Below are 56160 nucleotides of genomic sequence, written 5' to 3' on the forward strand. Positions count from 1 at the left end.
CGACCACACAGGCTCCGTGGAAGCGGTGGCATTCAGTCCCGACGGCCGTACCCTCGCCACCGGCAGTGACGACGATACGGCGCGGTTGTGGGACGTGGCCACCGGCAGAATCCGCCGTACCCTCACCGGCCACACCAACGAGGTGGCTGCGGTGGCGTTCAGCCCCGACGGCCGTACCCTCGCCACCGGCGGTCGCGATAAGACGGTGCGGCTGTGGGACGTAGCCAGTGGCGAAACCCGCCGCATCCTCACCGACCACACAGGCTCCGTGGAAGCGGTGGCATTCAGTCCCGACGGCCGTACCCTCGCCACCGGCAGTGACGACGATACGGCGCGGTTGTGGGACGTGACCACCGGCAGAATCCGCCGTACCCTCACCGGCCACACCAACGAGGTGGCTGCGGTGGCGTTCAGCCCCGACGGCCGTACCCTCGCCACCGGCGGTCGCGATAAGACGGTGCGGCTGTGGGATGTGGCCACCGGAGAAGTTCGCCGCATCCTCACCGGCCACACTCAGGACGTGACTGCGGTGGCGTTCAGCCCTGACGGCCGTACCCTCGCCACCGGCAGCTTTGACGATACGGCGCGGTTGTGGGACGTGACCAGGAGCGGAACCCGCCACACCTTCACCGGCCACACCGGCTCCGTGGGCGCGGTGGCGTTCAGTCCGGACGGCCGCACTCTCGCCACCGGCAGTGACGACGATACGGCGCGGTTGTGGGACGTGGCCACCGGTGAAGTTGGCCGCACCCTTACCGGCCACGCCAAGCACGTGGGCGCGGTGGCGTTCAGCCCGGACGGCCGCACTCTCGCCACCGGCAGCGGCGATGGGACAGTACGGCTGTGGGACGTGGCCACCGGCAGAACCCGCCACACCCTCACCGGCCACACTGATGGTGTGGGCGCGGTGGCGTTCAGTCCGGACGGGCGCACTCTTGCCACTGGCGGCGGCGACCATTGGGTGCGGTTGTGGGATGTGGCCACCGGCGAACCCCGTCACACCTTCACCGGCCACACCGACTTCGTGTTCACGGTGGCGTTCAGCCCGGACGGCCGTACCCTCGCCACCGGCAGCGGCGATGGGACGGTACGGCTGTGGGATGTGGCCACCGGTGAAGTTAGCCGCACCTTCACCGGCCACACAGGCTCCGTGGAAGCGGTGGCATTCAGTCCCGACGGCCGCACCCTCGCCACCGGCAGCGGCGATGGGACGGTACGGCTGTGGGACGTGGCCACCGGCAGAACCCGCCACACCCTCACCGGCCACACCGGGCATGTGTACTCGGTGGCGTTCAGCCCCGACGGTCGTACCCTCGCCACCGGCGGTCGTGATGAGACGGTGCGGTTGTGGGATGTGGCCACCGGCGAAGTTCGCCGGACCCTCACCGGCCACACCGACTTCGTGTTCACGGTGGCGTTCAGCCCCGACGGCCGCACCCTCGCCACCGCCAGCGGGGACAAGACGGTGCGGCTGTGGGACGTGAACCTCGCTACACCGTCCGAAACCATCCGCCATATCTGCCAGGCCGTTCACCGAGACTTCACCGCTGAAGAATGGTCGCTGTATCTGCCAGGCCGGGAACTCAGCTCAGTGTGTGCCTGACCGTGATCGGCGGTGGGGTGGCAGTGGGTGGGCGCCAGCAGGATCGGGGCCCTGACCCAAGGCCCGGTAGTCAACGTATTTGCGTTGGTGGCAAGCCAGTTGAGCAGGGATTGTTCACCCAGCCACGGCCATAGCCACCCGGCGAGGCCACCACCAGCCCGACAACCCCGGCCGAAAGCCCGAAACGGACAGCACGTCACTTACCGCCCTCTCGGAAGTGCCATAACGAGCTTCCCGGTACGTCAGGAGCAGCCTGCAGATCTGAACAGAAGAACTTGACAGGGAACGGGCACGGTACGCGCAGCCACCCCCGCTCACGCGGCCGGACGTGGTCACGATGGGGGTCCCCCTGTTCGGGCGGAGCCGAGACCTCGGGGGGAGGGCCGGATCGCGCGACGCCCGCAATCATCGGGGTCTTCTGCGCGGTCGCCGGGTTCTTCGTGCTGGGGATCATCCTCGGCCCCGTGGCGATCGTCTGCGGCTGGCCCGCCATGGGCCGCTCCTGGGCGGGTTCCACCCCGTGACGGCCGTGGTCGCCTTCGTCCTGGGCGCCATCGACACACTCCTGGGTCAGCTTCCGAGGCCCCTGCGGCTTCCGGTTCTTGCGGATCTCGAAGTCCATCGCACCCCTTCAACTGGGGTGTTGCAACGACCACTAGAACTGAAGGCACGGCCGGGGCCCTCCCGCACGTCACTTCACCGACGACGTCCCCCTGAGCGCCGCGACTTCCTCCCGCAGCGCCCGCACCTGCTCGGTGAGCTCCTGGATCGCCTCCGTCTGCCGCCGTTCCTCCAGGTCCTCCTTGTCGAACTGCGCGATGAACCACGCCGCGATGTTCGCCGTCACCACACCCAGCAGGGCGATCCCGGACAGCATCAGCCCGACCGCGAGCATCCGCCCGAGCCCCGTGGTCGGTGCCATGTCCCCGTACCCCACGGTCGTCATCGTGGTGAACGCCCACCAGACGGCGTCACCGAGCGTCCGGATGGAAGCCCCGGGCTGCCCCCGCTCCACCTCCAGCACGGCCAGCGCACCGAAGACGAGCAGCCCCAGGCACGACCCCGCGACGTACGTGGTGACCCGTACCTGTGACGCCATCCGTGCCCGCTGCCCGGCGAGGAGCAGCATGGACACCAGCTTCAGCAGCCGCAGCGGCTGCGCCAGCGGCAGCACCACGGCCAGCAGCGCCAGCGGATTGCCGCGTACGAACCGCAGCCGGTCCTCGGACAGCCACAGGCGGCTCAGGTAGTCGAGCGCGAAAGCGGCCCACACCGCCCAGTTGGCGACGTGGCACGCGGCGAGCAGGCGCCCCGGCGCCTCGGGAGCCACGATCGGGAAGGCGTAGGCGATCGCGAAGAGCGCGGCCAGCACCAGCAGGGGGCCCTGGGTACGCCGCTCCCAACGGGCGAGAGCGGTCTGTTCTGTCATCGGGAGCGTCATGGCGAGCATCGTAGGAAACCCCGGGGCGGCACCCCGCCGAGGTGCCGCCCCGGGGCCCGGTGGGGCCACGGCCTCCTACGCGTCGCCGCCCGCCACCCCCGGGTCGGCCGCCGACACGTCCAGCAGCTGGTAGCGGTCGACGGCCTGCTTCAGCACCGACCGGTCCACCTTGCCCTCCCGGGCCAGCTCGGTCAGCACCGCGACCACGATCGACGGGGCGTCGATGTGGAAGAAGCGCCGCGCCGCGCCCCGGGTGTCCGCGAAGCCGAAGCCGTCCGCGCCGAGCGACTGGTACGTCTGCGGCACCCAGCGGGCGATCTGGTCGGGCACCGCGCGCATCCAGTCGGACACCGCCACGACCGGTCCCTGCGCGTCCGCCAGCTTCCGCGTCACGTACGGCACCCGCTGCTCCTCCTCCGGGTGCAGCAGGTTGTGCTCCTCGCAGCCCACGGCCTCGCGCCGCAGCTCGTTCCACGAGGTCGCCGACCAGACGTCCGCCCTGACGTTCCAGTCGTCGGCCAGGATCCGCTGCGCCTCGACCGCCCACGGCAGGGCCACACCGGACGCGAGGATCTGCGCCGGGGTCTGGCCGGACGTGCCCTCGCTGAAGCGGTACAGGCCCTTGAGGATGCCCTCCACGTCCACGTTCTCCGGCTCGGCCGGGTGCTGGATGGGTTCGTTGTAGACGGTCAGGTAGTAGAAGACGTCCTCGCCGTGCGGGTGCTCCTCGGAGCCGCCGTACATCCGGCGCAGGCCGTCCTTCACGATGTGCGCGATCTCGAAGCCGAACGCCGGGTCGTACGCCACACAGCCCGGGTTCGTCGAGGCCAGCAGCTGGGAGTGGCCGTCCGCGTGCTGCAGGCCCTCACCGGTCAGCGTCGTACGGCCCGCCGTCGCGCCCAGGACGAAACCGCGCGCCAGCTGGTCGGCCATCTGCCAGAACTGGTCGCCGGTGCGCTGGAAGCCGAACATCGAGTAGAAGACGTAGACCGGGATCAGCGGCTCGCCGTGCGTGGCGTAGGCCGAGCCGGCGGCGATGAGCGAGGCCGTGCAGCCCGCCTCGGAGATGCCGTCGTGCAGCATCTGGCCGTTCGGCGACTCCTTGTAGGCGAGCAGCAGGTCACGGTCGACGGACTCGTACTGCTGACCGAGCGGGTTGTAGATCTTCGCGCTCGGGAAGAACGAGTCCATGCCGAAGGTGCGGTACTCGTCGGGCGCGATCAGCACGAACCGCTTGCCGATCTCCTTGTCCCGCATGAGGTCCTTCAGGAGTCGGACGAAGGCCATGGTCGTCGCGATGGACTGCTGGCCCGAGCCCTTCTTCACGGTCGCGTACGTCTTGTCCTCGGGCAGCGCCAGCGGCTTGGAGCGCACGACGCGGGTGGGGACGTAACCGCCGAGGCCCTTGCGGCGGTCGTGCATGTACTGGATCTCCTCCGAGTCCCGGCCCGGGTGGTAGTACGGCGGCGCGCCGGACTCCAGCTCCTTGTCCGGGATCGGCAGGTGGAGGCGGTCGCGGAAGCGCTTGAGGTCGTCGACCGTCAGCTTCTTCATCTGGTGCGTGGCGTTGCGGCCCTCGAAGTTCGGCCCCAGCGTCCAGCCCTTGATCGTCTTGGCCAGGATGACCGTCGGCTGGCCCTTGTGCTCCACGGCCGCCTTGTACGCCGCGAAGATCTTGCGGTGGTCGTGGCCGCCGCGACCCAGGTGCAGGATCTGGTCGTCGGTCATGCCCTCGACCATCGCGCGCAGCCGGTGGTCGTCGCCGAAGAAGTGCTCCCGGATGTACGCGCCCGTCTCCGTGGCGTACGTCTGGAACTGCCCGTCCGGCGTGGTGTTCATCTTGTTGACCAGCACGCCGTCGCGGTCCTGGGCGAGCAGCGGGTCCCAGGTGCGGTCCCAGACCAGCTTGATCACGTTCCAGCCGGCGCCGCGGAAGACCGACTCCAGCTCCTGGATGATCTTGCCGTTGCCGCGCACCGGGCCGTCGAGCCGCTGGAGGTTGCAGTTGACCACGAAGGTCAGGTTGTCCAGGCCCTCGCGGGCGGCGAGCGTGAGCTGGCCGAGCGACTCGGGCTCGTCCATCTCGCCGTCGCCGAGGAACGCCCACACCTGCGACTTCGAGGTGTCGGCGATCCCGCGCGCGTGCATGTAGCGGTTCATCCGCGCCTGGTAGATCGCGCCGATCGGGCCGAGGCCCATCGACACCGTCGGGAACTCCCAGAAGTCCGGCATCAGCCGCGGGTGCGGATACGACGACAGGCCGTGGGGCGCCTTGGACTTCTCCTGGCGGAAGCCGTCCAGGTTCCGCTCGCTGAGCCGGTCCAGCAGGAAGGCGCGGGCGTAGATGCCCGGGGAGGCGTGGCCCTGGAAGAAGACCTGGTCGCCGCCGAGGCCGTCGTCCTTGCCGCGGAAGAAGTGGTTGAAGCCGACGTCGTAGAGGGACGCGGAGGAGGCGAACGTCGCGATGTGGCCGCCGACGCCGATGCCCGGGCGCTGGGCGCGGGAGACCATCACGGCCGCGTTCCAGCGGGTCGCGTTGAGGATCCTGCGCTCGATCTCCTCGTTGCCCGGGAAGAACGGCTCGCTCTTGGTGGGGATGGTGTTGACGTAGTCCGTGCTGCGCATCTCCGGCACGGCCACGCGCTTCTCGCGGGCCCGCTCGATCAGCCGCAGCATCAGGTAGCGGGCGCGCTCGCGGCCGCGCTCGTCGACGGCGGCGTCGAGGGAGTCGAGCCACTCCTGCGTCTCTTCGGGATCGAAGTCAGGAACCTGACTCGGAAGGCCGCCAATGATGATCGGGTTGCGATCGGATGCGGAAGCCACGCTGTTCCTTACCTGTCAGAGGGCCTGCGAGGGCCGCTGTTTCGCTGTCGTCGCGGGGGCGTGTCGCTGAGGGCCGCGCCGCTCCCCATGGTCCACCTCGGGGCCGTGAAACGTCATCTCTACCGCTCGGTAACCCGGACGTGGGGTCGATGCCGTGACGCAGGGGGCGAATACCTTCGAGTCTCGTACCCACAGACGATTCCCAAACGCCCAAACAGGGCAGAAAGGTGTGGTGTACGTCACCTCGGGCCATGATGGTGTGCCGGGAGTTGCGGTGACACAGCCAGGATCGTCACCGTTTCGGCGGTCTGGACGGCCGGGTACTTGCGCGATCGGTCCCGCCCGTGTGGACTACGGCCAATGCTTCGCGCACGCGCGTGGCTGAGATATTCCCAAGACATGATCAGGAGGCAACCCGTGAGCGCGACCGCGGACCACGCGGAGGAGCGGACGAACCCTGCCGCCAGGCTGGGGTTCCAGCCCGGGCAGGTGGTCCAGGAGATCGGCTACGACGACGACGTGGACCAGGAGCTCCGCGAAGCCATCGAGGGCGTCATCGAGGGCGACCTGATGGACGAGGACTACGACGACGTGGCCGACGCCGTTGTGCTGTGGTTCCGTGACGACGACGGCGACCTGACGGATGCGCTGGTGGATGCCACCACGTACATCGAAGAGGGCAGCGCGATCCTGCTGCTCACGCCGAAGACCGGCCGTTCGGGATACGTGGAGCCGAGTGACATCTCGGAAGCCGCGACGACGGCCGGCCTGACGGCGTCCAAGAGCGTCAGCGTCGGCAAGGACTGGAGCGGCAGCCGGCTGGCGACGCCCAAGGCGGCCAAGTCCAAGCGTTAGTCGTACGGCACGACCACACGCCAGTCGTGCGGGAAGGGCGGGCCGGCGGTGTCGGCCCGCCCACCGGTCTGCGCGCGCGGCTGCGTAGGGTGGTCCCGTCCGAGAAGCCACAGGAAGGGACACCCGTAGCGATGGCGATCCAGGCCGGTGAGAAGGCCCCCGACTTCGAACTCAAGGACAACCACGGCCGCACCGTGCGGCTGTCCGAATTCCGCGGCGACAAGAACGTCGTCCTGCTCTTCTACCCCTTCGCCTTCACCGGCGTGTGCACGGGAGAGCTGTGCGAGCTGCGCGACAGCCTGCCGCAGTTCGCCGACCGCGACACCCGGCTGCTCGCCGTCTCCAACGACTCCATCCACACCCTGCGCGTCTTCGCCGAGCAGGAGGGCCTGGAGTACCCGCTGCTGTCCGACTTCTGGCCGCACGGCAACGTCTCGCGGGCCTACGGCGTCTTCGACGAGGACAAGGGCTGCGCGGTGCGCGGCACCTTCGTCATCGACAAGGAGGGCGTCGTGCGCTGGACCGTCGTCAACGGCCTGCCGGACGCGCGCGACCTGAACGACTACGTCAAGGCGCTCGACTCCCTGTGACACCGGTCGGGCGTCCTGTGCCCGACACCCGCACGCCGGCCGGCTCCAGGGCCTGCGAGGCGCGGGAACCCGTCACTAAGATCGACTCGTTGATCCGACATCCGAGCACAACGGGGCATCCCGCCCCCGGACACCAATGGAGGACTCGTGGGAGTCAGCCTCAGCAAGGGCGGCAACGTATCGCTGACCAAGGAGGCGCCGGGCCTGACCGCGGTCATCGTCGGTCTGGGGTGGGACGTGCGGACCACGACCGGCACCGACTTCGACCTGGACGCCAGCGCGCTGCTGCTGAACAACTCGGGCAAGGTCGCCAGCGACCAGCACTTCATCTTCTTCAACAACCTCAAGAGCCCGGACGGCTCCGTCGAGCACACCGGTGACAACCTCACCGGTGAGGGTGAGGGCGACGACGAGCAGATCAAGGTCGACCTGGCCGGCGTCCCGGCCGACGTCGAGAAGATCGTCTTCCCGGTCTCGATCTACGACGCCGAGACCCGCCAGCAGTCCTTCGGCCAGGTCCGCAACGCGTTCATCCGCGTCGTCAACCAGGCCGGCGGAGCCGAGATCGCCCGGTACGACCTCAGCGAGGACGCCTCCACGGAGACCGCCATGGTCTTCGGCGAGCTGTACCGGCACGGCGCGGAGTGGAAGTTCCGCGCCATCGGCCAGGGCTACGCCTCGGGCCTGCGCGGCATCGCGCAGGACTTCGGCGTGAACGTCTGAGCCTGCGCGGCGTCGCGCAGGACTTCGGCGTGAACGTCTGAGCCACCTGACGTGCCCGGACGACACGGCCCGCCGCACTTCCCGTCCGGCGCCGCACGGTTTACGTGCGGCGCCGGACGTGCAGGACCACCTCAGAAACATCGAGCGGGGAGGGACAGCATCATGGGCGTCACACTCGCCAAGGGGGGCAACGTCTCCCTGTCCAAGGCCGCACCCGACCTCACCCAGGTGATGGTCGGGCTCGGCTGGGACGCGCGCTCCACCACCGGAGCGCCCTTCGACCTCGACGCCAGCGCCCTGATGTGCAGCGGCGGGCGCGTGCTCGGGGACGAGTGGTTCGTCTTCTACAACCAGCTCAAGAGCCCGGACGGCTCGGTCGAGCACACCGGCGACAACCTCACCGGTGAGGGCGAGGGCGACGACGAGTCGCTGCTGATCGACCTCTCCAAGGTGCCGCCCCAGTGCGACAAGATCGTCTTCCCGGTCTCCATCCACATGGCCGACGAGCGCGGCCAGACCTTCGGCCAGGTCAGCAACGCCTTCATCCGTGTCGTGAACCAGGCCGACGGCCAGGAGCTCGCCCGCTACGACCTCAGCGAGGACGCCTCCACGGAGACCGCGATGATCTTCGGCGAGGTCTACCGCTACCAGAGCGAGTGGAAGTTCAGAGCCGTCGGGCAGGGGTACGCGTCGGGCCTGCGCGGCATCGCCCTGGACTTCGGGGTCGACGTCTCATAACGCGATATGAGCAAAACCCGGGGCCGGGTGGGCTCCGAGGGGCCGCCGACTAGACTTCGGCTTCAAAAGTTCGTAAAGCCGGGTACGGCGCGGGGGAGCCCCGTACACACACGATTGGGTAGCCAGTGGTTCTGAAAACCTTCGGGTGGTCGTTCGCGGTCACCGCGCTCGGCCTGGTCGCAGCGGTTCTCTACGGAGGGTGGACCGCGTTCGGCGTCGTTGCGATCCTGTCCATCCTCGAGATCTCGCTGTCCTTCGACAACGCGGTGGTCAACGCCGGGATCCTGAAGAAGATGAATGCCTTCTGGCAGAAGATCTTCCTCACCATCGGCATCCTGATCGCCGTCTTCGGCATGCGGCTGGTCTTCCCCGTCGTGATCGTCGCCATCAGCGCCCAGCTCGGGCCGATCGAGGCCGTCGATCTCGCCCTGACCGACAAGAACCGTTACCAGGAGCTGGTGACCGACGCCCACCCGTCGATCGCCGCCTTCGGTGGCATGTTCCTGCTGATGATCTTCCTCGACTTCATCTTCGAGGACCGGGACATCAAGTGGCTCGCCTGGCTCGAGCGCCCCCTGGCCAAGCTCGGCAAGGTCGACATGCTGTCGGTCTGCATCGCCCTGATCGTCCTGCTGATCTCGTCCCTCACCTTCGGCGCCCACGCCCACCAGCACGGCGGCACCCACGCCGACAAGGCCGAGACCGTCCTGCTCGCCGGTATCGCCGGTCTGATCACGTACATGATCGTCGGGGGTCTCTCCGGGTACTTCGAGGACAAGCTCGAAGACGAGGAGGAACGCGAGCACGAGGCCGAGGAGGAGGCCGCGCGCGAGGGCAAGCCCAAATCGGCGGTCAAGCTGGCCGGCAAGGCCGCGTTCTTCATGTTCCTCTACCTGGAGGTCCTGGACGCGTCCTTCTCCTTCGACGGCGTGATCGGCGCCTTCGCCATCACCAACGACATCGTCCTGATGGCCCTGGGCCTCGGCATCGGCGCCATGTACGTCCGGTCGCTCACCGTCTACCTGGTCCGCCAGGGCACCCTCGACGACTACGTCTACCTGGAGCACGGCGCGCACTACGCCATCGGCGCGCTCGCCATGATCCTCCTCGTCACCATCCAGTACGAGATCAACGAGATCATCACCGGCCTCATCGGAGTCGTCCTGATCGCCGCCTCCTTCTGGTCCTCCGTGCGCCGCAACAAGGCCATCGCGGCGGCCGGGGGAAACGCCGGCTCGGACGAGAAGACTGAGGTCTCGTCCGGGGTGTGACACCGCTCCGGGTGAGGAACGCTCTGGGCGGGGCGGTCACCGAGGCGACTCCTCGGCGGCCGCCCCGTCGGTCGTCAAGGGCCGCGGGCACGTCGGTGACCCGCGGCCCCCAAGTGAAGGTGGGGGCGGAATGGGCCTGTTCGACGGACTCCGACGCGGCGCATCGCCGTTCGACTCGGGCAACGCGGCAACCAACGCGATCGAACTGACCAAGAGGCGCTCGCAGATATCGCTCACCAAGCAGGACGCGGCCACCGGCCATCTGCGCGTCAACCTCAGCTGGCGGATGCGCACCTCCGACATCGGCGGCTCCCAGCGCGAGAGCCTGCTGCGGCACCCCTTCAAGGCGCTCAAACCGCCGGAGATCGTCGGCCACAGCCAGTCCATGGTCAACGTCGACCTCGACCTGGGCTGCCTCTACGAGCTCCAGGACGGCACCAAGGGCGTCGTCCAGCCCCTCGGCGGCTACTTCGGCGACGTCAACGCCCCGCCCTACGTCAAGCTCAGCGGTGACGACCGGTTCGGCTCCGGGTCCGGCGAGACGATGTACATCAACCTCGACCACCACGACAGCATCAAGCGGCTGCTGATCTTCGTCTACATCTACGACCAGACGCCGGCCTTCGACCGCACCCAGGCGATCGTCACCCTCTACCCGAGCAGCGGCCCGCGCGTCGAGATCCACCTCGACGAGCGCCAGCCGCAGGCCCGCTCCTGCGCCGTCGTCATGATCGAGAAGGTCAGGAACGAGATCGTCGTCCGCCGCGAGGCGAAGTTCGTCTACGGTTTCCAGGCGGAGCTGGACCGGCTGTACGGGTGGGGACTGCAGTGGGGGCGCGGCTACAAGACGAAGGTGGACCGCTGAGCGGCCCGGTGGGCACCCGGGCACCCGCCCCGGGCCCTCGCCTCGTCCGGCCCTCTAGCGTCCGATGAACTGCGGGCCCTGCGGGGGCATGCGGAAGTCCGGGTCGGGGGCCGCGGTGAACGGCGCCGGATAGCCGTAGCCGGACTGCGGGGCGCCCGCCGGCTGCGGATAGCCGTACGCCGGCTGGGTCGCGGGGGGCTGCTGGGCCGGATAGCCGTAGCCGGGCTGAGCGGGCACCGCGGGCGGCTGCTCCGGGGGCAGCGGGCGGGACGCCTCGGGGACGGACGGGGCCGGGGCCGTGGACTGCGGGCCGGGGCCGGCGGTCGTCGGCGCGGGGCCCGCGGTGGTCGGGGGCGTGGGGACCGACGTGGTCGGCTCCTGTGCCGCTTCCGACTCGTCCACCGAGATGCCGAAGTCGGTCGCCAGCCCCTTCAGCCCGTTCGAGTAGCCCTCGCCGAGGGCCCGGAACTTCCAGCCCTCCCCGCGCCGGTACAGCTCGCCGCAGATCAGCGCGGTCTCCTCGCCCGTCTCGGGCTTGACGTCGAAGTGCGCGAGCGCCTCGGCGCCGGTGTCCGCCGCGTCGTACAGCAGGATGCGCAGCTCCTGCACGCGGTCGAAGGTCACCCCGTCCGCCGAGGCGACCAGGAGAATCCGGCCGACTTCCGGCTCGACACCCGTGAGGTCCGTCTGGATCGTGTCGGTCAGACCGTCGGCGGCCCGCTTCTTGCCGAGCCGCCACACCTGCCCGGAAGGGTGCCGGGGCTGGTTGTAGAAGACGAAGTCCTCGTCGGAGCGCACACGACCGTCGGGGCCGAGGAGCAGGGCGGAGGCGTCGACGTCCGGGACCCCCTGCCCGGGTGTCCAGCGCAGCACGGCGCGCACCGTGGTGGCCTCCAGCGGGACGTTCGACCCCTTCAGCATCGCGTGCGTCATGCGGTCATCCTGCCTTCTCGGTCCTGCTCACGACAACGCGGGGCCCGGCGCCGCGCATACACCGGCGTCCGCCGGGGACTAGGTCGAAGTGGCCGGGTCCGGCTGTGCTTGCCCGCGTTACCTGAAATTCATGCCTGATGGGAACCTATGACACGGTCTTCTTCGTACTATTACCGGCCAGGTTTCGACGATTCACAGGCCGCGCCACCACCACGGGGGAGTCACATGCGTCATTTCGGGCATATTGCCCCTGAGGTGCGGAAGCGTCTCTTCCACCGGGAGCCGTGCGTGTTCACGCCCGACTCCCCGGCCCGGCTGCTCTCCGCCGCCCTCGGCGCCACGCTCTACAGCCCCGCCACCCGGCCGCGCGTGGCCGACGACGTCCTCAAGCAGGGCGCGCGCGGCGTGGTCTCGATGGTCCTCTGCCTGGAGGACTCCATCGACGACGCGGACGTCGGCCCCGGCGAGGAGAACCTCGTCCGCCAGTTCACCGCGCTCGCCGCCGACCCGGACGCGGACGTGCCGCTGCTGTTCATCCGCGTCCGCGCCCCCGAGCAGATACCCGACCTGGTCCGGCGCCTCGGGCCCGCCGTGCGGCTGCTGTCCGGGTTCGTCCTGCCCAAGTTCACCGAGGAACGCGGCATCCCCTTCCTGGAGGCCCTGGCGACCGCCGAGGCCGAAAGCGGCCGTCGGCTTTTCGCCATGCCGGTCCTGGAGTCCCCCGAGCTCCTCTACCGGGAGTCGCGGGTGCAGACCCTGGAGGGCATCTACCGGGCGATCGACAAGTACCGCGACCGCGTCCTCGCCCTGCGCCTCGGCGTGACCGACTTCTGCTCCCCCTACGGGCTGCGCCGGGGCCCCGACATGACGGCCTACGACGTGCAGGTCGTCGCCTCGGTGATCGCCGACGTGGTGAACATGCTGGGCCGGGCCGACGGGACCGGCTTCACCGTGACCGGGCCCGTCTGGGAGTACTTCCGGGTCCAGGAGCGCATGTTCAAGCCGCTGCTGCGGCAGAGCCCCTTCCTGGAGGTGCAGGCCGCGGAGCTGCGCGAGAAGCTGATCGAGCACGCCATGGACGGCCTGCTCAGGGAGATCTCCCTGGACCAGGCCAACGGACTGCTGGGCAAGACCTGCATCCACCCCTCGCACGTGCTGCCGGTGCACGCCCTGTCGGTCGTCAGCCACGAGGAGTTCTCGGACGCCCAGGACATCCTGCGCCCCGAGCGCGACGGCGGGGGAGTCCTGAGGTCGGCGTACACGAACAAGATGAACGAGGTGAAGCCGCACCGGGCCTGGGCCGAGCGGATCCTGCTGCGTGCCGAGGCCTTCGGCGTGGCGAACGAGGACATCGGCTTCGTGGAACTGCTCGCCGCGGGGCTGCCCGGCTGAGAGAGGCTGTGGACTGGGGCGGAGGATTCCCGCCCGGGGAACGCGGGCGGACCAGGCTCGGTTCCCCCTGGTACACCGGTGACACGCGACGCGGGGATTTCATGGACAAGGCAGTGAACGACGGGCCGCACCACGAGGTGCGCGACGAGGCCGGCGCGGTCTGGTCCGGCCGCTGGGTCGCCGAGCGGCTCGGCGTCGAGCTCGCCGGCGACGAACGGCTGACCGAGCTGCTGGGGCTGGCCCTGCGCCGCAACCCCAAGCGCGCCCATCTGCTGGTGTCGAACGTGCTCGGCAAGCACGTGCCGCAGTCGCCGTCCGTCGTGTACGGCCACGGGGTCGCCCTCGGCCGCCGCGTCCGTGACCTGCTGGGGGCCGGCGAGGCCCGCAGGGCCGTCGTCCTGGGCTACGCGGAGACCGCCACCGGCCTCGGCCACTCCGTCGCCGACGGGCTCGGCCTCGCCCCCTACCTGCACTCCACCCGCCGCCCGGTCGCCGGTCTCGCCCCGGCCGGCGGCTTCGAGGAGTCCCACTCCCACGCGACCTCGCACCTGCTGCTGCCGGAGGACCCCGCGCTGCTCGGCGGCGACGGGCCGCTGGTCCTGGTCGACGACGAGTTCTCCACGGGCAACACGGTGCTGAACACCGTCCGGGACCTCCACGCGCGGTATCCGCGCCGGCGGTACGTGGTGGTGGCGCTGGTGGACATGCGCTCGGCGGCCGACGCCGGCCGGCTGGAGGAGTTCGCCCGGGAGATCGGCGCGCGGGTCGACCTGGTCACGGCGGCCTCGGGAACCGTACGGCTGCCGGAGGGGGTGCTGGAGAAGGGGCAGGAGCTGGTGACACGGTACGAGGCGGCCGCGCCCCCTGCGGGCGATGCCGACACGCCCCTCTCCGGGGCGCGGGGAACCGCGCGAACACCCCCCACCGGCCCGCAGGCGCCCGACGACCGCACCCACCCCCACGTCACCCGGCTGAACCTGCACTGGCCCACCGGCCTGCCGGACGGCGCCCGGCACGGCTTCACCCCCGCGCACCGCGCCCGGCTGGAGGCCGCCCTGCCCGGCATGGCGGCCCGGATCGCCGACGCCCTGCCCGAGGACGCCCGGCGCGTGCACGTCCTCGGCTGCGAGGAGCTGATGTACGCCCCGCTGCGGCTCGCGGAGGCCCTGGAGCGGACGACGGACACCGAGGTCCGCTACTCCACCACCACCCGCTCGCCCGTCCTGGCCGTCGACGACCCCGGCTACGCGATACGCACCCGCCTCGTCTTCCCCGCCCACGACGACCCCGCCGACGGCCCAGGCGAGCGCTACGCCTACAACGTCGCGGGCGGCGGCTTCGACGCCGTCGTCGCCGTGGTCGACTCGGCCGCGGACACCCCCCGCCTGCACGCCCCCGACGGCCTGCTGGCCCGGCTCGCCGCGCACACCCCGCGGGTCCTCCTGGCCGTCGTCCCGTCGTACGCCCCCGCCTCCCCGCACGACCCGCCCGCCCCCGAAAGGCCCTCGATGCTGCCCGAGCCCCTCCGCGGCCCCGCCTTCTCCTCGTACGCGCACGAGGAGGTCGGCTGGCTGCTGCAGGACCTCTCGGACGTGACCCTGGAGGCGCCGACCGAGGAGCGTGAGGAGGCGATCCAGAGCGGCGGCGCCCACTACGCGGAGTCGCTGCCCGTGGAGTACCAGCCGAGCGAGCAGTACCAGGAGCTGTTCCACGCCGCGCTCACGACCTCGGCGGCCCGCATCGCCCAGGCCGTCGGCGTGGTCACCGAGACGGTCCTCGCCGAGAGACCGCCCCGCCCCGTCCTGGTCTCCCTGGCCCGCGCCGGCACCCCCGTGGGCATCCTGATGCGCCGCTGGGCCCAGCACCGGCACGGCCTCGACCTGCCGCACTACGCCGTGTCGATCGTCCGCGGCCGCGGCATCGACGCCAACGCCCTGCGCTGGCTCGCCGAGCACCACGACCCCCGGGACGTCGTCTTCGTCGACGGCTGGACCGGCAAGGGCGCCATCACCCGCGAACTCGCCCAGGCCCTCACCGCGTTCGAGAAGTCCGACGGCGTCACCGGCTTCAGCCCCGAGGTCGCCGTGCTGGCCGACCCGGGCTCCTGCGTACGGACCTACGGCACCCGCGAGGACTTCCTCATCCCCTCCGCCTGCCTCAACTCCACGGTCTCCGGCCTGATCTCTCGGACCGTGCTGCGCGCCGACCTGGTCGGGCCGCACGACTTCCACGGCGCCAAGTTCTACCGCGAACTGGCCGGCACCGACGTCTCGGTGGCCTTCCTGGACGCCGTCTCCGCCCGCTTCCCCGAGGTCGCGGACGCCGCCTGCGCCCTGGCCAAGGACCTGCTCGCCGCCGACCGCACCCCCACCTGGGAGGGCTGGGCCGCCGTCGAGCGCATCAGCGAGGAGTACGGCATCCACGACGTCAACCTCGTCAAGCCCGGCGTCGGCGAGACCACCCGGGTCATGCTGCGCCGCGTGCCCTGGAAGGTCCTGGCGCGCGCCGGGGCGGGCCGCGACCTCGACCACGTGCGCCTGCTGGCCGAGCAGCGTGGCGTGCCCGTCGAGGAGGTGGCCGACCTGCCGTACACCTGCGTCGGCCTGATCCACCCCAAGTACACCCGGGGCGCTACCGGCGCCGACGGCAAGGCGGTGACGGTCTGATGCCCGTCCTCGTCGCCAGCGACCTCGACCGCACACTGATCTACTCCGCCGCGGCCCTGGCCCTGACCATGCCGGACGCGCGGGCGCCCCGGCTGCTGTGCGTGGAGGTCCACGAGAGCAAGCCGCTGTCGTACATGACCGAGACGGCGGCGGGGCTCCTGACCGAGCTGGGCGACGCGGCCGTGTTCGTGCCGACGACGACCCGGACCCGCAAGCAGTACCAGCGCATCAACCTGCCGGGTCCCGCGCCCACCTACGCCATCTGCGCCAACGGCGGCCACCTGCTGGTGGACGGCGTCTTTGACCCCGAGTGGCACGCGTCGGTGACCGCCCGGCTGGCCGACCAGTGCGCGCCGCTCGCCGAGGTGCAGGAGCACCTGCTCAGGGCCGCCGACCCGCTGTGGGTGCGCAAGCACCGCGTCGCCGACGACCTGTTCGCCTACCTCGTCGTCGAGCGCGAACTGCTCGACGAGGACTGGGTGAAGGAACTCGCCGTGTGGGCGGAGAACCGCGGCTGGACCGTGTCCCTGCAGGGCCGCAAGATCTACGCCGTGCCCAAGCCGCTCACCAAGAGCGCGGCCATGCGCGAGGTCGCCCGGCGGACCGGGGCCGACCTCACGCTCGCCGCGGGGGACTCCCTGCTCGACACCGACCTGCTCCTCGCGGCGGACCAGGGCTGGCGGCCCGGCCACGGGGAGCTGGCCGACACGGGCTTCACGGCTCCCTCGATCAGGGTGCTTCCCGACCGGGGTGTTCTCGCCGGGGAGCGGATCCTGCGGGAGTTTCTGGGGACGGTACGGGGCGCCTGAGAACCCGGGTGTCCTGGTCGTCGTACGGGTGCTGCCGCGCGGTGGCGTGCCGCGCGGTTCCCCGCGCTCCTTCGGGACGTGTTTCCTCGGGGCGCCGTCGCAGCCGTACCGCGATGAACGCCGCCACCGCCACGGCCGCCACGGCCAGCACCACCCTGGAATAGGTGGAGACGATGTCCGACACCGTGTGCCAGTTCGCGCCGAGCAAGTAGCCCGCCAGCACGAACACCGTGTTCCAGATCGCGCTGCCCAGTGTGGTCAGCGCCAGGAACACCGGCAGGCGCATGCGCTCGACCCCCGCGGGCACGGAGATCAGGCTGCGGAAGATCGGGATCATCCGGCCGAAGAACACTGCCTTGGTGCCGTGCCGGAGGAACCACGCCTCCGTCTTCTCGATGTCGGAGACCTTCACCAGCGGCAGCCGGCCCGCCAGCGCCACCGTGCGGTTCCGGCCGAGCAGCGCACCGACTCCGTACAGGGCGAGGGCGCCGATCACCGAGCCGGCCGTCGTCCACAGCAGGACGGCGAGCAGGCTCATCCGCCCGCTGCTCGCGGCGAACCCGGCCAGCGGCAGGATCACCTCGCTGGGCAGCGGCGGGAACAGGTTCTCCAGGGCGATGGCGAGACCCGCGCCCGGCGCGCCCAGCGCGTCCATCAGGTCGTCGACCCACTGCGGTCCTGCGTCCGCGGCCGGCCCCGCGGCGACCGCGGACGCCGGGACCGTGTGCGCTGCGATGGCTGTCATGCCGCCACGCTAGAGAACCGGACCTGAAGGTTCCCTGAGGAAACCCGCGCGCCTGGCCGCCGCGGGTCAGCCGCAGCAGCCGCCCCCGCAGCAGCCGCCCCCACCGCCGCCGCCCGCGCCGGGCGCCGGAGCGGAGGCCGAGCCGGCCACCGACACCGTGGAGAGGAGCTTCACCGTGTCGTCGTGCCCCGAGGGACAGGACGCGGGTGCGGAGGACTCCGCCATGGGACGGCTGCGTTCGAAGGTGTCGCCGCAGGTCCGGCAGCGGTACTCGTAGCGAGGCATGGGAACAGAATAATCCCGGGTGGCACAAATACCGCCCCCGCCCATCGCCTCCGATCGTTCCCGTGGTACCGGTGTGGAGGAGGCGTAAAGGCCGCTGGTAACTTTCGATGGGTCGCGAGGAGCCGCAAGGCCGGGGGGAACGCGAGGGCTCGCTGCCGTTGCCGCGGCAGTCTTGTCCTTCCGCGCGAGCACCACCTGAGCGGGGAGGAGACGCAGCCGTGACCGAGGCTGGGCGGGAACCGGACGAGACCATGCAGTTGAAGGTCCCGGCGTCCCACAACGCGGACGAGACCGTGCAGCTGCGCATGGTCGAGGCGCCCGCGACCGACGACACGAGCCGTGCGCCCGGCACGGCCCAGGAGGCGGGCGGCACCGCCGGGTCACGCCGCCGGCGCAAGGCCGCACGGCCCTCACCGGCCATCCGGCTGCGCGCCGCCGCCGGCCCCCGGCTGACACGAGTCGCCGCGCTCGTCCTGCCCTACGCGCGCCGCCTGCGGCCCCGCTACCCGCATGCCGACCGCACCGGCTGGCGCCGCTGGATGCCCTCCTGGCGGCAGTGGCTCGGCGCCGCGCTGACGTTCCTCGGCCTGACCGCCGGCTTCCTCGGCGCCGCCTACGCCGCCACCGACATCCCGCATGACCTCAACGCGTACGCCACCCAGCAGGACAACGTCTACTTCTGGTCCGACGGGACGCCCATGGCCCGCACCGGCTGGGTGCGGCGGCAGGAGATGCCGCTGAAGGACATACCCGAGGGCGTCCGCGACGCGGTGCTCGCGGCGGAGAACGCGAGCTTCTACAGCGACCCCGGCATATCCCTCAGCGGCGTCACCCGCGCTGTGTGGCGCACCGTCGGGCAGGGCGACACCCAGGGCGGCTCCACCATCACGCAGCAGTACGTCAAGAACGTCTACCTCAACCAGGACCGCTCGATCAGCCGCAAGTTCACCGAGGCCATGCTCGCCCTCAAGCTCGACAACGAGATGAGCAAGGACGACATCCTCGAGGGCTACCTCAACACGAGCTGGTTCGGCCGCGGCACCTACGGCATGCAGCGCGCCGCCCAGGCCTACTACGGCAAGGACGTCAGCGAACTCGACGTCAGCGAGGCCGCCTTCCTCGCCTCCCTCCTCAAGGGCGCCGGCCTGTACGACCCGTCGCTCAGCGAGGCCAACCACGCCCGGGCGGTGGAACGCTGGTCCTGGATACTCGACCGCATGGTCGAGATAGGCACCCTGTCGAAGGCCGAGCGGGCCGAGTACGAGAAGTTCCCCGAACCGCTGCAGCGGGCACCGGGCTTCGACACCGGCAAGCAGAGCGACTACCTCGTGGAGCTGGCCGCCCAGTACGCCAGGAAGGCGGCGAACATATCGGCCAAGGAGTACGATCTCGGCGGCTACCAGATCTACACGACCTTCGACCGCAAGCAGGAGGCCGCGCTCACCGACGCCGTGACCAAGGCGCGCAAGCAGGCGCGCACGGACGACGCGGCCACGGCGAAGTCCCTGCACTTCGGCGCGTCCTCGGTGGCCGCCGACGGGCGGATCCTCGCCATGTACGGCGGCCCCGACCATCGCAAGCAGGGCTACAACGAGTCCAACGCGACCACCGTGCCCGCCGGTTCGGCCTTCCTGCCGTTCGTCTACGCCGCCGCCCTGGAGAACGGCGTGCGCAAGACCCGCGACGGCACCCGCACCGAGGTCACCCCGCAGACGCTGTACGACGGTGACGACGGCATCCCCGTGACGACGCCCGAGGGCCCCTACTGGGACCGCGGCGGCAAGAAGGTCACCTCCCGCAACGACGGCGGCAAGTCCTACGGGCAGATCAGCCTGAGCCGGGCGCTCGCCCTGTCCGTGAACACCCCGTTCATGCAGCTCGGCATGGACACCGGCCTGAACCAGGTGCGGGACACCGCCCAGAAGGCGGGCCTGCTCCGCTCCAGCTTCGGCCCGCAGGTGCCCGCGATGTCGCTGGGCAGCGCCACGCCCAGCGCGATCCGCATGGCGAGCGGCTACGTCACGTTCGCGGCCGCCGGGCGGCACGTCGAGCCGTACTCGGTGGCGCGGATCACCCGCAACGGGCACAAGGTCGCGCTGACCGAGCCCGAGTCCCGCCGGGCGGTGCGGGCGAGCGTGGCCGAGGCGGTCCAGTCCGCCCTCACGGACGCCTTCCGCACCGCCCACCCCGGGGTGGAGACGACCACCCCGGTGGCCGGGAAGGTCGGCACCACCCAGAACGACACCGCGCTCTGGTACGTCGGCACGGCCGACGCGGTGTCGACGGCCGTCGTGGCCTACCGCATCGACCTCGCCAAGAGCCTCGAACCCCTGCCGCTGAAGGACATCGCCGGCCCCGCCCGCGACAGCGTCCCCTACCGCATCTGGTCCGCCGCGCGGGGCATCGGCTGACCCCGTGCCCGCCACCGCCCCGGCCCCACACCCTCTCCCGGAATGAGCCGCGTATGAAGTCACCGTCCGGCCGGCGCCGCCGACCCCGCGCCTCCCGCCCCACCGCGCCCGCGGGGATGCTGACCCTCGCGGCCCTGCTCGTCGTCGCGTCCCTCGTCGCGGGCTACCTGCTCCTGAACCGCTCGGACAGCACCGCCCCGACCGCCTCCGCGGGGGCCCGCGGACAGGCCCCGGCGAAGCCCAGCCGGGAAGCTCGGTGGGACGGGAAGACGAAGGTCCTCGGGGACGGCTCCACCTCCTACACCGGCCCGCCGCGCGGGCAGCTGAAGCCGGTGCCGCTCAAACCGGGCCAGAAGCCGCCCCAGTTCGTCGTCTTCTCCTGGGACGGCGCCCTGCAGGGCGACGACGGCCTCTTCTCGCACTACCGTGAGCTGGCCAAGGAGTACGACGCCCACATGACCTTCTTCCTCACCGGCATCTACCTGCTGCCCAAGAGCAAGAAGGACCTCTACTCCCCGCCCCGACACGACAGGGGTTCGGCGGCGATCAGCTTCCCCACCGACGAGCACATACGCACCACACTGGAGCAGCTCGGCGGGGCGTGGCGCGACGGCAACGAGATCGGCACCCACTTCAACGGCCACTTCTGCGGTGAGAAGGGCGGCGGCGACTGGAGCGTCGAGGAGTGGAAGAGCGAGATCGACCAGTTCTACGACTTCGCCGAGAAGTGGAAGACCAACACCGGCTTCCGGGACGTCGCCCCGCTGCCGTTCGACTTCCGCAAGGAGGTCACCGGCGGCCGCGCCCCCTGCCTGGAGGGCCAGGAGAACCTGCTGAAGGCCGCCAAGGACTACAAGTGGCGCTACGACGCCAGCTCTTCGGGCGACTTCCAGATATGGCCCCGCAAGAAGAACGGCATATGGGACTTCCCGCTCCAGATGCTGCCGTACGAGGGCGGCAAGTACCAGGGCCTGTCGATGGACTTCAACTTCCTCTACAACCAGTCCGAGGGCGAGACCGAGGGCGACCCGGCGAAGTACCCCGAGTGGGAGGAGCAGACCGTCGCCACCTACATGTCCGGCTTCAACCGCGTGTACTACGGCAGCCGGGCCCCGCTGTTCATCGGCAACCACTTCGAGGAGTGGAACGGCGGCATCTACATGCGTGCCGTCGACCGGGCCGTCAAGGGGATGTGCACGAAGAAGGACGTCAAGTGCGTGTCCTTCAGGGAACTGGCCGACTGGCTCGACGTACAGAAGCCCGCGACCCTGCAGCGGCTGCGGGGCCTGGACCCGGCGCAGTCGCCCGACTGGTCGACGGTCGTGAAGTAACAGGTTCACCACTCGTCACCGCGGCCGCACGCCTCGTGGGAAGATCTCCTTCCCCGGCAACCCGTGGCCGGGGCAAGAGGGGAAAACACCAGTGAAGTCGAGAAAACTGAAGCCGACCCGACGCCGCGTCACGATACTCGGCGCCGCGGCGACCTCGGTCGTGGCCGGAGTCGCCCTGCTGCCCAACTGGAACGCCGGCGCGGCGGTCGTCGACGACCCGACGGTGGACGCGCGGACCAAGGCCACTTTCCAGCGGCTCGCCGACGCGGTCTTCACCGACCGCACCGAAGCCCTGGTCGACGGCGGGCGGGACACGCGCCGGAAGCCGCTGACCGACGGTTTCTCCGGCGCCGTCGAGCTGTCCTCCGGCACGGCCCGCGCCGAGCGCGCCACCCTCTCCGGGCTGGGGCAGCGCAAGAAGAGGCTGGCGAAGGCCGGAGAGAAGTACGCCGACGCCAGCACCACGGTCACCCTGAACGCCACGCGCGTCACCGGCCGTACGGCCAAGGCTGCGGTCACCGAGACCACGACCCTGACCTACGCAGGGGTCCGCGGCAACGGGCCCAAGACCACCGGATTCCAGGCCCACCACGAGCTGACCTTCCGGGCCGACCGGCGCGGCGACTGGAAGCTGACCGGCATCCGCGACACCGACCAGGGCGGTCTCGCGGTGAACACGCTCTCCAAGCCGGCGCCGGTCAAGGCCTCCACCGCCGCCGACACCATGCCGAACGCCCCGCGCGCGGCGACCACCCGCTACCCGGCCGCCGCCCCGAAGACGGGCACGACGTACGACTACAAGGCCATGGCGGCCTACGCCGAGAAGCACTGGAACGTCTACAACAAGGACTACCCGGACTTCAGCGGCCACGGCGCGGGGGGCGACTGCACCAACTTCGTCAGCCAGTCCCTGAAGGCGGGCGGCTGGAAGCACGTCCCGGGCTATGTGTACGACTACACCAGGTGGTTCGGCAACGCCGACATCCAGTCGGACTCGTTCGTCGGCGTCAACGAGTGGTCCTGGTTCACGCAGAACGCCAAGCGGACCACCCCGCTGGCCAACGTCTACCAGCTCGAGGTCGGCGACGTCCTGCAGGTGGACTTCGACCGGGACGGGTCCAAGGACCACACGATGATCGTCACGTACAAGAGCCGCGGCGTTCCGTACGTGACCTACCACTCGAACAACACCCTCCGCCGGTCGGTGGCGAGCCTCGTCGCGTCGTACCCCACCGCGTACTACTACGCCTACCGCACCTGACAGCGGGCGGGGGCCGGGTTCAGTGCCCGGCCCCCCGCTCCTCGCGGATCCCGTCCACCACCCGGGCCACCGACTGCCGGATCCCCTCCGTCTCCATGAGGAAGTGCCAGTAGTCGGGGTGGTGGCCGTCGAGGGTGGCGACCGCCCGGTCCAGGCGGGACACCGCGTCGTCCAGGGGCCGGGCGTGGCGCGGGTCGGGCGTGTTGCGCCCGGCCATGGCGAGGCGCTGGGCGTCGCGGATGGCGAACCGGGTGCGTTCGATCTCCTGCCGGGGGTCCTTCTGCACGGCGTTCAGCCGGTGCAGGCGGTCGCCGGCGGCCGAGACGGCCTCGTCGGTGCTGTTGAGGAGGGCCCGCACGGTCGACAGCAGCGCCGTGGCGTCGGCCCAGCGCTGTTCGTCGCGGGCGGCGCGGGCCTCGGCGAGCTTGGCCTCGGCCCGGCGGACGTTCTCGACGGCCGTGTCGGGCACGCGCTGGAGGTCCTGCCAGCAGGGGGCGGTGAAACGGCGGCGCAGCTCGCTCAGGACGGGGTCGACCTGCTCGGAGCGGGTGGTGAGGGCCTGGGCGCGGGTGCGCAGGGAGACCAGCCGGTGGTCGATCTCGGCGGCGCGCTCCGGCAGCCGCTCGGCCTCGACCCGCACGCCCTCGGCCTCACGGGTGACCCGCTCGGCACGCTCCAGGGTCTGCGGGACGCCGTGCTGCCCGGCGCCCTGGTTCAGCTTGGTCAGCTCGGGGGAGAGGGCCGCGAGCCGGGCGGCGAGGTCGTCCGCCCTCAGACCCGAGGCGCGGACCGCGTCCAGGGCGCCGGAGGCGGCGAGCAGGGCCTGGCGGGCGCGCTCGACCGCGGGGGCGAGGCGGGCCAGCTGGGTCTCGGCCTTGCCGAGCAGGGGACCGAGGCCGTCGGCGAAGCGGTCCAGGTCCCGCTTGACGCGGTCGAGTTCCTCCTTGGCGGCGGTCAGCTCGCCGCGGGCCCGGGAGGCGGCCGAGGCCTCCAGGTCGTCGCGGTCGAGGTCGTGGGCGTCGACGGCGTCGATGTAGCGGTGGCTGACCTCGTCGATGCGCCGGCCGAGGGCCTCGAAGTCGCCGACGGCGCGCCGGGCGGCCGGGGAGTCGTCGACCGCGTTGATCGTCTCGATCGAGATGCGCAGATCGCGCTGTGCGGTGTCCAGCGCGTAGAAGGCGGCCGCGGCGGCGTCCTTGGCGGCCTGGGCCTCGGCCCGCTGGTTCTCGGCGCGGCCGCCGAACCAGCGCCGGGTGCCGCCGCCGGCGAAGGCGGCGCACAGGGCCGGCGCGGCCAGCAGCGGCAGCGCCGCGAGCACGAGCGCGTCACGCAGGGGCCCCGGGGCGCGGAGGCGGCGGCGCGGACGATGTGCGCGCGGCACCGACGGCGAGTACGGCTGCGCTGGTGTCGCCGTCACATCCCTCTCCCGTGCTGTGGTCCACCCTGCCCGGTGTCATTCTCCCACCTTGAGGACGAACACACGGGCCGGTCAGTTCACCGTTCGCACCGTGATTCCGCCGTCGCCGGTCCGGGCGGACACCACATGGGAGCTGCTCCCGTCGCGCGGCACGGACACGTCGACGCCGCCGTCACCCGTCTCGGTGGTCACGCGGTAGGCGGCGCGGGGCAGGGCGATGGTCACGGAGCCGTCGCCGCTGTGCGACTCCACGCGGTCGGGGACGGTGCCGAGTTCGAGGCGCACGGAGCCGTCGCCGGTGCGGGTGCGGACCTCGCGGGAGGAGACGTCGGCCCGGATGGAGCCGTCCCCGGTGCGCATCCGCAGGGGGCCGGTGGTGTCGGTGACGCGGATCGAGCCGTCCCCGGTGCGCAGTTCCACGGGAGCGGTGGTGTCGCTGACGCGGACGGAGCCGTCGCCGGTGCGGATGTGCAGCGGGTCGGTGAAGCCCCGGGCGCGGACGGAGCCGTCGTCGTCCTCGACCTTCACGGTGACGCCGCGGGGCACTTCGATGCGGTGCCTGGCCGAGCAGTCGGCGACCACCCCGGAGCACTCCAGCCGCAGCACCAGCCGGTCGTCCCGGAAGGACCAGGTGACCTCCGGGTCGGTGCCGACGACGACGGAGCCCTGGAACCAGCGCGTGACCTGGACCTTGCCCGCCGGGTTGCCGTCGGCGGCGACGATCTCCAGGGCCGAGTCGTCGGAGTCGACGGTCAGGGTGCGGCCCTCCAGGGCGAAGGACCGCTGCTCGGGGTCCTTGTCGTCCCCGGCGGAGGCCGTGCAGGCGCTGAGCCCGGCGACGAGCGCCGTGACGGCGCCGGTGACGGCGGCGGCGCGGCTGATGCGTGTGCGTGTGGTGCCTGTGGTGCGGGCCATGACGGTCTCCCCCTGGGCGGAACGGCGGGGCGCTCTCGGGCGCTCTACGACCGTAGGGAAACGGGGTCCGCGGGGGGATCCGGGCCACTGGCGGATCAAGGGTGGGGTTAACCCCCGGGGCGGACCACACGATACGGGTTTGCCGCACCGCGCCCCCGGCCATGTAGGCTGTCGACTCGTCCTGGGCGCATGACCCGGGAGCCGGGTGCGTAGCTCAGGGGTAGAGCGCCTGCCTTACAAGCAGGATGTCGGCGGTTCGAAACCGTCCGCGCCCACCGGAACCGGTCAGAGGCCCCCAGGAACATTCCCGGGGGCCTCTGACGTGCGGGGGCGCGGGGTGCCTGGAGCGGCCGGTCCCGGAGGTCTACGGGGCCTCCCCGGCGTCCTCCGGCGGGGCCTCGTGCGTGTACTTCAGCCGGGAGCGGGCCGTCACCCGCTCGGGGCCGGTCAGTTCGGACCAGTAGCGGTGCGTGCTGACGAAGACCGCCAGCTCGTGCTCCCGCTGCCGCGGCTCCTCCACCTCGGCCTGTCCGTCGGACGCGGTGCTGCGGCTGGCCGCGCCGCGAAGCGGCCCAGCGTTCGACCCAACCGGCACACACCACTGAGTGCCCCTGCCTCCACCGAGCGGCGACCGTGTCGTCGGTGAGGCTGCGCACCCGGACTCGCCCGCCCTCGTGCAGCGCGAGCAGCGGCGCGGCACCCCGCCTGCCGAGGCGCTCCAGCCGGGGGAGGCGGGGCGTTCCACCTTCCGCCAACCGCGGCGACGGCACGTGGTCGTCGCTGAAGCCGTCCAGCGGCTCCACCGACCAGGGGAGCCGCTTCAGCAGGGCCGACAGCTCGGCCCGGACCTGATGGAGTTCCTCCTGACCGCCGAGGAGGTCGGTGGCCGCCTGGAGGGGATCATGGCAGGGATCGCTGCGCCGCCGAGGCCGAAGGCGTGACACTGGGGGCATGTGCCGGAGTATCAGGACACTGCGTCCGCCCGTCCTTCCCGAAGAGGCCACGGAGGAGGACGTCCGCGCCGCCGCGTTGCAGTACGTGCGCAAGGTCTCGGGCTTCCGTGCCCCCGCCGCCCACAACCAGGAGGTGTTCGACCGCGCCGTGGAGGCCGTCGCCCAGGCCACGGCCGAGCTGCTCGACGGGCTGGAGGTCCGGGGGGCCGGGGCGCGGCGGGCGGGCCAGGGGCTCTCGCCGGACCCGCGCCGCCGCCCGGGGCGGACGGGAGGGTGACGGCAGCCCCCCAGCTTCCCCAGGGGGCGCGCAGCCGCCCCGCACCGGTGCCTCAGGCCGGTTCCGGCTGCGGCTGCGGCTGCCGGTGCGTGGCGGGTGCCGACGGCTGTTCCCACTGCTTGACGGTGCGCAGGTAGCCGTAGACCACAGAGCCCATCGCCAGCAGCAGCAGCGGGCCGTAGAGCCAGGGGTGGCCGGCCATCTCCGTCGGCAGGTGGCGGTAGGCCAGCAGGAGCGCGGCGAACACCGTCGTGCCGTGGGCGACCAGCCGGAGGCCCGGCCGGTCCCAGCCGTGGTCGGCCGCGCGCAGCGCGCCCTCGACCGTGAAGGTGAACACCACACCGGCCACGAGGTCGACGCCGTAGTGGTAGCCGAATCCGAGCGTCGCGGTGAGCGTGGCGATCAGCCAGAGCGTCCCGGCGAACCGCAGCGCGCGGGGACCCTTGCGGGAGTGGATGAAGATGGCGGTGGCCCACGCCGTGTGCAGGCTCGGCATGCAGTTGCGCGGGGTGACGTCGTCGAACGGGATCATCCGCGGGGCGGTGATGTGCGGCAGGGTGTGCGGCCACAGGTCGGCCACCGCCCACTGCCCGCCGCCGGCACCGTAGGCGAAGACGGGACCGACCACCGGGAAGATCATGTAGACGCCCGGCCCCAGGAGCCCGATCAGGAGGAACGTGCGCACGATGTGGTGGCGCGGGAAACGGCGTTCGGCCGCGACGTGACGCAGCTGGTGGAGGGCGACCACCACCGCGGCGACCGCGAGCTGGGCGTAGACCCAGTCCAGGGCGGTGGCGCCGACCGGGCCGGTGGCCTCCACGATCCGGCCCACCACCCACGACGGGTCGCCCAGGGCGCGGTCGGCCGCCGCCAGGTAGGGATCGAGTGTGCGCGGCCGGGTCTCGGAGGTCAGGAGCAGCCAGGTGTCGCCCGTCTTGCGGCCGGCGACCAGCAGCAGGCCCAGCCCGACGCCCTTGAGCAGCAGGAGGCGTTCCCGGCCGGTGCGGCGGGTGACGGCGACGACGGCGCAGCCCAGGATGACCCACAGGGCGCCGTTGCCGAAGGGGTGTCCCTCGCTCAGGTCGTCGCCGGCCGCCCAGCGCACCAGCAGGAGGAGCGCGTCGATGCCGAGCGCGGCGCCGGCGGCGACGAACCGCTCCCGCCGGCCGAGCACCACCATCGTCAGCGCCATGCCGGCGTACAGCAGGAACCCCGACTTGGGCGGGCGGACCACCTCGCGCGCCTGGTCGGTGATCGGTCCCGAGAAGCCGTAGTGGCGGGCGGCGATCTCCAGCGAGACGAGGAACCCCAGGGTCACCACGCCCGCCGCCGTCCACAGCAGCGTGCGGGGCCGGCCGGGTGCCGCGGCGGCGGGGCCGGTTCCGGTCCGCCCGGACAGGCGCGAGTCGTCGGGTATCACGTGTTCCGCCCCGGTGGGTCAGTGGTCAGGTCGATCATCGTGAGACGTCCCGGGCCTACGAGGTCCGCGGCTCGCGCCGCACCAGATACCCCGCCCCCGCCCCGGCCGCGAACAGCGCTCCCACCGACACGGCCGTCCCCAGCCAGCTCGCGCCCAGCCAGTGGGCGCCGAACCAGCCCAGCGCCACGCTGTACGTGGCCCAGGCCAGACCGGCCAGGGCCGACCACGGCAGGAAGTCCCGTGCGCTGCGGTGCGCGGCGCCCGCGCCGAAGGAGACGACCGAGCGGCCGGCCGGTGCGAACCGGGCGAGGACGACGAGCGCGCCGCCACCCCGGGCGAGGGCCGCGCCGAGACGTTCCTGCGCGAGGGTCAGCCGCCGGGAACGGGAGATCGCGCGGTCCAGCCGGGCCCCGCCGCGCCAGGCGAGACGGTAGGCGGCCAGGTCGCCGAGGACGGAGGCGCTGGCGGCGCACAGGGTCAGCACGAGGATGTCGGGCACATCGGTCGCCGTGCCCGCGGCGGCGGCCGTGGCCGCCGTGATCACCAGGACGCCGCTCGGCAGCACCGGCAGGAACACGTCGAGCAGGACGGACAGCGTCACCACCGCGTAGATCCATGGGCTGCCGACCAGCGACCCGACCTGCTCCAGCACCGCAACTCCCCACGCGCCCCCGTGGGCCAGACCGTGCCGCGACGTCGCGCGGGGAGCGGCAGGAGTGGCCGATGACAGCGATAGAGCGTACGCCCCGGAGTGTGACCCGCGGTTCACGGGGGGCTCGTACGTTCGGTGCGGACTGTTCACCCAACAGGCGGTTGCAGGTCAATGTGTGGCGACCGTTACCCCACCGGCCACAGGGCGGCGCCGGCCGCGGCCGCACGTGGAAGCGCTCTCACGCCGCCCCTTCGGGCTCGACAGAGTGCCCGAATCCACCCGTGGGCGGTTACGGGGCGAGCTCCGAGTCCAGGAGCCTCCTCAAGCGCGGACCGGTCCCCTCCTCCGGCTCGGCGTGCTCCAGCCGCAGCCGGGCCGAACGGCCGCGCAGGGTCAGCGTCATCAGCTGGTTGCCGAACCAGGGCCCGCCCGTCCTGCGCCAGCCGACGGGCGGCTTCGGGAGCCGGCCGTGCCGGGCGAGGAGGCGGCCGATGCCGCGCGAGACCCCGCTCCAGCCGGCGCGGAAGGCCAGCCGCATCGACAGCGGGACGGAGTTGTGGACCGGGGAGCAGACGAGCTGCACCACGCGGGCGTCGGGCTGCGGCCGGGACGACCACGAGGGCTCGGCGATGTAGGCGTGGTGCACGTCGCCGGACAGCACGCACACCGTCGCAGGGGCGTCCGGCCCCGAGCCCGCCTCGGCGAGCAGTTCCGCCAGGTCCGCGAAGGACCCGGGGAACGCCGACCAGTGCTCCAGGTCGGCGGCCCGCCGCAGTTTCTCCCCCCACCGGGCCCAGCGCTCGCCCCGTTCGCCCCCGCACAGCGCCGCGTTCCAGCTCTCGGCGTCGTGCACCAGATGCGGCAGCAGCCAGGGCAGCGAGGTGCCGACGAGCAGGTGGTCGTAGCCCTCGGCGCGGTCCCGTACCTGTGCGCGCAGCCAGGCCTCCTCGCCCGCGTCGAGCATCGCCCGGTCCTGCTCGTCGAGCACGCGGGCCGCCCTGCTGTCCACCATCAGCAGCCGTACGCGTCCGAAGTCGCGCCGGTAGCTCCAGCGGACCGTGGTGGGGTCGGCGTCGGCCCGGGCGGCGAAGGCTCGCAGCACGTCGGTGCCGTCGGGGCTCTTGCGGACCTGCTCGTAGACGGGGTCGGCGGCGAGTTCGCCCGGGGACAGGTTCCCCAGGTGCTGGTGGACCCAGTACGACATCAGGCCGCTCAGCAGTCGTTCCTGCCACCAGCCGGTGGCGCGCATGTCGGCGAGCCAGGAGGCGGAGGTGTTCCAGTCGTCGATGACGTCGTGGTCGTCGAAGATCATGCAGCTGGGCACCGTGGACAGCAGCCAGCGGATGCGCGGGTCGAGCCAGGACTCGTAGTAGAGGTGCGTGTATTCCTCGTAGTCGGCGACCCCGCTGCCCGGCGGTTCCTTCAGGTCACGGCGGGACGCCAGCCAGCGCTGCGTGCCGTCGGAGGTCTCGTCGGCGTAGACCTGGTCGCCGAGCAGGAGCAGGACGTCGGGCCGCTCGCCCTCGGGGTCGGCCGCCATGCGGGTGGCGAGCGCGTCCAGGGCGTCGGGGCCGGCGGGGTCGTGCCCGCCCGCGGGCGGCGAGGCCCAGCGGCAGGAGCCGAAGGCGACGTGCAGGCCGTCGTCCGGGCCCGGGGCGTGGATCGCCGAGGGAGGGAAGGGCGAGCCGGGCAGCGGCCACACCCGCGTGCCGTCCAGGAGCACCTCGTACGTCGTGGTCGTCCCGGCCGTGAGGCCGGTGACCGGGACGAGCGCGTAGTGGTGCCCCGCGATCCGGAACGTCGCGGCCGTGCCGCCCGAGCCGTCGGCGCAGCGCACCTCGGCGGTGCACGGACGGCTCGTCTCGACCCAGACGGTCGCGGACGAGCCGTCGGTGTACCTCAGCAGTGGCCCGAGGCGCAGTGCGGCCATGGTGTTCCCCTCTCCGTCGCCCCGTACGGTACGGAACGACGGAGGCCGGCGGGGAGCACCCGACACGAAAGCCTCGCGGGTCAGCAGCTCGCGAGGTGGTTCGTCAGCGCCGACTTCTCGGCCGAGTCGACCGAGAGGCCGTAGTAGTACTTCACCTGGACCCAGGCGCGGACGTAGGTGCAGCGGTACGCCGTCCGGGAGGGCATCCAGGTGGCCGGGTCCTGGTCGCCCTTGGCCTGGTTGACGTTGTCGGTGACCGCGAGGAGCTGCGGGCGGGTCAGGTCGTTGGCGAAGGACTGGCGGCGGGACGTCGTCCAGGAGTCGGCCCCGGAGTCCCAGGCCTCGGCCAGCGGCACCAGGTGGTCGATGTCGACGTCGGAGGCGGCGGACCAGGTGGCGCCGTCGTAGGGGGAGTACCAGCTGCCGCTGGTGGCGGCGCAGGAGGAGTCCTGCCGGACGTTGGTGCCGTCGCGCTTGAGGACGACCTCGCGGGTGTTGCAGGTGCCGGACTGGGTGATCCAGTGCGGGAAGAGGTCGCGGCTGTAGCCGGTGCGGTCCTCGGTGGCCACCGTGAGCGTGGCGAGGTAGGAGCGGGCCGTGGAGGCGCTCACCGGGGTGGGCAGCGCCGCGGAGGCGGTCGGGGCGTTGAAGAGGGCCACGGAGGATATGAGGGCCGTGGCGGCGGCGGCCACGCTCAGCCGTCGACGCGCGTAGAACCTGGGCATGCGAACTCCCTGGGGAGAGGGGGTGTTGGCGTACGAGCGAGGGGAATGCTCGCGGTGCCGTGTTGCGCACAGGTGTGCGCCCGGTGAGAAGGTAATGACGCGTGCATGACATAACAAGGTTCGCGCGTGAACTTTTCGTACTCGGCGTGTCGCGTACCATGGACGGCGCAGAAGGGGAGTAGCTCTTCGCCGGACCGTCGACATACTGCTCAGCCCGCCTGAGCCGGCGCCCGGAGGCAGGTCCTTCGCACGGACCCGCCAGCGAGACCTTCGGCAAGCAGTGCACGCCCGTGCCCCACGGCACGGGCGACCGAGTGCGCTGCCGTGCCGAGGTGTCTGTCGCGAAGGCTCAGCGCTCTCGGCGGGGCAGCCCCGACCGATTGAGGAATCCTTGATCAGCCTGACCGTGACGGCCGTCGCCTTCGGTGTCGTCTTCCTCGCCGAGCTGCCCGACAAGACCGCCCTGGCCGGCCTCGTCCTCGGCACCCGCTACCGCGCCTCCTACGTCTTCGTCGGGGTCGCCGCCGCGTTCGCCCTGCACGTCGCGCTCGCCGTCGCGGCCGGCAGCGTGCTGACGCTGCTGCCGCAGCGGATCGTGAGCGCGCTGACCGGCGTGCTGTTCCTGGGCGGGGCCGCGATGCTGCTGCTGAAGAAGGACGAGGACGACGAGGAGATCCGCAAGCCGGAGAACCAGTCCTTCTGGAAGGTCTCGGGCGCGGGCTTCATGCTCATCCTGGTCGCCGAGTTCGGCGACCTCACCCAGATCATGACCGCCAACCTGGCCGCCCGCTACGACGACCCCCTCTCCGTCGGCCTGGGCGCGGTGCTGGCGCTGTGGACGGTGGCCGGGCTCGGCATCGTCGGCGGAAAGGCGCTGATGAAGAAGGTGCCGCTGCGGCTGATCACGAAGATCGCGGCGACGGTCATGCTGGGGCTCGGCGTGTGGAGCCTGTGGGAGGCCGTGACGGGATGAGGCGGGTGCCGCCGGGCGGTGTGCGCCGAACGGCGGGTGAACGTCCGCCGGGCCCCTGGCGCGAAGGCGGTCTTGTTTTGTATCTTGGGGAAACAAAGTGGCCTCCGCCCGTTTTCCCTGACCGGCGGGCGGGGCCGCCTTGTCCCTTCCGGGGGCGGGACGGACGCGATCCGTCCGCCCCTCGCCCGCGCTGGACCGCCCCGAGCCTTGGAGCTGGCGATGACGGCCACCGCCGTGCTCACCGCCCGCGCCCTCCTGCTGGACATGGACGGCACCCTCGTCAACTCCGACGCCTCCGTCGAGCGCGTCTGGCGGCGCTGGGCCGAGCGGCACGGGCTGGACGGCGACGAGGTCATGAAGGTCGTCCACGGGCGGCAGGGCTACGCCTCCATGGCGCTGCTGCTGCCCGGCCGGCCCATGGAGCAGAACCACGCCGACAACGCCCGGATGCTCGCCGAGGAGACGGCCGACACCGAGGGCGTCGTCGCGATCCCCGGCGCGCGTGAGTTCCTGGCCTCGCTGCGCGGGCTGCCGTACGCGCTCGTGACCTCAGCCGACGTGCCGCTGTCCACGGCGCGGATGGCGGCGGCCGGTCTGGAACAGCCCGAGGTGCGCTGCGCATCACCGCGGAGTCCGTCGGCGCGAGCAAGCCCGACCCGGATGTGTGTGCACTCCAGTGACTCCGTACGGGTGGTGTCGACCTCCACGTCGTAGCCCACGCCCTCGTGCACCGTCCGCGCCTGTGAGGCCGCCATGCCCCGGGTGCGGTCTCCCCGGGCGATCTCCCGCCCGGCGGCGACCTCGCCGTCGCACCGGACGCCGATCCACAGCACGCCGAGCCCGGCCAGGGCCCGCTGCCGGCGCTGCCGGGACGCCGGGCCGCAGAGGAAGACGTCGTCGACGACGATCCGGGCACCGGCGCGGGCCATGGCGGCGATGCCCGCCGTCCAGGCGGCCTCCAGCGCCCGGAACTCGGCGCCCACGCTCACCCCGCCGTCGGGCCCGAACGTGATCCCGTCCTCCGCGTCACGCATCCTCGCGGGCAGCGCCTCGACGAACGAGTCGACGCCGAAGGCCCGCCACGGACCGGGCAGCACCGCCTGCAGGCAGCGCACGATGCCCGACTTGCCCGAGCCGGAACCGCCGTTGAGCACGATCACCCGAGTCGTCACGGGTGGCACCGTAGGACGGCGGGGCCGGTCACGGCTCCTGGGTTTCCGACTCCAGCTTCGCCCTGGTCTCCCCGCCGTAGACGCCGAGTTCGTCGTTCTGGACGCCCCGGGCCCACTGGTAGGTGCGGACGGCGTCCTGGAGGCCGCTGTCGAAGGTGCCGTCGGCGTCCTCGTCGTAGAAATACGACTGCCGCAGCCGGAGCTGGAGTTCGGTGACCTCCGGGCCGCGGTCGCCGAGGCGCAGGACGATCGGGCCGTTCTGCGCGGAGTCGCCCGCGCGCCGCTGCCCGGGCGCGGTCGCCGTGGCGGACGCCGACGCCGACGGGGTGGCCGTCCGCCCCGTGCTCGGCGAGGCGCTCGACGCGGACGGCGACGGCGAGGCCGACGGGCTGCCGCTGTCCGAGGGCGACGGGGACGGTGAGGCGCTGACCGACGCGGAGGCCGACGGGCTGTCCTCCGGAGCGGTGGACGCCGCGCTGCTCGACGGGGCGTCCGGCACGCTCGCGCGGATGTCGTCCGGCAGCGCGGTCTCCCTCGACGGGCTCTCGTAGGCGAGCAGGCCGCTCGCGTACCCGGCGACCGCGACGGCCGCGGCGCAGGCGCCTGCGGCGGCGACGAGGACCGCGCGGCGCCGCCGCCCCGGCCGCGGCCCGCCGTCCTCGCCGGGCTCCGGTTCCGGCCCGCCCGGCTCCCCGCGCGCGTCGTCGAACAGACCCGGGTCGGTGACGCCGGGCTCGGAGGTGCCGGGGACCAGCGGCGTCGGCAGGGGGCTGGTGCCCGGGGCTGTGGCCGGTGGCACGACCGTGCCCTGTGCGGTCACGGGCGGCAGGGCGGTGGTGTCTCCGCTGGTGACCCGCAGCGCCGCGGTCGCTTCGGGGTCGGCCGGGGACGGGGGCAGGGGCAGGGTGGCGTCGGTGGGGGAGGGCCCCCGGGCGGCTCCTTCGCGGGGCCGGGTGTGCGTGGGGATGACGGGCGGGGAGCCGTCTAAGGCCTTCGGGTGGTCCGGGTGCGGGGTGTCCCGGGCCGGCCGGGCGGGGTGCCCGGTCTGCGGCGGGGCGGCGGGGGCCGGGTGGTCCTCGTGCGGCGCGGTCTCCGCCGGGCGGCCCAGGCGCTCGGCACGCGGTGTCTCCGCAGCCGGCGGGCGGCCAGGGTGCTCGGCACGCGGTGCCTGCGGGGAAGGCGTCGAGGGGTGCTGCGGGGAAGGCGTCGAGGGGTGCTGCGGGGAAGGCGTCGAGGGGTGCCGCGGGGAAGGCGTCGAAGGGTGCTGCGGGGAAGGCGTCGAAGGGTGCCGCGGGGAAGGCGTCGAAGGGTGCTGCGCGGAAGGGCCCGACCCCTCCACGTCGGCCTCGGACGACACGGAAGCGGACGCCGGCGGCCCACTCGGCTCCTGCCCGGAGCGCACCGCGTCCCCGTCCGTCTCCTGCCCGGCGGGCCTCGCGGACGCGTCGATCTCCACATACGGCCTGATCCGCAGCGGGTCGAAGTCCTCCGCCGCTGCCACCTGGGCGGTACGGGCGTCGCGGAGGGCCTCCGCGACGCGGTGGGCGCAGGCGCAGGCGGGGGAGTTGTCGCGCCGTCTGGGTGTGCCGCACTCCGGGCACGGGTGACCGTTCCGCGGTTCCACGCTTTCCTCCCCGCCCTCGCGAACTCCAGAGATTATCCAGATCTTCTCCACGGTGCGGCGGGCGTGCCCCCGGAAATGAGCACATCCAAAAGGACCCGGCGGGCCATACCGCGCCACACCGGTCACGATGGAAAGGTCACAGGACCCACGGGAGGTCTCATGACCGGGGACGCGCACGCCACGAAACCCGCAGCCGCCCCAGCCCGCGAACAGATGCCCGGGAACGTCCGGGCCTCCCTCGGCGCCCTGCTGATCGGCCTGCTGCTCGCGGCCCTCCACCAGACCATCGTGTCCACCGCGCTGCCCACGATCGCCGGCGAACTCGGCGGCCTGGCCCACCTGTCCTGGGTCGTCATCGCCTACCTGCTGGCCGCGACGGCCACCACCCCGCTGTGGGGCGGACTCGGCGAACGGTACGGGCGCAAGCGGCTGTTCCTGACGGCGCTCGTGGTCTTCCTGGCCGGTTCCGCACTGTGCGGCGCCGCGCAGGACACGGCCCGGCTGATCGCCTTCCGTGCACTGCAGGGGATCGGCGGCGGCGGGCTGCTCGTGCTGTCGATGGCGCTGGTCGGCGATCTGGTGGCCCCCCGCGAACGCGGGCGCTACCAGGGGCTGTTCGGCGCCGTCTTCGGCGCCACCAATGTGCTCGGACCGCTGATCGGCGGGCTGTTCACCCAGTACGCGGACTGGCGTGGGGTGTTCTACGTCAACCTGCCCGTCGGCGTCGTCGCGTTCGTCGTGGTCGCCGCCGTCCTGCGCGTCCCGCGAGGGGAGAGGCGCCCTGCCCTCGACTGCCCCGGCATGTTCCTCGTCGCCGCCGTCGCCACCTGCCTGCTGCTCGTCGTCTCGCTCGGCGGGACGACCTGGGGCTGGGGCTCCCCGCAGATCGCCGGTCTCGCCGTCCTGGGCGCCGTCCTCGCCGTCGCCTTCGTGGCCGTGGAGCGGCGGGCCGGCGAACCGGTCCTGCCACTGCCGCTCTTCCGGGTCCGCGCCTTCGCGCTCGTCTCCGTGATCAGCTTCGTCGTCGGGTTCGCCATGCTCGGCACGATGACGTACCTGCCGACCTTCCTCCAGGTCGTGAAGGGCATCAGCCCGACCATGTCCGGGGTGCACGTCATGCCGTTGGTGTGGGGGATCCTGCTGGCCTCGATCGCCTCCGGGTGGACCATCGCCCGGACCGGGCGCTGGAAGGTGTTCCCGGTCCTCGGCACCGGGGCCACCGCGCTCGGGCTGCTCCTGCTCCACCGGGTCGACGAGACCAGCTCCACCATCGAGCTGAGCGGGTTCTTCTTCGTCTTCGGGCTCGGGCTCGGGCTGGTGATACACGTCCTCGTGCCCGTCGTGCAGAACGCCGTCCCGTACGCCGACCTGGGCGTCGCCACCGCCGGCGCGACCTTCTTCCGGCCCGTCGGCGCCTCGTTCGGCGTCGCCGTCTTCGGCACGCTCTTCACGAGCCGGCTCGGTGAGCAGCTCGCCGACGCCTTCCGCGGCACGCGGCTCCCGCCCGGCGCCTCCGTGGACGCGCTGCGCACCGACCCGCTCGGCGTCGCCGCCCTGCCGCCCGACCTGCGCCCACCGGCCCTGCACGCCTACGCCACGGTCATCACGGACGTCTTCCTGTACGCGGCCCCCGTCGTCCTCCTCGGTTTCGCGCTCTCCTGGTTCCTGAAGGAGGACCGGCTGCGGCGCTCGGTCACCGTGCCCGACGCCACGGAGACACTGGCCGGCAATCCCGTCGAGCGGTCCTCCCGCGACGAGGTGTGCCGCGCCCTGTCGCTGCTCGGCACCCGCGCAGGGCGCCACGGGATCCACCGGGAGACCACCGCCCGCGCGGGCTACGACCTGCTGCCCGCCGCGAGCTGGCTGCTGCTGCGCATCCGCAGGTACGGGGCGGTGGAGCCGGGCCTGCTGGCCGCGCGCGTGCCGGTGCCGCTGCCCGTGGTCATGGAGGCCGTCCGCCAGGTCGAGGAGCGGCGGCTCGCCGTGCGGGACGGCGTCGACCTGATCCTCACGGTCGAGGGGCAGGAGGTGGCGGCGCGGCTGGCGCGGACCCGCGAGGAGTCCCTCGCGGCACTCCTCGGCGACTGGTGGGGCCCCGGCCGGCCGCACGACCTGGAGCAGCTCGTGCGGGAGCTGAACGACGAGCTGTGCGGATCGCGGCGCGAGCGGCCCCGTGGGGAGCGGCCGGCGGGCCAGGCGGAGGAACGGGTGCCGGGACGGTCGGCCTGAGTCGGGCCAGGTGCTTGCTGAACCAGTGCTCGGCGTACGGCTCGTCGTGGTGCGGCGCGGTCTCCTCGTAGCCGAGGCGGGCGTAGAGGGCGCGGGCCCGGACCAGGTCGCTGCGGGTGTCGAGGACGATCCGGCCCGCGCCGAGCGCGCGGGCGGCGTCCTCGGCGGCCCGGACGAGCAGCGCGGCACCGCCCCTGCCGCGCAGCGGCTCGTGCAGGAACACCCGCTTGAGCTCGGCGGTCCTGTCGTCCAGGAGCCGTACCCCTGCGGTGCCGGCCGGCTCGCCGTCGTACCGGGCGACGAGCAACCGCCCGCGCGGAGGGGCGAGTTCGGCACCGGGCTGAGCGGCGATCTCCCGCTCCAGCTCGTCCGGGCCGGTCCTGCGCCCCTCGTGCAGCAGGTACCAGCGGTCGCTGACCTCCGTGCGGTAGGCCCGCCAGAGCGCTGCGGCGACGGGGGAGTCGTACGGTTCCGGGGCCACGGTCCAGCTCATGTGGCGCATTCTGCTCGGCCGCCCCACGGGCCCCGCAAGCCGATCGTCCCGGGGCCGCCCGCGCGCCGTTTGGCGGCGGACTTTGCGGCAACCCGACGGAAGAACCGGCTCGTCAGGAGAGCCGGTTGGGCCGAGAACCCGGAAGGCATCCATGTCCACTGGCCTGATCATTGCCCTGATCGTGATCGCGGCGGTCGTCGTCATCGCAGCCGCCATGACTCTGCGTGCCCGCGGGACTCGGCGCGGCCCGAGTCTGAAGCGGCGCTTCGGACCCGAGTACGAGCGGGCCGTCGCCCGGCACGACGGTGACACCAAGGCCGCCGAGCGTGAGCTGACCGAGCGCGTCGAGCGCCACGGGGACCTGCGCGTACGATCCCTGGAACCGGCGCAGCGCGAGCAGTACGAGGCGCGCTGGACGGCGGCGCAGGAGCGGTTCGTCGACTCCCCGCGCGACGCCGTCACCGAGGCGGACCGGCTGATCGCCGAGGTGGCCGCCGTCCGGGGCTTCCCGGACGGCGGTCAGTACGAGGAGCAGCTCGCCGCGCTGTCCGTGCACCACGCCCACCACGTGGACGGCTACCGGCGCCTGCACCGCGCCGCCCACCTGCGCGCGGAGGACGCGCGTGACGGCGGGCAGGGCACGGAGGACATGCGCGAGGCCATGGTGGCGGCCCGCGCCCTGTTCGAGGAACTGCTGCGACCGGCCCGCCACGACGGCACGGGCCACACCGGGGCCCGGCACGAGGACGGACGCCACCGTGCCGAGCCGAACGGGGGCAGCAAGGCCTCCGGCACCCGCGGCGGACACCTGCCGTGGGCGATGAACCGACGCCAGGCCAAGGAGAGTTGAGGCAATGCCCGACATCAGCCGACAGCCGAACGACACCGTGCCGGGCACCCCGGACACCGGCGGCGAGAGCGCCCTGCGCACGGGCCGCGGCGTCACACCCGGCGCCGGGGCGGGCACCGGCACCCACGGCACGACCACCCCCGGCACCGGCACCGGCGCCCACGGGTCGGACTGCTACGGCGCCGACCCCTACGGCACCGGCACCCCCGCCACGGCCACCGGGACCCCCGCTGCGGGTACCGCCACCCCCGCCACGGCCACCGGCACCCCCGCCACCGCCACCCCCGCCACGGCCACCGGGACCCCCGCCCCCGCCACCGGCACCCCCGCCACCAGCACCCCCGGCACGGGCACCGGCCTCCCCGGCGGGGAGGGGACCCCCGGCCCCGGCTCCGGCACCGCAGGCGCCGACGGGAACCGCCCCCACCTCTTCCCGCACGACGAGACCGACAAGCTCGGAGCGCAACTGCACCACGCCGTCGCCGTGTTCGTCGACGGGCCCCGGGCCGCCGTCGAGGAGGCCGACCACGTACTCGAGGAGATCGCGGCCCGTTTCACCGAGGCCGTGGCGCAGCGCCGCCGCGCCCTGCGCCACTCCTGGCAGTCGGTCCAGTCCGACGGTGGGGGCAAGCCCGTGTCGTCCGCCGAAACCGAGCAGCTCCGGCTGGCCCTGAAGGACTACCGGGAGCTGGCGGAACGACTCATGCACGTGTGACGCGGGTGAACCGGACACGGCGTCCGGTTCAACGGTCCGCCCGGCGCTCCCGCCACCGACGCACGACGTCCTCGACGTCGTAGGGCTTCCTGCCGAGCGGGGGGCCGGGCGGCGGCTTGAACATCATGTCGCGGATCTTCGCGTTGACCTCGTCGATGATCTTCCGCACGATCCGCTCGGAGGGTGCCGCGAGCGCGGCTTCCAGCGCGTCCTCCGCCTCCTTGCGCAGCGCCAGCGCCGGCGGCAGCAGGGAGAAGCCCTCACGGGCCAACTTCCGCTTGACCCACCACAGATCGTCGTAGGTGCTCTCGACCTCACGCGGGAGCGGCTGCCCCGCCCCCGGCAACCGTTCGAACTCGCCGCGCCGTTCCGCGTCACGGATCTGTTTGTCGACGAACGACTCGAAGTCGACGCCGGGTGGCTTTCGCTCGGTCATGAGGCCATTGTGCCGGACACGACTCAACTGTGCGTTCTATCATTCGGCGGGCTTGCCGACCCATCGGGCAGGCCCACCGGGACGTCTCAGAAGGAGCGCACGTGTTCGAACTCACCATGGCCGCCGTGTCCGCGGCGGAGGCGGGCGCCACGGCCGGCATGCTCATGGCCGACGCACCCAGCGAGCCGGGCGCCGCGCTGCGGGTGGGCCGCGACCGGTCCGTGTGCCGGCTCACCACGCCGGACGACTGGCTGTTCGTCTCCCGCGTCCACCTGGAGTTCCTGTGCGGACCCGACGGCACCTGGCAGGTCAGCTGGCTGCGCGGCTCCCAGCCGGACCCGTCCTCCGAGGTCCGTCTGACGATCGGCGAGCACACGCGGTCCCTGGCCTACGGCGGCACCGTCCCGCTGCCCCGGGGCGGCAACGGCGAACTCGTCATCCAGGACCGCACCGCCCCGCGCAGCGTCAACGTGGGGTTCTTCCACGAGGTGTGACGGCCGGGCTCACAGCACCCGCGCCAGCGCGAACCCGTCGTAGCCCTTCATCCCGACCGTCTGGATCGCCGTCCCGCTCAGCCTCGGATGCGCGGCGATCAGTTCGATCGCGGCGCGGGTGCCCGTCACGTCCGGCGCGGTGCTGTCCGCGTCGACGACCCGGCCGCCGCGCGCGACGTTGTCGACGATGATCAGGCTGCCCGTGCTGGTGAGCTTCAGGGCCCATTCGACGTAGTGCGGGTTGTTGACCTTGTCGGCGTCGATGAAGACCAGGTCGAAGGGGGGCGGGTTCTCGTCGGCCAGCCGGGGCAGCAGCTCCAGGGCCGGCCCGACCCGGACCTCGACGAGTCGGTCCAGGCCGGCCCGGGCGATGTTGCGCACGGCGACCTCCGCGTGCACCGGGTCGCACTCCAGCGAGACCAGCCGCCCGTCGGCGGGCAGCGCGCGGCCCAGCCAGATGGTGCTGTAGCCGCCGAGGGTGCCGATCTCCAGGATGTGCCGGGCGCCCTGGATCTGGGCGATGAGCTGCAGGAGCTTGCCCTGGTTGCCCGCGACGCCGAGGTGCGGGAGCCCGGCGGCGTCGCTGTCGCGCAGCGCCGCCGCGAGGACCTCGTCGTCCGGGGCGAGGTGAGCGGTGAAGTAGGCGTCGACCTCGTCCCAGACGTGCGACTCGCTCATACGCCTCTCCCTTTCATCAGCTTCATCCGCATAGTTAGCATCTCTAAGTACTGGCGCTGCTGACGGTAGCCGGTGCGCGGGCACGCTGTCAGGGTGCGTCATCCGCGTGTCGGCCCGCCGTCGAGGGTGGGCCGGGCGGCGGGCGACCCGCCGGCGCCACCCGGCGCCCCGCCGTGAAACCGCCGATCACGGCCGCGGCCGTCAGGCAGTGCGCGGACGTCGGCACGTCTCCGGTCATCCGGACGCTTCTCCTGTGCTTCTGGGGCGGACGCCGGTCGCTCCGGGGTGTCCGGCGGCGCTTTTCCGCAGGAGTCGCAAGAATCCGCAGAGAACTCCCACATCCGGAACATGTGGGAGGAACGGTGCGGGAGGCCGAACGAGCGTGGCGGATGCGGAACACGGCGGACGACCGGCAGAAGCCATGGGAGCGACAGCCCTCGGCGGGACCCGGGCCCGCCTGCGCCTGGCCTGCGCCGGCCTGTGGCTGCTCGCGGCGGCCCTCGCCGCCCGGCAGGCGGCCGTGGTCCTCGGCGGCCCGCGCGGAAGGCGCCCGACGGACCCCGAGTCCTGGGCCTGGCCGAACGGCGTCCTGCACGTGAACGGCTCGCTCTACGGCTCCAGCCGCTTCACCGGCAGCCCCTTCCACGGCCTCGTCCTCAAGCCCCTCACCCGGGCGGCCGAACAGGCCCTCGGCTGGGGCTGGACCTTCGGCACCCTGCTCCTGGTGGTGGCCCTCGGCCTGATCGCCGCCCGCGCCCTGCCCCGGCCGGTCGGCCGCCGCACGGACCTGCTGGCGGCCCCGGTCGCCGTCAGCCTGCTCATGCTGTCCCTGCCGGTCCGCAACGCCCTGTGGCTCGGCCAGGGCAGTGTCATCCCGGTCCTGCTCGTCCTGCTGGGCTGCTTCGTCACCCGGGGCCCACGCACCGGCGGCACGCTCGTCGGTATCGCCGCCGCGCTCCAGCCGACCCTGCTGCTCTTCACGCCGCTGCTGTGGCTCACCGGCCGCAGAACCACCGCCCTGTCCGCCGCCGGCACCTTCGCCGCCTGCACCGCGCTCGCCTGGGCGGCGATGCCCGCCGACTCCCACCGCTACTGGGCCCACCACCTGGCCGGCGCGGGCCTCGGCGGCCGGGCCGACGACCTCGGCAACCACTCCCTGCACGGTGCCCTGCTGCGGCTCGGCCTCAGCGGCCCCGTCGAGATCGCGCTGTTCCTGACGCTCGGCGCGGCCGTCGCCGTCCTCGCCCTGCGCCGAGCCGTGCGCTACGTCCGCGACGGGCAGCTGCTGCTCGGTGTCGCCGTCACCGGCTGCGCCGCGATCGTCGTCTCGCCCACGGCCTGGCAGCACCAGCTGCTGTGGGTGCTGCTCACGGTCGTCGGCCGGGCCGGCACGCGCGCCTCGGACCGCTACGTCTGGCCGGTCACGGTCGTGCTGGTCATGACCCTGCCGACCAGGGCGCTGATGCCCTACGTCGCGTCGCTGGAACCGCTGCGCACGAATCTCGTGCTGCTGGCCGCCCTCGCCGCCGCCACCGCCGTCCCGTTCCTGCCCCGGACCTCGCCGTACCACCGCTCGCCGCGGCCGACCGCCTACGCGCCCGCCGCCCCGTCGCGCCTCCGGCGCGTCCCGCACCTGCGCCGGGCCCTCAACCGGCCCAACCTCCTGCTCGAGATGCTGCTCCTGCGCGTGACCTACGCGGCCTACTCCCGGGTCCGGCTGGCCGCGACGGGCGGCAGCAACTCGGCCGGCCGGGCGCGGGCCGAGGAGCACGGCATGCAGATCTACGACCTGGAGCGGGCCCTGCGCATCGACATCGAGCACTGGGCCAACCGCACCGTCGTCGGCATCGGCCGGCTGAGGAGCTTCCTCGACTTCTACTACACGTCGCTCCACTTCGCCGTCCCGCTGACGGTCCTCGCCCTCCTCTACTGGCGCCGCCCCGGCGACTACCGCTGGGCCCGCGCCGCCCTCGGCTTCACCACCCTGCTCGCCCTGATCGGCTTCTGGCTCTACCCGCTCGCCCCGCCGCGCCTGATGCCCACGCTCGGCTTCATCGACACCGTCCACGGCGTCCAGGACTTCTCCCGGCCGGACTACGGCACGCTCACCCACCTGACCAACCAGTACGCGGCGATGCCGTCCCTGCACTTCGGCTGGTCGCTGTGGTGCGGGGTCGTGATCGCGGTGCTGGCGTCCCGGTGGTGGATCAAGGCCCTGGGCCTGACACACCCGCTGCTCACCGCGTGCTCGATCGTCGCGACGGGCAACCACTGGGTGCTGGACGCGGCCGGGGGAGCGGTGGTCCTGGGGCTCGGGTTCGGGGTGACGTATCTGCTGTCCGGGCCCCGGACGTCCGTCGGCGCGGTGGCCGAGCCGGCCGCGGCCCCCGCCCGGGTCACGCAGTCCCCCTGGCCGTGACGCACTCGAACCACACGGTCTTCCCGCCCTCCGACCCCAGGCACACGCCCCACTTGTGGTCCGTCGCGTCGAGCAGGAGCAGCCCCCGGCCGGTCCCGGAGTCCGAGGTCAACGAGTCCGGAGTGCGGGGCAGTTCGTCGCTGCCGTCCCGGACCTCCACCCGGACGCCGGTGCGCTGCCGCAGCAACAGCAGGGCGCAGCGCCGGCCGGGGACGCGCCGTACGACGTTGGCGAGCAGTTCCGTCAGGCCAGGCTCCACGGCGTCCGACAGCTCGCGCATGCCCCACTCGCCCAGGAAGGAGCGGACGATACGGCGGATGTGCCGGGGGCGTGCGAGCCGGCCGTGAGGCGCGTCGAGTACTGGGCGGGAATCGCCCGGGACCGCCGAACTCGCGGTACGGGCTTTCAGTCGGTGCGGAAGGCGGCCATCATCGAGGCCGGGTAGCGGCCGCCTGCGGAGCCCTGGGGGAGGACCTCCCGGATACGGGCCAGGTCCGCCTCGGTGAGTTCTACGTCGGTGGCGCCGACGTTCTCCTCCAGACGTGTGGCGCTGCGGGTGCCCGGGATCGGGACGACGTCCTCGCCCTGGGCGAGCAGCCATGCCAGGGCGAGCTGGGCGGGGGTGATGCCCTTGGTGGCGGCCAGCTTTCGGAGCTGCTCGGCGGCGTTCAGGTTGTAGGCGTAGTTCTCGCCCTGCCAGCGCTCGTCCCAGCGGCGCATGTCGTCCTCGGGGTACTCGTCGGCGGGCTTGACCACACCGGAGAGGAAGCCGCGGCCGAGCGGCGAGTACGGCACCAGGCCGATGCCCAACTCCCGCAGGACCGGCAGGATCTCGTCCTCTACCTCGCGTTCGAAGATCGAGTACTCGTACTGAAGGGCTGTGACCGGGGTGACGGCGTGGGCGCGGCGGATGTACTGCGGGCCGACGTTACTCAGGCCGAAGTACTGCACTTTGCCTTCGGTGATCAGGTCACCGACAGTGCCGGCGACCTCCTCGGCCGGTACGTCGGGGTCGGAGATGTGCTGGTAGAAGAGGTCGATGCGGTCGGTCTGGAGGTAGCGCAGACTGTTTTCGGCGACCTCGCGGATGTTCTCCGGGCGGCTGTTGACGCCGCTCCCCAACGTCTTGCTGGTCATGTCGAAGCCGAACTTGGTGGCCAGGACGACCTCGTCGCGGAAGTCGTTGACTGCGTTGCCGAGCAGCGTCTCGTTGCTGCCGGTGCCGTGGCCGTACAGCTCGGCGGTGTCGAAGAAGTCGACTCCGAGTTCGTGGGCGCGGTGGATGGTGGCGATGCCGTCCTCGTCGTTCGAGGGGCCGTAGGCCAGGGACATCCCCATCACGCCCAGTCCGAGCGCGGAGACGCGCAGTCCCTGCTGTCCCAGGGTGCGGTGCTGCATGAGATCACTCCTCGTGTCATGTCGGCACTCCCTGCCGACCAAACCGAACTGTTCGGTCTGACCCTACGCCTGTCCGGAGTGCCGTGCAAAACCGAACGGTTCGGTCGCCTATCCTGGGCTCATGCCTCGTTCCACCAGCCCTGGCCGGACCCCGGACGCCGCCACCTCGAGCGAGTCCACCGACTCCACGCGCCAGCGGATCGTCGCCGCGGCCAAGGAGGAGTTCGCCCGGCACGGGATCGCTGGCGCCCGCGTGGACCGCATCGCCAAGCAGGCCAGGACCAGCAAGGAACGTGTCTACGCCTACTTCCGCAGCAAGGAGGCCCTTTACGCGCACGTCGCCGAACGCGAGACGACCGCGCTCGTCGAGGCGACTCAGCTGGATCCGGCCGACCTGCCCGGTTATGCCGGCATCCTCTTCGACCACTTCGCGGCTCGTCCGGACCACTACCGCCTGATCGCGTGGGGCCGCCTGGAACTGGCCGAGTCCGCAGACGATACCACCAGCCCCCTCCAGGCCACGATCGCCGGCAAGCTCGACAAACTCCGCGACGCTCAGCGCATCGGGCTGCTCGACCCGGCCTGGGACCCGGTCGACGTCCTCGCTCTGATCAACCAGATCGCCATGACCTGGGCAGGTCAGCCCGAAATCGCCGCCGCTGCCGCAGACCAGGCCGTGGACCCCTCTGTCGCCGCCCGTCGCGCCGCACTGGTGACCGCCGTCGAGCGCATGTTCCCCCGTCCGCACTGAGACCCACGCCCAAACCGTTTGGTTTGACGCATGCCTCCGGGTGCGTGCGTCGAAGATGACCTGGTGGACGAACGCGCGGTCCGCTGGCGCGGGAGTGAGACGTCGAGCCCGCGGCCGGCCAGACGGTCGGTGACGGCGGTGGCCGTCCGGATGGCGGTAGCAGCCCTCGTCCACGGCTGTGCCAGCCAGGAGTTCGGCGACACTCGACAGACGCGCCGCCCCGGGGTCAACCCCCGAAGGACTTCCGGAGCCGACCACTGAGCGGGGCCGCACACGCCGGGCGGATACGCCGCTGACCGGGGTCTGTCCCTACGGCCCCGCTTCGTACGTGGCCCCCGTCACGTGGGCAGCCTCACCCCGGGGCGCCTCGAACGTGACCGGCGCCTCGAAGGCCGCCCGGCGCGTGGCCCGGCGCAGTGCCCTGAGGACGGCGGGCCCCAGGGCTGCCGTGAGGACGACCGTGACGGCCGCCCGGCCCAGGTCCCAGCCGAGCGAGGTGGCCAGGCAGTACGCGAGGAAACGGGCCAGGTTCGTGGTGAGGTCCGCGTGCGGGTCGAAGGCGACGCTGGAGGCGAGGGCGCTCATGAAGGGCCAGCCGGCCATGTTCATGATCGTGCCGTAGGCGAAGGCGGCGAGGAAGCCGTAGGCGGCGAGCAGTGCGAGTTCCGCCCGGCCGCGCAGCCGGTCCGGGCCGGGGAGCAGGCCCGCGCCCATCGCGAACCAGCCCATCGCCAGCATCTGGAACGGCAGCCAGGGCCCCACCCCGCCCGTGAGCAGCGCCGACGCGAACATCGTCACCGCGCCCAGGACGAAGCCGAAGCCGGGGCCGAGGACGCGCCCGCTCAGCACCATCAGGAAGAACATCGGCTCGATCCCGGCCGTGCCGGCCCCGATCGGCCGCAGCGCCGCACCCGTCGCGGCCAGCACGCCGAGCATCGCGACCGCCTTCGGGCCCAGCCCGGACTCCGAGATCGCCGCGCCCACGACCGCCACGAGCAGCACCAGCAGGCCCGCGAACAGCCAGGGCGCGTCCTGCGCGTGCGCGCTCAGCCCGGAGTCGGGCGGCGCGAGGAAGGGCCAGCCGAAAGCGGCGACCCCGACGGCACTGACCAGGAGCAGGGCGGCGAGGGAACGGGGACCGAGGCGAACGGCGCGGGCCTGCTTCCGGGCGTTCACGAGCCGTCCCCGGTGGCAAGGGCCGCGCGGACCTGGGACACCGTGAGCCAGTGCTGCGGGGCCAGGATCTTGGTGACCTGCGGCGCGAACGACGGCGAGGAGACCACGACCTCCGCCGTCGGGCCGTCCGCGATCACCTCGCCCTCCGCGAGCAGCACCACCCGGTGGGCGAGCTCGGCCGCCAGCTCCACGTCGTGCGTGGCCAGCACGATGGCGTGCCCCTCGGCGGCCAGCGCGCGCAGCACCGCGACCAGCCGGGCCTTGGCCGCGTAGTCCAGGCCCCGGGTGGGCTCGTCCAGCAGGAGCAGCGGGGGCCGGGCGGTCAGGACCAGGGCCAGGGCGAGTGCGAGGCGCTGCCCCTCGGAGAGGTCCCGCGGATGGGTGCCGTCCGTGACGCCCGGGAGCAGCTCGGAGACCAGGGCCCGGCAGGTGCCCGGGTGCGCGCCCGCGTCCTGGTCGGCCGCCGCGCACTCGGCGGCGACGGTGTCGGCGTAGAGCAGGTCGCGCGGCTCCTGGGGGACCAGGCCGACCCTGCGGACGAGGTCCTTGGGGGCCGTGCGGTGCGGGGTGGCGTCGCCGAGCTCCACCGTTCCCGCGGTGGGGGTCACCAGGCCGACCAGGGAGCCCAGCAGCGTGGACTTGCCCGCGCCGTTGCGGCCCATGAGCGCGATCGTCTCGCCGGGGGTGATGGTGAGGTCGACGTGGCGCAGGGCCTGGATGCGGGCGCGGGTGACGGAGAGGGCTCGCACTTCGGCCGTGAACGGGGTGGCGGGGGTCGACGGCGTGGTGCGGGCGCGGCGGAACCAGGGGCGGCGGGCGGGTGCGCCTGTGGGGGCGGGGTGTGCGGATCGTTCGGGGGTGGCCGTGGTGCGTGGCTGGTCGCGCCCACGCGGTGGCTGCGGTCGCGGATCGACCGCGGTTCCGCGCCCTTGCGGGGCGTCCTCCAGCCGGCGGCGCAGGTCCGCCGCCCGGCGCCTGGCGTCGCGGACCGTCAGAGGAAGCGGGGACCAGCCCGCCAGGCGGCCCAGGTCCACCACCGGCGGGTACACCGGGGAGACGGCCATCACCTCGGCCGGGGGCCCGGGCACCGGGGGCGCGCCCGGGGCGGGCAGGAGGACGACCTGGTCGGCGTACTGGATGACGCGTTCCAGGCGGTGCTCGGCCAGGAGGACCGTCGTGCCGAGGTCGTGCACGAGCCGCTGCAGCACCGCCAGCACCTCCTCGGCCGCGGCCGGATCGAGTGCGGAGGTCGGCTCGTCCAGGACGAGGACGGCCGGGTGCGGGGTGAGGACCGAGCCGATCGCCACACGCTGCCGCTGGCCGCCGGAGAGGGTGGCGATGGGCCGCCGGCGCAGATCCGCGAGGCCCAGCAGGTCGAGGGTCTCCTCGACGCGGCGGCGCATCACGTCCGGGGCGAGGCCCAGCGACTCCATGCCGTAGGCGAGTTCGTCCTCGACGGTGTCCGTGACGAAGTGGGACAGCGGGTCCTGGCCGACCGTGCCCACGACGTCGGCGAGTTCGCGCGGCTTGTGCGTCCGGGTGTCGCGCCCGGCCACCGTGACCCGGCCGCGCAGGGTGCCGCCGGTGAAGTGCGGCACGAGCCCGCTGACCGCGCCCAGGACGGTCGACTTGCCGACGCCGGACGGGCCCGCCAGCAGGACCAGTTCGCCCTCGGGCACCTCGAAGTCGACGCCCCGCACGGTGGGTTCGGCGGCCCCGTCGTACGTGACGGAGACCTCCTCGAAGCGGATCACGACGGCTCCTCGGTGTCGGGGGCGACGAACGCGGGCAGCAGGCCGAGCAGCACGGCCGCCGCCGGCCAGAGGGGGAGAGCGGGGGCGACCAGGGGGACCACGCCCGGGTGCAGGGCCGCGGGGTCGCTCGCCGCGGCCAGGGTAAGGAGCGCCGCCACCGCCACGCCGGAGGCCACGACCAGCCAGGCGCGCGGCTCCCAGCGGTCCGGGCGGTAGCGGGTGCGCAGGGACCGGCGCCCGCCGAGCCGGAGCCCCGCGAGGGCGGCCGCCAGGCCGAGGAGCAGTACGGGCAGGCCGTAGTCGGCGCCTTCGGCGGTGAGCAGCCCGTACGTCCCCGCGCAGACGCCGAGCAGACCGCCGAGGGTGAGGGCGGCGGTGGTGCGGCGTACCGGGCCGGGGACGCGCGCGGTACGGCCGTAGCCCCGGGCGTCCATCGCGGCGGCGAGGGAGACGGACCGTTCCAGGGCGCCCTCCAGGACCGGCAGGCCCACGTGCAGCAGGCCGCGGACGCCCCGGTCGGGGCGGCCCCGCAGCCGGCGGGCGGCCCGCAGGCGCCGGACGTCGGCGATGAGGTGCGGGGCGAAGGTGAGCGCGACGACCACGGCCACCCCCATCTCGTACAGCGCGCCCGGAAGGGACTTGAGGAGGCGGGAGGGGTTGGCGAGGGCGTTCGCGGCGCCGACGCAGATGAGGAGCGCGGCCAGTTTCAGGCCGTCGTACAGGGCGAAGACGAGGGCCTCCGCGGTGACCGCGCCGCCGAGGCGGATGCCCTGGGCCCAGGCGGGGAGGTCGGCCTCCGGGAGGGTGACCAGGGTGTGCGTGCCGGGGATCGGGGAGCCGAGCACCGTCGCGAAGAGGAGGCGGACGAGCAGCACGGCCAGCGCGAGCTTGACGAAGGCGCCGTAGGAGCGGGACCAGGGGGCCGCGGGGCGGCAGGCGGCCACGACGTAGGCGGAGACCGCGATCAGCAGGGCGAGGAGCAGGGGGTTGGTGGTGCGGGTGGCCGCGGTGCCGAGGGCGAGGGACCAGAGCCACCAGGCGCCGGGGTGCACAGGCGCCCGGTGCGGGAGCCGGGGGCGGGCGGGGGCCGCGCCCCGGCGCTGCGGGGCGCGGCTAGGACTGTCCACGGTCACGCCGTCGTGCCTGCCGGAGCGCGGCGGCGCCGCCCAGCAGCACCACCGCGGCGACGCCCGCCAGCAGCCCCACGGACGGGCCGCTGTCCCCGGACCTCTCGTGCTCCTCCTTCGCCGCCGGGGCCTGCTTCCCGTCGTCCTTCGCCGCCGGGGTGTCCTTCCCGGAGACCTGTTCTCCGCAGCCCTGCTCCGGATAGCCCGCGATCGCGCACAGCAGGGCGTTGCTGTCGTAGCGCAGCGGCTTCGCCACCGAGGCCAGCGCGTCCGCCGTCGTCGCGTCGTCGGGGACGCGCGCGCAGGCCGTCCGGGCCGGGGGCGGGGTCTCGCCCCGGGCCGCGTCCTGCCGCGTGCCGAAGTCGACGACCAGCGCCACGCGCTCGTCGCCGTCCCGCGCCGGCGTCTTCGCGCAGATCGCCTCGAAGTCCGCCGCGGGCCGGGGCCGGGCCGCGGACGCCGAGTCCTCGCCGACCGCGAAGCGGAAGCCCTGCACGTCGCCGTCGGAGGGGCGGGTCGTGCCGGGGCCCTGGGTCGCGTAGACCCAGCGGTCGCCGTCGTGCTCCCAGAACGACCAGTAGCGGTAGCCGGCGGCCTGGGCCTGGCCCGCCCCCGTGAGGAGCAGCAGCGAGGCCAGCGGCAGGAGTACGGCGCGGCGGATCACCGTTGCTGCTGCTTCCGGCGGCCGCTGAACAGGAACCCGATGCCGACGCCCGCGACGAGGCACACGCCGACGTACCACCAGACGCCGAACGGGGAGCCCGAGTCCTTCTCGTCGTCCTTCTCCGCCGCGGCCTTGTCCTGGGCGGCCGCCTGCGGGGCGGGGCCCGTCGCGTTCAGCTGCTTCACCAGGTCCGCGCCGCCGAAGTCGCGGGGATCCGTACCGGTCGCGTGGGCGGCGAAGATCAGCTGGGCGTAGGCGGCGGGACCGCTTCGGGCGGCCCAGTCCGCCGAGTTCTTCTCCAGCCACCGCACCGACCTCTCCGCCTGCGCGGTGGCGCCGTGCGCCGCGAGGGCGACGACCGCGTCGGCGGTGTTGCCGAAGTCCGGCTGGGGCTCGCTACCGGCCAGGGCGGACATCAGGTGGCCGTCCGTCTCGGCGAGGGCGGCGGTGAGATACGCCGCTCCGTTGCTCGCCGCCTGCTCGGGGGTGCCCGGCTTCGCGCAGCGGGCCTCGGTCTGCGACGTCCCGCCCGGCTCGACCACCATGCCCCGGCCCAGCGCGCCCAGCACCCCGGCCGCCGTGGCGTCCGCGTTGGCCGTGAGCCGGCCCTTCTTGTCCGGCTGGAAGGCGAAGGCGCCGTCGCCGTCGCCGCCGCAGGGTAGCGCGAGCCTCAGCAGGGCGTCGGAGGGCGACTCGCCGTCCTTCTCGGCCTGCTCGGGCTTCTCGCCCACCGCGGCGAGCGCGCCGACGACGACCGAGGTCGAGTTGGTGTCGCTGGCGCCGCCGGGCGCGTAGCCCCAGCCGCCGTCCTTGTTCTGGACCGACTTCAGCCAGTCGACGGCCTTGCCGGTGACGTCGTCGTGGCCGCCGAGCGCGGCGAGGGCCTGCACCGCGGCGGAGGTGGCGTTGGTGTCGAGCACGGTCTTCGCGTCGCAGGCGGCGGCCGGGTCGGCGCGGTAGGAGGCGAAGCCGCCGTCCGCGCACTGCTGGCGCACCAGCCACCGCACGGACTTCTCGGCCGGCTTCACCCCGACCGTGTCCTGCGCCAGCAGGGCGAGCGACTGGCGCCAGACGCCGTCGTAGGTCGGGTCGGCCGAGCCGTAGAGGGCCGAGGGCAGGGCCTGGGACGGCGACGGTGACGCGTCGGCGGCGGCCGGTGCGGCGGCGCCGATCACGGCGACGGCGGCCAGGGCCACGGCGCTGCTGCGGGCGTTCATGATCGGCGGGTGCCTCTCCCTGTGGGGGAGCCGGACAGCACGGGGCACCCCCGGGCGGCTCGGCTCCGCATACCTCGACGGTGCCGCGCACCGGCGGACCGCCGGGCACGTGAGCCGGTCACGAACCGTACGGGGCGATCCGGCTCACCGCCGCGGGCGGCGGTTCACGGTTGCGGGTCAGCGCCGGAATTGCACCGGCTTTCCCCCGTACGGGTGTGATGACGACGCGCCTACTGTACCCGCACGTCAGAAACCGGCCGAGGGGTGGAGGGGCGCCGGGGGCGGCACCCCCGCACGCCGGCGCCGCGCGATCACGAGGCGACAGGCCGACGGGAGACCGAACTGCCATGGAGCGGGCAGGAGTTGGCTGCTCCGACGGCCGCCGACCGGCTAACGTGGGCCGTCACCACCACCGTCTCAGGAGCGCCCATGACCGATCAGGTGCACAACCCCGAGCAGGAGCCGTTCCCCAAGATCGACACCTCGGTGCCGCAGTCGGCCCGGATCTGGAACTACTGGCTGGGCGGCAAGGACAACTACGAGGTCGACCGGGTCGCCGGCGACGCGTTCCGCGCGATCTTCCCCGGGATCGAGACCGGAGCCCGCGCCGCGCGCTACTTCCTCGCCCGGGCCGTGCGCCACCTGGCCGAGAAGGAGGGGATCCGCCAGTTCCTGGACATCGGCACCGGCCTGCCCAACGTGGACAACACCCATCAGATCGCCCAGAGGGTGGCGCCCGAGAGCCGGATCGTCTACGTCGACAACGACCCGCTGGTACTGGCCCACGCCCGCGCGCTGCTCACCAGCACCCCGGAGGGCGTCACCCACTACGTCGACGCCGACCTGCGCCGGCCGGCCACCATCGTCCGGGAGGCCGGCCGGACCCTGGACTTCGACAAGCCCGTCGCCCTCATGCTGATGGGCATATTGGGCCACATCGAGGACCACGACGAGGCCCGCGCGATCGTCCGGCAGCTGGTGGACGCCCTGCCTCCCGGCAGCTTCCTCGTGCAGTACGACTCCACCGACACCAGCGAGGACTACGTCCGGGCCATCGGCCAGTACAACGACGGCGGCTCCATCCCGTACATCCTGCGCAGCCCGGAGCAGATCGCCCGCTACTTCGACGGCCTGGAGCTGCTGGAACCGGGTGTGACGTCCTGCTCGCGCTGGCGCCCGGACGCGGAGGCCCTGGGGCTGCCGGCGGAGGTGCACCAGTACGGCGGGGTCGCCCGGAAGGTCTGAGCCCTCAGGTCTCCCGCAGGACCCGGTGCAGGATGGTCGGAGTCTCGTCCGGCGGCTCGGCTTCGACCACCAGCCGGTTCATCGCGTCCCAGTAGCGCTCGATCTCGGCGGGCTTGTCGGGGTAGAGGGCGCAGGTCAGCTTCTCCAGGCAGACCACGTCGGGCAGGTGCCCCCCGGGCAGGCGGAGGATGGTGACCGGGCCGCCCTCCGCCGCGTGCCCGCCGGTGCGGAACGGCAGGATCTGCACCGTGACCTGCGGGAGCCGGCACAGCTCGATGAGGTGCCTCAGCTGCGCGCGCATCACCCGCGTCCCGCCCACCGGACGGCGCAGCGCCGTCTCGTCGAGCACCGCCCACAGCCGGGTCGGTGGCCGCCGGTGCAGGATCCGCCGGCGGGTCATCCGCAGCGCGACCCGCCGCTCGATCTCCTCCGCGCCCGCGTCCGGGTGGCTGACCCGGAGGGAGGCGCGGGCGTACTCGGGCGTCTGGAGCAGGCCGGGCACGCGCTGGACCTCGCAGCAGCGGATGACGCTCGCGGCCTGCTCCGCCGCGAGGAACGTCTGCATCCAAGGGGGCACGACGTCGCTGTAGTACCGCCACCAGGCCGGGGCGTTGGACTGCTCGGCCAGTGCCAGCAGGGTGGCCCGTTCGGCCTGGTCGGTGACGCCGTAGAGGGTGAGCAGGTCGGCGACGTCCCGCGGCTTGGAGCCGTGGCGGCCGGCCTCCATGCGGCTGATCTTGGACGAGGAGGAGCGGATGGCGTGCCCGGCGTCCACGCGGTCGATGCCCCGCTCCTCGCGCAGGCGCCGCAGCCGCGCCCCCAGCACCAGGCGCGGCACCAGCGGCCCGGCCGACCGGCTGTCCAGGGAACCGCTGCCGGTCCGTGCGTGTGCGGCCTCTTCGGTGCCCATCGGCAACTCCCCGGTGCGAGCGTTTGCTCCGACCATCCTAGGGGTGGTTGAAGGCGTCAAGTGCCTTACGCGGCAAGCGCGTTAGCGCGGGGCCGGAGCCGGCAGGCCGTCCCACGCTCGCCGTCCCGCGTGCCGATAGGGTGATCGGCGTGGCGACGCGGAGATCCCGGAGGACGTCCGGCCCCGGTGCTGATCGCCGGCCACCGGTCGAGGGGAGGCACCGTCCCGGGGCGAGGGGCGAAGAATCATGCTCTCGGGGGTTCCGTTCCCGGTGGATGGTTCTACCCTGGAAGCAGGCCTACGGGACGAGTGAGGGAGTCCGACCGGAGTGGCCGACGCCGGCGGGAAGCCCCGGCTTCCGCTGGTGCCGACTGCGACGGTAGGGCTGAGAGGCCGGAAGGCGCCGGGCCGCAAGGCAGGGCGACCGGAAGGCGACCCCTGGAACCTGATCCGGACCATGCCGGCGAAGGGAACCCGTCCCGTAGGTCCCTCGCGCGCGTCCGGCGCCCTTCAGGCGCGTGTCTCCCGCGCCGGCAGGTCGATCAGCCGGCAGACCGTCTCGATGTCGATCCTGACCTGGGCGATCGAGGCACGGCCCGAGAGCCAGGTGATCAGGGCCGAGTGCCAGGTGTGCTCGATGACCCGGACCGCCGAGAGCTGCTCCGGCGTCGGGTCCGGCCGGCCCATCGCGTCCAGGATGATCGCCGTGGTCTGGCGGGAGACCTGGTCGACCTCCGGGCTCACGCTGCGGTCCGCGAAGGTGAGGGCCCGGACCATCGCGTCGGCCAGATGCGGCTCGCGCTGCAGCGCGCGGAAGGCCCGCATCAGCGTCTCGGCGACCCGCTCGGCGGCCGTCTCGCCCTGCGGCGGCCTCTTTTGCAGCGTGCGGTGCAGGTGCTCCAGCTGGTCCTGCATCGTGGCGACCAGCAGGTGGATCTTGGAGGGGAAGTAGCGGTAGAGGGTGCCGAGCGCGACCTGGGAGGACTCCGCCACCTCGCGCATCTGGACGGCGTCGAACCCGCCCCGGCCGGCCAGTTGGGCGCTCGCGTGCAGGATCCGGCGCCGGCGGGCCTCCTGCCGCTCCGTCAGCGGCGGGGAGGCGGGGGCTGCGGCGGCTCTCGCCTCCACCTTGGCCGGCTTGTTCACCTGGCGCTCACCTCGGCTTGTCGCGGGCATGGCCCGGTCCCGTTCCGTGACCGTCCGTGAGGACGGGTGATCAGACAGCATGGCACGGGTCCGGCCGTGGCGTGAATCACCTGATCCACCGGTCACAGCGCCCTTACCTGCCGGTAGATTCGGAGCTTCCGACGATCAAGTCTGAAACTCGTTCCAGATTGGCGTTCCGGAATAATCTCGCGGGACAGTGCAGGGAGAAGGGGGCCCAGAGTGACCGCTGAGGCCAGTCAGTCCGGGGCCCCGGAGGACCCCGCATCCGACGGCTTGCGACCGCTCCGCATCGCGCTCCTCACCTACAAAGGGAACCCGTTCTGCGGAGGCCAGGGCGTCTACGTCCGCCACCTCTCCCGCGAACTGGCCCGACTCGGCCACCGGGTCGAGGTCATCGGCGCCCAGCCCTACCCCGTCCTCGACGAGGGCTACGACGCCTTGAGCCTCACCGAGCTGCCCAGCCTCGACCTGTACCGCCAGCCGGACCCCTTCCGCACCCCCGGGCGCGGCGAGTACCGCGACTGGATCGACGCGCTGGAAGTCGCGACGATGTGGACGGGCGGCTTCCCCGAACCCCTGACGTTCTCGCTGCGCGCCCGCCGCCATCTGCGCGCCCGCCGCGGCGAGTTCGACGTCGTGCACGACAACCAGACCCTCGGCTACGGGCTGCTGGGCGACGTCGGCGCCCCCCTCGTGACCACCATCCACCACCCCATCACCGTCGACCGGCAGTTGGAGCTGGACGCGGCGGACGGGTGGCAGCGGCGCTACTCGGTACGGCGGTGGTACGCCTTCACGCGCATGCAGAAGCGGGTCGCGCGCCGCCTGCCGTCCGTGCTCACCGTCTCCGGCACCTCCCGCCAGGAGATCGTCGACCACCTCGGGGTCCGCCGGGACCGCATCCACGTGGTCCACGTCGGCGCCGACACCGACCTGTTCTCGCCGGATCCCTCGGTGCCGGTGGTGCCGGGCCGGATCGTGACCACGTCCAGCGCCGACGTGCCGCTGAAGGGCCTGGTCCACCTGGTCGAGGCGCTGGCGAAGGTGCGCACCGAGCATCCCGGGGCCCATCTGGTCGTCGTCGGCAAGCGTCCCGCCGAGGGCCCCGTCGCCCAGGCGATGGAGCGCTACGGCCTCGAAGGCGCCGTCGAGTTCGTCAAGGGCATCTCCGACGCCGAGCTCGTCGACCTGGTCCGCTCGGCGCAGGTGGCCTGCGTGCCGTCGCTCTACGAGGGCTTCTCGCTGCCCGCCGCCGAGGCCATGGCGGCCGGCACGCCCCTGCTCGCCACGACCGGCGGCGCCATCCCCGAGGTCGCCGGCCGCGACGGCGAGACGTGCCTGGCCGTACCGCCCGGCGACGCGGGGGCGCTGGCCGCCGGGCTGAACCGGCTGCTCGGCGACGCGGACCTGCGCGCCCGCCTCGGCGCGGCCGGCCGCGAGCGGGTGCTGCGCCACTTCACCTGGGCCAGAGCGGCCGAGGGCACGGTGGCCCGCTACCGCGAGGCGATCGACCGGGCCGCGGGCGGCCCCACGGGGCGCGTGGCGCCGCGGGCCCACCCCCGCGGCACGGCGGACGCGCCGTCCGGCCTCACCGCGGCCCCGGCGGACGGCACCGGCCCCGCGGCCCCCGCCGATGC

Annotated in this window: 47 protein-coding genes, 1 tRNA gene, 5 pseudogenes and 1 riboswitch (1 of these 54 cut by a window edge); of the genes and pseudogenes, 26 read left to right on the forward strand and 27 right to left on the reverse strand. The window is 72.7% G+C overall.

The features are described from left to right. On the forward strand, positions 1 to 1603 hold a 1603-nt coding region (locus ACFW6P_RS00835), incomplete at its 5' end, for a WD40 repeat domain-containing protein (protein WP_386422501.1). Positions 1604 to 1878: 275 nt separating this feature from the next. After that, a pseudogene (locus tag ACFW6P_RS00840) lies at positions 1879 to 2171 on the forward strand (hypothetical protein); the annotation flags it as partial. Positions 2172 to 2294: 123 nt separating this feature from the next. Here ACFW6P_RS00840 and ACFW6P_RS00845 read toward each other — a convergent pair. Beyond that, positions 2295 to 3032, reverse strand: coding sequence for a potassium channel family protein (locus ACFW6P_RS00845; protein ID WP_386353950.1), 738 nt, complete (start codon positions 3030 to 3032; stop codon positions 2295 to 2297). Positions 3033 to 3119: 87 nt separating this feature from the next. Beyond that, positions 3120 to 5867, reverse strand: a complete 2748-nt coding sequence (gene aceE, locus ACFW6P_RS00850; protein WP_386353750.1) for a pyruvate dehydrogenase (acetyl-transferring), homodimeric type — start codon at positions 5865 to 5867, stop codon at positions 3120 to 3122. Between the two features lie 417 nt (positions 5868 to 6284). Between aceE and ACFW6P_RS00855 the strand changes: the two genes are divergently transcribed. The 6 genes from ACFW6P_RS00855 to ACFW6P_RS00880 all read left to right on the forward strand — a co-directional run bounded on the left by ACFW6P_RS00855 (position 6285) and on the right by ACFW6P_RS00880 (position 10909). Continuing rightward, the gene (locus tag ACFW6P_RS00855; protein WP_386353752.1) at positions 6285 to 6722 is read left to right on the forward strand and encodes a DUF3052 domain-containing protein; all 438 of its coding nucleotides are present in this window, start codon (positions 6285 to 6287) and stop codon (positions 6720 to 6722) included. Positions 6723 to 6853: 131 nt separating this feature from the next. Then, a complete protein-coding gene (locus tag ACFW6P_RS00860) occupies positions 6854 to 7312 on the forward strand; it encodes a peroxiredoxin (RefSeq protein ID WP_386353754.1) in 459 nt (152 codons plus the stop codon). A 147-nt stretch (positions 7313 to 7459) separates the two neighbouring features. Beyond that, positions 7460 to 8035, forward strand: a complete 576-nt coding sequence (locus tag ACFW6P_RS00865) for a calcium homeostasis/redox stress adaptation protein (protein ID WP_031112007.1) — start codon at positions 7460 to 7462, stop codon at positions 8033 to 8035. Positions 8036 to 8197: 162 nt separating this feature from the next. Next, positions 8198 to 8773, forward strand: a complete 576-nt coding sequence (locus ACFW6P_RS00870) for a TerD family protein (protein ID WP_386353757.1) — start codon at positions 8198 to 8200, stop codon at positions 8771 to 8773. 125 nt (positions 8774 to 8898) lie between these two features. Further along, positions 8899 to 10044, forward strand: a complete 1146-nt coding sequence (locus ACFW6P_RS00875) for a DUF475 domain-containing protein (protein ID WP_386353759.1) — start codon at positions 8899 to 8901, stop codon at positions 10042 to 10044. 130 nt (positions 10045 to 10174) lie between these two features. After that, the gene (locus ACFW6P_RS00880) at positions 10175 to 10909 is read left to right on the forward strand and encodes a Tellurium resistance (RefSeq protein WP_386353761.1); all 735 of its coding nucleotides are present in this window, start codon (positions 10175 to 10177) and stop codon (positions 10907 to 10909) included. A 54-nt stretch (positions 10910 to 10963) separates the two neighbouring features. Here the strand turns inward: ACFW6P_RS00880 and ACFW6P_RS00885 are convergent, their stop codons facing one another. After that, positions 10964 to 11842: a TerD family protein gene (locus ACFW6P_RS00885; RefSeq protein WP_386353763.1), complete on the reverse strand. Its 879-nt coding sequence runs from the start codon at positions 11840 to 11842 to the stop codon at positions 10964 to 10966. 225 nt (positions 11843 to 12067) lie between these two features. Between ACFW6P_RS00885 and ACFW6P_RS00890 the strand changes: the two genes are divergently transcribed. From ACFW6P_RS00890 to ACFW6P_RS00900, 3 genes are all read left to right on the forward strand, one after another. Continuing rightward, the gene (locus ACFW6P_RS00890) at positions 12068 to 13234 is read left to right on the forward strand and encodes an HpcH/HpaI aldolase/citrate lyase family protein (protein WP_386353764.1); all 1167 of its coding nucleotides are present in this window, start codon (positions 12068 to 12070) and stop codon (positions 13232 to 13234) included. A gap of 101 nt (positions 13235 to 13335) precedes the next feature. Further along, positions 13336 to 15900, forward strand: a complete 2565-nt coding sequence (locus tag ACFW6P_RS00895; RefSeq protein ID WP_386422504.1) for a phosphoribosyltransferase — start codon at positions 13336 to 13338, stop codon at positions 15898 to 15900. Next, on the forward strand, positions 15900 to 16709 hold the full coding sequence (locus ACFW6P_RS00900; protein ID WP_386422506.1) for an HAD family hydrolase: 810 nt from the start codon (positions 15900 to 15902) through the stop codon (positions 16707 to 16709). The genes ACFW6P_RS00895 and ACFW6P_RS00900 overlap by 1 nt, the downstream gene beginning before the upstream one ends. Here the strand turns inward: ACFW6P_RS00900 and ACFW6P_RS00905 are convergent. Continuing rightward, positions 16630 to 17454, reverse strand: a complete 825-nt coding sequence (locus tag ACFW6P_RS00905; RefSeq protein WP_386353770.1) for a DedA family protein — start codon at positions 17452 to 17454, stop codon at positions 16630 to 16632. The genes ACFW6P_RS00900 and ACFW6P_RS00905 overlap by 80 nt on opposite strands. Positions 17455 to 17520: 66 nt before the next feature. Further along, the gene (locus ACFW6P_RS00910; protein ID WP_386353772.1) at positions 17521 to 17739 is read right to left on the reverse strand and encodes a zinc ribbon domain-containing protein; all 219 of its coding nucleotides are present in this window, start codon (positions 17737 to 17739) and stop codon (positions 17521 to 17523) included. Between the two features lie 251 nt (positions 17740 to 17990). Between ACFW6P_RS00910 and ACFW6P_RS00915 the strand changes: the two genes are divergently transcribed. The 3 genes from ACFW6P_RS00915 to ACFW6P_RS00925 all read left to right on the forward strand — a co-directional run bounded on the left by ACFW6P_RS00915 (position 17991) and on the right by ACFW6P_RS00925 (position 22742). After that, positions 17991 to 20150, forward strand: a complete 2160-nt coding sequence (locus ACFW6P_RS00915) for a transglycosylase domain-containing protein (RefSeq protein WP_386422605.1) — start codon at positions 17991 to 17993, stop codon at positions 20148 to 20150. 53 nt (positions 20151 to 20203) lie between these two features. Further along, a complete protein-coding gene (locus ACFW6P_RS00920) occupies positions 20204 to 21481 on the forward strand; it encodes a hypothetical protein (RefSeq protein WP_386353774.1) in 1278 nt (425 codons plus the stop codon). Positions 21482 to 21572: 91 nt separating this feature from the next. Beyond that, positions 21573 to 22742 (forward strand): amidase domain-containing protein, encoded by a 1170-nt coding sequence (locus tag ACFW6P_RS00925; protein ID WP_386353776.1) that lies wholly within the window; start codon positions 21573 to 21575, stop codon positions 22740 to 22742. A 19-nt stretch (positions 22743 to 22761) separates the two neighbouring features. Here the strand turns inward: ACFW6P_RS00925 and ACFW6P_RS00930 are convergent, their stop codons facing one another. Then, positions 22762 to 24159 (reverse strand): hypothetical protein, encoded by a 1398-nt coding sequence (locus tag ACFW6P_RS00930; RefSeq protein WP_386353778.1) that lies wholly within the window; start codon positions 24157 to 24159, stop codon positions 22762 to 22764. A 72-nt stretch (positions 24160 to 24231) separates the two neighbouring features. Continuing rightward, the gene (locus ACFW6P_RS00935) at positions 24232 to 25074 is read right to left on the reverse strand and encodes a DUF4097 family beta strand repeat-containing protein (RefSeq protein WP_386353780.1); all 843 of its coding nucleotides are present in this window, start codon (positions 25072 to 25074) and stop codon (positions 24232 to 24234) included. A gap of 203 nt (positions 25075 to 25277) precedes the next feature. Between ACFW6P_RS00935 and ACFW6P_RS00940 the strand changes: the two genes are divergently transcribed. Beyond that, positions 25278 to 25349: transfer RNA gene (locus ACFW6P_RS00940), tRNA-Val, on the forward strand. Positions 25350 to 25438: 89 nt separating this feature from the next. On the opposite strand, the gene ACFW6P_RS00945 is transcribed toward ACFW6P_RS00940, so the two are convergent. Both ACFW6P_RS00945 and ACFW6P_RS00950 read right to left on the reverse strand, forming a co-directional pair. Then, positions 25439 to 25594, reverse strand: coding sequence for a hypothetical protein (locus tag ACFW6P_RS00945; protein WP_386353959.1), 156 nt, complete (start codon positions 25592 to 25594; stop codon positions 25439 to 25441). A gap of 192 nt (positions 25595 to 25786) precedes the next feature. Then, positions 25787 to 26018: pseudogene (locus tag ACFW6P_RS00950) on the reverse strand (hypothetical protein); the annotation flags it as partial. Between the two features lie 7 nt (positions 26019 to 26025). Here ACFW6P_RS00950 and ACFW6P_RS00955 point away from each other — a divergent pair. Beyond that, positions 26026 to 26304: a DUF2277 domain-containing protein gene (locus ACFW6P_RS00955; protein WP_386422509.1), complete on the forward strand. Its 279-nt coding sequence runs from the start codon at positions 26026 to 26028 to the stop codon at positions 26302 to 26304. Positions 26305 to 26356: 52 nt separating this feature from the next. On the opposite strand, the gene ACFW6P_RS00960 is transcribed toward ACFW6P_RS00955, so the two are convergent. From ACFW6P_RS00960 to ACFW6P_RS00975, 4 genes are all read right to left on the reverse strand, one after another. After that, entirely contained in the window at positions 26357 to 27646 is a 1290-nt protein-coding gene (locus tag ACFW6P_RS00960; protein WP_386422608.1) for a phosphatase PAP2 family protein, read from the reverse strand. A 133-nt stretch (positions 27647 to 27779) separates the two neighbouring features. Beyond that, a complete protein-coding gene (locus ACFW6P_RS00965; protein WP_386422512.1) occupies positions 27780 to 28376 on the reverse strand; it encodes a DedA family protein in 597 nt (198 codons plus the stop codon). Positions 28377 to 28665: 289 nt separating this feature from the next. Next, positions 28666 to 30306: an alkaline phosphatase D family protein gene (locus ACFW6P_RS00970; RefSeq protein WP_386353786.1), complete on the reverse strand. Its 1641-nt coding sequence runs from the start codon at positions 30304 to 30306 to the stop codon at positions 28666 to 28668. Positions 30307 to 30386: 80 nt separating this feature from the next. Further along, positions 30387 to 31031, reverse strand: a complete 645-nt coding sequence (locus ACFW6P_RS00975; protein ID WP_386353788.1) for an HNH endonuclease family protein — start codon at positions 31029 to 31031, stop codon at positions 30387 to 30389. A 391-nt stretch (positions 31032 to 31422) separates the two neighbouring features. On the opposite strand from ACFW6P_RS00975, the gene ACFW6P_RS00980 reads away from it, so the two are divergent. Beyond that, a complete protein-coding gene (locus ACFW6P_RS00980; RefSeq protein WP_386353790.1) occupies positions 31423 to 32004 on the forward strand; it encodes a TMEM165/GDT1 family protein in 582 nt (193 codons plus the stop codon). 219 nt (positions 32005 to 32223) lie between these two features. Then, a pseudogene (locus tag ACFW6P_RS00985) lies at positions 32224 to 32666 on the forward strand (HAD family hydrolase); the annotation flags it as partial. Positions 32667 to 32672: 6 nt separating this feature from the next. On the opposite strand, the pseudogene cpt reads toward ACFW6P_RS00985, so the two are convergent. Next, positions 32673 to 33164 (reverse strand): annotated as a pseudogene (gene cpt / locus ACFW6P_RS00990) (chloramphenicol phosphotransferase CPT); the annotation flags it as partial. A gap of 40 nt (positions 33165 to 33204) precedes the next feature. Then, entirely contained in the window at positions 33205 to 34800 is a 1596-nt protein-coding gene (locus ACFW6P_RS00995) for a peptidoglycan-binding protein (RefSeq protein ID WP_386422514.1), read from the reverse strand. A 159-nt stretch (positions 34801 to 34959) separates the two neighbouring features. On the opposite strand from ACFW6P_RS00995, the gene ACFW6P_RS01000 reads away from it, so the two are divergent. Then, complete coding sequence (locus ACFW6P_RS01000) at positions 34960 to 37029, forward strand: DHA2 family efflux MFS transporter permease subunit (RefSeq protein WP_386353794.1); 2070 nt, start codon at positions 34960 to 34962, stop codon at positions 37027 to 37029. Positions 37030 to 37036: 7 nt separating this feature from the next. On the opposite strand, the pseudogene ACFW6P_RS01005 reads toward ACFW6P_RS01000, so the two are convergent. After that, positions 37037 to 37522, reverse strand: a pseudogene (locus tag ACFW6P_RS01005) (GNAT family N-acetyltransferase); the annotation flags it as partial. A gap of 151 nt (positions 37523 to 37673) precedes the next feature. Here ACFW6P_RS01005 and ACFW6P_RS01010 point away from each other — a divergent pair. Together ACFW6P_RS01010 and ACFW6P_RS01015 are read left to right on the forward strand one after the other, a co-directional pair. Then, entirely contained in the window at positions 37674 to 38372 is a 699-nt protein-coding gene (locus tag ACFW6P_RS01010) for a hypothetical protein (RefSeq protein ID WP_386422516.1), read from the forward strand. A gap of 4 nt (positions 38373 to 38376) precedes the next feature. Further along, positions 38377 to 39087 carry a hypothetical protein gene (locus ACFW6P_RS01015; protein ID WP_386422518.1) on the forward strand — a complete coding sequence of 237 codons (711 nt, stop codon included), beginning with the start codon at positions 38377 to 38379 and terminating at the stop codon, positions 39085 to 39087. Positions 39088 to 39115: 28 nt separating this feature from the next. Here the strand turns inward: ACFW6P_RS01015 and ACFW6P_RS01020 are convergent, their stop codons facing one another. Beyond that, positions 39116 to 39523, reverse strand: coding sequence for a DUF1992 domain-containing protein (locus ACFW6P_RS01020; protein ID WP_386353798.1), 408 nt, complete (start codon positions 39521 to 39523; stop codon positions 39116 to 39118). A 101-nt stretch (positions 39524 to 39624) separates the two neighbouring features. Here ACFW6P_RS01020 and ACFW6P_RS01025 point away from each other — a divergent pair, with 101 nt between their 5' ends. Next, positions 39625 to 40017 carry a hypothetical protein gene (locus ACFW6P_RS01025; RefSeq protein ID WP_386422520.1) on the forward strand — a complete coding sequence of 131 codons (393 nt, stop codon included), beginning with the start codon at positions 39625 to 39627 and terminating at the stop codon, positions 40015 to 40017. Positions 40018 to 40026: 9 nt separating this feature from the next. Here ACFW6P_RS01025 and ACFW6P_RS01030 read toward each other — a convergent pair whose 3' ends face one another. Next, positions 40027 to 40695 carry an O-methyltransferase gene (locus ACFW6P_RS01030; RefSeq protein WP_386353802.1) on the reverse strand — a complete coding sequence of 223 codons (669 nt, stop codon included), beginning with the start codon at positions 40693 to 40695 and terminating at the stop codon, positions 40027 to 40029. A gap of 421 nt (positions 40696 to 41116) precedes the next feature. On the opposite strand from ACFW6P_RS01030, the gene ACFW6P_RS01035 reads away from it, so the two are divergent. Continuing rightward, the gene (locus ACFW6P_RS01035) at positions 41117 to 43114 is read left to right on the forward strand and encodes a bifunctional glycosyltransferase 87/phosphatase PAP2 family protein (protein ID WP_386422523.1); all 1998 of its coding nucleotides are present in this window, start codon (positions 41117 to 41119) and stop codon (positions 43112 to 43114) included. On the opposite strand, the gene ACFW6P_RS01040 is transcribed toward ACFW6P_RS01035, so the two are convergent. Both ACFW6P_RS01040 and ACFW6P_RS01045 read right to left on the reverse strand, forming a co-directional pair. Next, positions 43092 to 43394, reverse strand: coding sequence for an ATP-binding protein (locus tag ACFW6P_RS01040; protein ID WP_386353806.1), 303 nt, complete (start codon positions 43392 to 43394; stop codon positions 43092 to 43094). The genes ACFW6P_RS01035 and ACFW6P_RS01040 overlap by 23 nt on opposite strands. 125 nt (positions 43395 to 43519) lie before the next feature. Beyond that, positions 43520 to 44512, reverse strand: coding sequence for an aldo/keto reductase (locus tag ACFW6P_RS01045; protein ID WP_386353808.1), 993 nt, complete (start codon positions 44510 to 44512; stop codon positions 43520 to 43522). 121 nt (positions 44513 to 44633) lie between these two features. Between ACFW6P_RS01045 and ACFW6P_RS01050 the strand changes: the two genes are divergently transcribed. Beyond that, positions 44634 to 45263 carry a TetR family transcriptional regulator gene (locus tag ACFW6P_RS01050; RefSeq protein ID WP_386353809.1) on the forward strand — a complete coding sequence of 210 codons (630 nt, stop codon included), beginning with the start codon at positions 44634 to 44636 and terminating at the stop codon, positions 45261 to 45263. Between the two features lie 309 nt (positions 45264 to 45572). Here ACFW6P_RS01050 and ACFW6P_RS01055 read toward each other — a convergent pair whose 3' ends face one another. From ACFW6P_RS01055 to ACFW6P_RS01075, 5 genes are all read right to left on the reverse strand, one after another. Then, on the reverse strand, positions 45573 to 46439 hold the full coding sequence (locus tag ACFW6P_RS01055; RefSeq protein ID WP_386353811.1) for an ECF transporter S component: 867 nt from the start codon (positions 46437 to 46439) through the stop codon (positions 45573 to 45575). Next, positions 46436 to 48193 (reverse strand): ABC transporter ATP-binding protein, encoded by a 1758-nt coding sequence (locus tag ACFW6P_RS01060; protein WP_386353813.1) that lies wholly within the window; start codon positions 48191 to 48193, stop codon positions 46436 to 46438. The genes ACFW6P_RS01055 and ACFW6P_RS01060 overlap by 4 nt, the downstream gene beginning before the upstream one ends. Continuing rightward, a complete protein-coding gene (locus tag ACFW6P_RS01065) occupies positions 48190 to 49245 on the reverse strand; it encodes an energy-coupling factor transporter transmembrane component T (RefSeq protein ID WP_386353955.1) in 1056 nt (351 codons plus the stop codon). Before ACFW6P_RS01065 ends, ACFW6P_RS01060 begins: the two co-directional genes overlap by 4 nt. A gap of 61 nt (positions 49246 to 49306) precedes the next feature. Further along, on the reverse strand, positions 49307 to 49984 hold the full coding sequence (locus ACFW6P_RS01070; RefSeq protein WP_386353815.1) for an SCO2322 family protein: 678 nt from the start codon (positions 49982 to 49984) through the stop codon (positions 49307 to 49309). Further along, complete coding sequence (locus ACFW6P_RS01075) at positions 49981 to 51201, reverse strand: prenyltransferase/squalene oxidase repeat-containing protein (protein ID WP_386422526.1); 1221 nt, start codon at positions 51199 to 51201, stop codon at positions 49981 to 49983. Before ACFW6P_RS01075 ends, ACFW6P_RS01070 begins: the two co-directional genes overlap by 4 nt. Before the next feature lie 138 nt (positions 51202 to 51339). Beyond that, positions 51340 to 51400: riboswitch (cobalamin riboswitch) on the reverse strand. A 230-nt stretch (positions 51401 to 51630) separates the two neighbouring features. Here ACFW6P_RS01075 and ACFW6P_RS01080 point away from each other — a divergent pair. After that, on the forward strand, positions 51631 to 52446 hold the full coding sequence (locus ACFW6P_RS01080; RefSeq protein WP_386353819.1) for an SAM-dependent methyltransferase: 816 nt from the start codon (positions 51631 to 51633) through the stop codon (positions 52444 to 52446). Positions 52447 to 52450: 4 nt separating this feature from the next. Here ACFW6P_RS01080 and ACFW6P_RS01085 read toward each other — a convergent pair whose 3' ends face one another. Then, positions 52451 to 53356 carry a DUF5753 domain-containing protein gene (locus ACFW6P_RS01085; RefSeq protein ID WP_386353821.1) on the reverse strand — a complete coding sequence of 302 codons (906 nt, stop codon included), beginning with the start codon at positions 53354 to 53356 and terminating at the stop codon, positions 52451 to 52453. Between the two features lie 510 nt (positions 53357 to 53866). Next, positions 53867 to 54532 carry a TetR family transcriptional regulator gene (locus ACFW6P_RS01090; RefSeq protein ID WP_386353823.1) on the reverse strand — a complete coding sequence of 222 codons (666 nt, stop codon included), beginning with the start codon at positions 54530 to 54532 and terminating at the stop codon, positions 53867 to 53869. A 210-nt stretch (positions 54533 to 54742) separates the two neighbouring features. Between ACFW6P_RS01090 and ACFW6P_RS01095 the strand changes: the two genes are divergently transcribed. Then, a protein-coding gene (locus ACFW6P_RS01095; RefSeq protein WP_386353825.1) for a glycosyltransferase family 4 protein crosses the window boundary here: on the forward strand, positions 54743 to 56160 show its 5' portion. The gene runs 97 nt beyond the window's last position; only the first 1418 of its 1515 coding nucleotides appear in the window; it begins with the start codon at positions 54743 to 54745; its stop codon lies beyond the right edge, outside the window.

Source organism: Streptomyces sp. NPDC058741 (genome assembly GCF_042746715.1).
Classification (GTDB): domain Bacteria; phylum Actinomycetota; class Actinomycetes; order Streptomycetales; family Streptomycetaceae; genus Streptomyces.

What these genes read in the sequence shown, in the direction of transcription:
- ACFW6P_RS01040 (WP_386353806.1), bottom strand. Translation starts at nt 43,394, where the DNA reads ATGCGCGAGCTGTCGGACGCCGTGGAGCCTGGCCTGACGGAACTGCTC.
- ACFW6P_RS01075 (WP_386422526.1), bottom strand. Translation starts at nt 51,201, where the DNA reads ATGAACGCCCGCAGCAGCGCCGTGGCCCTGGCCGCCGTCGCCGTGATC.
- ACFW6P_RS00890 (WP_386353764.1), top strand. Translation starts at nt 12,068, where the DNA reads ATGCGTCATTTCGGGCATATTGCCCCTGAGGTGCGGAAGCGTCTCTTC.
- ACFW6P_RS00935 (WP_386353780.1), bottom strand. Translation starts at nt 25,074, where the DNA reads ATGGCCCGCACCACAGGCACCACACGCACACGCATCAGCCGCGCCGCC.
- ACFW6P_RS00915 (WP_386422605.1), top strand. Translation starts at nt 17,991, where the DNA reads ATGCAGTTGAAGGTCCCGGCGTCCCACAACGCGGACGAGACCGTGCAG.
- ACFW6P_RS01030 (WP_386353802.1), bottom strand. Translation starts at nt 40,695, where the DNA reads ATGAGCGAGTCGCACGTCTGGGACGAGGTCGACGCCTACTTCACCGCT.
- ACFW6P_RS00860 (WP_386353754.1), top strand. Translation starts at nt 6,854, where the DNA reads ATGGCGATCCAGGCCGGTGAGAAGGCCCCCGACTTCGAACTCAAGGAC.
- ACFW6P_RS01080 (WP_386353819.1), top strand. Translation starts at nt 51,631, where the DNA reads ATGACCGATCAGGTGCACAACCCCGAGCAGGAGCCGTTCCCCAAGATC.
- ACFW6P_RS01020 (WP_386353798.1), bottom strand. Translation starts at nt 39,523, where the DNA reads ATGACCGAGCGAAAGCCACCCGGCGTCGACTTCGAGTCGTTCGTCGAC.
- ACFW6P_RS01010 (WP_386422516.1), top strand. Translation starts at nt 37,674, where the DNA reads ATGTCCACTGGCCTGATCATTGCCCTGATCGTGATCGCGGCGGTCGTC.
- ACFW6P_RS00975 (WP_386353788.1), bottom strand. Translation starts at nt 31,031, where the DNA reads ATGCCCAGGTTCTACGCGCGTCGACGGCTGAGCGTGGCCGCCGCCGCC.
- ACFW6P_RS00910 (WP_386353772.1), bottom strand. Translation starts at nt 17,739, where the DNA reads ATGCCTCGCTACGAGTACCGCTGCCGGACCTGCGGCGACACCTTCGAA.
- ACFW6P_RS01050 (WP_386353809.1), top strand. Translation starts at nt 44,634, where the DNA reads ATGCCTCGTTCCACCAGCCCTGGCCGGACCCCGGACGCCGCCACCTCG.
- ACFW6P_RS00970 (WP_386353786.1), bottom strand. Translation starts at nt 30,306, where the DNA reads ATGGCCGCACTGCGCCTCGGGCCACTGCTGAGGTACACCGACGGCTCG.
- ACFW6P_RS00905 (WP_386353770.1), bottom strand. Translation starts at nt 17,454, where the DNA reads ATGACAGCCATCGCAGCGCACACGGTCCCGGCGTCCGCGGTCGCCGCG.
- ACFW6P_RS00900 (WP_386422506.1), top strand. Translation starts at nt 15,900, where the DNA reads ATGCCCGTCCTCGTCGCCAGCGACCTCGACCGCACACTGATCTACTCC.
- ACFW6P_RS00895 (WP_386422504.1), top strand. Translation starts at nt 13,336, where the DNA reads ATGGACAAGGCAGTGAACGACGGGCCGCACCACGAGGTGCGCGACGAG.
- ACFW6P_RS00880 (WP_386353761.1), top strand. Translation starts at nt 10,175, where the DNA reads ATGGGCCTGTTCGACGGACTCCGACGCGGCGCATCGCCGTTCGACTCG.
- ACFW6P_RS01015 (WP_386422518.1), top strand. Translation starts at nt 38,377, where the DNA reads ATGCCCGACATCAGCCGACAGCCGAACGACACCGTGCCGGGCACCCCG.
- ACFW6P_RS01035 (WP_386422523.1), top strand. Translation starts at nt 41,117, where the DNA reads ATGGGAGCGACAGCCCTCGGCGGGACCCGGGCCCGCCTGCGCCTGGCC.
- ACFW6P_RS01090 (WP_386353823.1), bottom strand. Translation starts at nt 54,532, where the DNA reads ATGCCCGCGACAAGCCGAGGTGAGCGCCAGGTGAACAAGCCGGCCAAG.
- ACFW6P_RS00920 (WP_386353774.1), top strand. Translation starts at nt 20,204, where the DNA reads ATGAAGTCACCGTCCGGCCGGCGCCGCCGACCCCGCGCCTCCCGCCCC.
- ACFW6P_RS01045 (WP_386353808.1), bottom strand. Translation starts at nt 44,512, where the DNA reads ATGCAGCACCGCACCCTGGGACAGCAGGGACTGCGCGTCTCCGCGCTC.
- ACFW6P_RS01085 (WP_386353821.1), bottom strand. Translation starts at nt 53,356, where the DNA reads ATGGGCACCGAAGAGGCCGCACACGCACGGACCGGCAGCGGTTCCCTG.
- ACFW6P_RS01000 (WP_386353794.1), top strand. Translation starts at nt 34,960, where the DNA reads ATGACCGGGGACGCGCACGCCACGAAACCCGCAGCCGCCCCAGCCCGC.
- ACFW6P_RS00885 (WP_386353763.1), bottom strand. Translation starts at nt 11,842, where the DNA reads ATGACGCACGCGATGCTGAAGGGGTCGAACGTCCCGCTGGAGGCCACC.
- ACFW6P_RS00845 (WP_386353950.1), bottom strand. Translation starts at nt 3,032, where the DNA reads ATGACAGAACAGACCGCTCTCGCCCGTTGGGAGCGGCGTACCCAGGGC.
- ACFW6P_RS00955 (WP_386422509.1), top strand. Translation starts at nt 26,026, where the DNA reads ATGTGCCGGAGTATCAGGACACTGCGTCCGCCCGTCCTTCCCGAAGAG.
- ACFW6P_RS00870 (WP_386353757.1), top strand. Translation starts at nt 8,198, where the DNA reads ATGGGCGTCACACTCGCCAAGGGGGGCAACGTCTCCCTGTCCAAGGCC.